The organism is Gorillibacterium timonense (assembly GCF_001457415.1).
Lineage (GTDB): Bacteria > Bacillota > Bacilli > Paenibacillales > NBRC-103111 > Gorillibacterium > Gorillibacterium timonense.
Genome location: NZ_LN881722.1, coordinates 519,045 through 576,715 on the forward strand (window position 1 = coordinate 519,045; position 57,671 = coordinate 576,715).

Below are 57,671 nucleotides of genomic sequence, written 5' to 3' on the forward strand. Positions count from 1 at the left end.
GAACGCAAAGACGCTCCGACCCTGCTTGGTTAACCTTGTTTCGCCTTTGATCGCCCCTTTCGAAAGGTTCAGCCCGTCTCGGCTGGACCTTTTTTTGAATTCCAAACGGCTGTTCTACGACTCATCCCCGACTTTGGTCGGTGTTAAATCTGGACCGGCATCGGTTTTCACGGGATTCCAACCTGGATATGATAAGGATATAGAAGAAGTATGAGAAGCAGACAAACCGCAGGCGGCCTTGTTGGTTATTGGGCTTTTGGGCATGGACGGAAAGGGAGGGTTCGGCTCTCCGGCGGGTATCCCACGAAAGAGGTGCTTTTTTGTGAAACGACCATTTTGGATTGTTGGACTCCTTCTGCTATGCGCCGGGCTTATCTGGTTCGGCACGCTGACGTACCGCGCGGTTTTTGCGAGCGATGTGGTCAGTTCGACCCAGGTGGAGGAGAATAAGCGTGTGAATTCGGCGGAGATCGATACGATCCGCGTTCAAGCCACCAGTACGGATGTTCAAGTAACCGCTTATGATGGAGAGCAAATTGACGTCGAACTGAAGGGAAACGCTGCGAAGAACGGAAATGTGGAGCTTTGGACCGAACAGAAGGGCTCCGTACTGAAGGTGGAAGTCCGAATGAAGCGCAAGCTGTTCTTCTCCTTCTCGTCTTCCCTTGATTTGGTGATTAAAGTTCCGGAAAAGGAATTTGATGAAATCCGCGTTCAAACCGTCTCAGGTGATCAGGAATTGTCCGGTCTTCAGACGAAGGAGCTCGGCACGGAATCGGTATCCGGCGATGTGACGGTGCAGAACAGCACGGGTAAAACATCCGTTAAGACCGTATCCGGTGAGCAAACGCTCGAGAAAATCCAAGGAGATAGCTTGACGGCTGCCTCCACTTCAGGAACGATTCAAGTAAGGGAGTCGGATTACACAACCTTGTCGCTCAAATCGGTTTCCGGGGATCTCGTCTTGGAGGATGTTAGCGGCGAGACGACGGCCAAGACCACATCTGGGAATCTGGACGTTGAGCTGATCAAGATGGTTCCCGTCAGCGCCCATAGCGTGTCCGGCGATATTCAAGTGATAACCCCGCAGGAGGCCGTTTATGAAGTGAAAGGCAAAACCGTCTCCGGGTCCATCCGCACGAATTCGAAAGACTTTCAAGTCGTGGATTCCTCCAAAGGCCACTACTCGGGTAATACGGGAAAAGAAGGTCCCGTGATTGATGTGGAGACCGTGTCAGGCAATATCGAGATTGGCGACTGAGCCGAGATCGAATGCGAGATCATTTGGAAGAAGGCTTAACGTCCAGGAATTGCTTGGAAAAGAGAAGCGGCCCGATGCCCCTGCAGGGAATGCAGGGACATTGGGCCGCTTTCCTGATTTTTCATATAGGCAGCACAAGGGGAAACGGACTAGCCTCCGTATCCGGAAAGCTCTATTATAGAAGAAGCGGATTAGAGAATGTGGATGTGTCGGATGAAAAACGTTCGGGAAGGTGGTTATGCCGGTGACGCAGGACAAGCCGTTGCTGTCCGAGGAGGAATTGACCGTTCTTTTGGGTGAAGAACGGGACGCTTGGAAAGAGCTCGAAGAGAGGCAGCTTCTACAGGCGGCCGGTCATCTGCCGGGTGTTGTGGACGACAGAACCGCCTATGAAGAAATCAAGGAGCTTAAAGAGACGGTTCGCCAGCTTCATATCCGGATCGAATTTCTGGAAAACCTGTTTCGCGAGCATGTTCAAGCTTGCGGTACGGCTGAACGGGAGCGCGGGGAAATGAGGCGCTTCGGCATGAGCAAGAGGTCGGCTTATGAGCATGAAGCGACCGGGCCGGCGGAGCTTGCTCCCGAAACCTTCCCGCCGCGCAAGGATCGTCGCAAGCGCCGCAGGTCTGCTAAATAACGAAGCGTCACGGCTGAGGGGATAGGCGATATCCCCCTTAGGACGTATCATACATGCCATAGAGATGCGCATGATAATTTGAAGAAAAAAATACGAGCCAGACCGGCATAAGTGAGGAATTATGAACGAGACGAGACAGTTGATCGACCGTCTGATCGAGACGAAAGCTTTAACGCAGGCCGTTCTCAGCAATCCACGGCGCAAGGAAGAGGGCTCGGCGACCAAGGTCCGGATGAAGCCAGTGGAGCTAAAAGGGGGCCTTCATTACCAATTGACTTGTACCGTCGGGACGAAGGAGCTGCATGAGAATCTCCTTCCAGATGCTGCAGCGGACAAGCTGGGTACTCTTATCGAGGCAGACTACAGGCAGGGACTCTTGCAAGCGGAGGATGGGGATTATCAAATCCTGGTCAGCAAGAAGGGAAAAGCTTCGATTCTTAAGAAGAAGCCAACGAAGCCGCAGGCGAATTTGGCGCACAACCGGAGCAAATCCTACCTGCTCAAGGAAGGAGAGCCGGTTCCTTATCTGGTGGAGCTTGGCGTGATGAACGCGGAGGGCAAAGTGCTCGCCGCAAAATATGATAAGTTTCGGCAAATCAATCGATTTTTGGAGATGGTGGAGGATGTCTTTCCTCTTCTGCCAGCAGGAAAAAAATTGCGCATTATCGATTTCGGCTGCGGCAAGTCGTATTTGACCTTCGCCCTCTATCATTACCTCGTGTTCCTTGAGAACAGGGAAGTGGAAATCACCGGACTCGACCTCAAGGAGGATGTCATCGCGAGCTGCCGCGCCTTGGCGGAACGACTGAAGTATGAAGGACTGGAATTCCTGAAGGGTGATATTGCGGAATATGAGGGGGCTCATGAGGCGGATATGGTGGTCACCCTTCATGCTTGCGATACCGCGACCGATGCAGCGCTTGAAAAAGCAGTTCGCTGGAACGCCCGCGTCATCCTCTCGGTTCCGTGCTGCCAGCATGAGCTGTACAGCCAGTTGGAGCAGCCTGTCCTCGAGCCGATGCTTGAGCATGGGATCATTCGAGAGCGCTTCGCCGCTCTCGCCACAGATTCGGCCCGCGCACGCCTTCTTGAGCTTGTGGGCTACAAGACTCAGATTCTTGAGTTTATCGACATGGAGCATACGCCCAAAAACCTGCTGATCCGCGCGGTCAAGCAGGCGTCTCCCGACTCCGGTAACCTCGGCAAGCTGGCCGCCAATTATTTGGAGTTTAAACGATTTCTTCATATCGATCCCTATTTGGAGCGGGCGCTTGCTGATCAGCTTGCGCCGTTGTTCCGCTCTGCTCCAGGCGAGTAAGCGGAGCGGAGGGTGTTCCACTTGACTCACTCAAACGCGTGCCGTTTCCAAGCCGTTTTTCGATTTCATTGGTGTTACTAGTTGTTGGACCGCTTCGTTTCCGGACATCAGATGTCCGGAAACGAAGCGGTTTTTTTATGGGGATACTAGAGCTTCTGGACTCTCGGGCAGGGAGGGTGTTCCCACTTTTTTACAAGGGATATTTATCAATAGGGAATGAAATGGTATTCTATAACAAATAACGGATAGCGGCTGCGGCTGCCTTTCGTACAGAGGAGGAACTTTTGTTGGACAGGCCAACCGTTCTGATTAAGGGGCTTAGCAAGAAAATCGGCTCCCGCCTGATCATCGACAATGTAAGCTTTGAGGTGCCGAAGGGGGAAGTATTTGGCTTTCTCGGTCCTAACGGCGCAGGGAAAACGACAACCATCCGAATGATGGTGGGGCTCATGAAGCCGACTGATGGAGATGTTTGGATCGAGGGGAAAAGCATTCGCCACGAATTCGAACAGGCGATCCGCCATGTGGGAGCGATCGTCGAGAACCCCGAGATGTACAAATACTTGAGCGGCTATAAGAATCTGGTGCACTATGCCCGCATGGTTCCCGGCGTTAGCATTGAGAGAATCGACGAGGTGGTGCGGCTTGTCGGCCTCGAGCAGCGGATTCACGATAAGGTCAAATCGTATTCGCTCGGCATGCGTCAACGACTTGGCGTTGCCCAAGCTCTCCTGCAGAAGCCGACTCTGCTCATTCTCGACGAGCCTACCAATGGACTCGATCCCGCCGGAATCCGCGAGCTCCGCGATTACCTGCGCACCCTTGCGCGAGAGGAAGGCATCTCGATCGTCGTCTCCAGTCACTTGCTCGCGGAGATGGAGCTCATGTGCGACCGGGTCGGCGTCATTCAGAAAGGCCGTCTCATCGATGTTCGACTCATTGGCGAGTTTGTAGCGGAAGGGGAAAAGGAGCGCTATCTGTTTAGGGTTGGAACGCCGGAGCGAGCAGCAGAAGTTTTGACCAGGCTCGGAGTTTCCCTGAAACAGACGGAGGCAGGGCTTGAAGTAGATGCCGGACAGGAACAGGCTGCCGACATCAACGAGCAGTTGGTCAAAGCTGGTATCCGCGTACACGGAATCAGCCCCGTGAAGAAGAGCCTGGAAGACAAATTCCTCGAAATGACGGGAGGGGAAACCCTTGCTTAACCTCATCCGCAACGAAAATATGAAGATTTACAACCGCGTTCGCACCTGGATTCTCATCGGACTGCTGGTGATTGCCGCGGTGCTGACCGCCATTCTCTCCTACTCGATTACCGATCATTCGAACCGGGATTGGCAGAGCGAGGCGCGCAGTCAGATCGAGAGCTTCCAGTCCGGGCTGAACAGCGAGAACCAAATGGTCAAGAAATCCAGCGAACGCATCGTGAAGGTAGCGGAATATCGGCTGGAGCACAACATTCCGCCGGCTGACGATCAGATTTGGGGCGGCGTGCTAAATGCGGCCAGTCTCATTATTCTGGTCAGCATCTTTACGGTGATCATCGCAGCGGACATTGTGGCGGGGGAATTCTCCACAGGGACGATCAAGCTTTTGTTGATTCGTCCGGCTGTCAGAGCCAAGGTGCTGCTGTCCAAGTATTTGGCTACTTTGCTGTTCAGCCTGCTTTTGCTCGCTCTGCTATTCGGCTCTGCGTTCCTGACCAACGGCTTTTTGCTCGGATTCGGAGCGGTGGATACCCCTTATCTGTATTTGGGTGGGGACGGTCTTGTCCACGAGCGATCGATGATCTTGCATGTCTTCTCCGCATATGGGCTTGAATGCGTAAGCCTGCTCATGATCGTCACCATGGCATTCATGATTTCGACCGTATTCCGCAGCAGCTCGCTGGCCATCGCGCTTTCTCTCCTTGTTCTGCTGCTCAGCAGCGTGCTCGTGCTCGCTCTGAACAAGTATGACTGGATGCGGTATTATCTGTTCGCGAATACGGATCTGACCCAATATCTAAATGGCACTCCCCCCTTCGAGGGAATGACGCTCGGGTTCTCCATTGCGGTGCTCAGCGTGTACTTTGTCCTCTTCAATGCCCTTTCGTGGCTGCTCTTCACGAAGAGAGATGTCCGCTCCTAACCGGGACCTGCCTGGCGCCGATTCATGAAGGAACCTCTCTCGGGCAAAGCTAAGCTTATCTGCGGAGAGGCTCCATTTCTCTGCAAGAATCGCCGCCTGGGGGGACACCATGACACCATGACCGGAGCCCTTATTATCCTCGTGATCTTGGCCTGCATCCTGCTGCAGGTGCTCATCGTCCTGCTGTCGGACTATCGCAATCCTGCAAGCTGCGCTGCCTGGATTCTGATTCAACTGCCGCTGCCCCTGATCGGCTTGGTGCTATATCGGGGGTTCGGCCGGCCCTCCACCCGAGCGAGTGAGAACAAGCGCGACGCCGAGCCGTCTCTGGGTGTGGAAAGGAACGACAATTGGCAAACCGAAGCGCGGCCGGACCGCCTCGAGACGCTGCTTCGGAAAATCCCTGCGTACCCGTTAGGCGGGGCGAATGACTTTCAACTGTTCAGCCAGGTGAAAGAAAACTTCGAGCGCATCCTTGCCGATATGGAGCAGGCCCAGAGCTCCATCGAGCTTCTTCTCTACATTGTGCGGGACGACCGGACCAGCGCTGTTTTTCGGGATATGCTGGAACGCAAAGCCCGTGAGGGGGTGAGCGTTCGTTTGCTGCTCGACGGGGCTGGGAGCCATTCTCTCAGCAAATCGTATGTGAATCGATTGAAGCAAGCCGGTGTCGAGGTGGCTTGGCATTATCCGCTCGCGGCGTCATTCTTCAAGAGAAAGGTGAATGAACGCAACCACCGCAGGTTGTTTCTCATGGATCATCGAGTCGCTTACGTCGGAGGAATCAACCTAGGTGACGAATACTTAGGCGGGAACAGTCGGCTCGGGTACTGGCGAGACTCGACCATCCGGCTTGCAGGTACAGTCGCCGTGCCTTTGACGGAGCTGTTCGAGAGGGATTGGATCATGGCGAAGAGAGGAATGGATCGCGGTACTCGGAGAAACCTGCAGCCGGAAGAGGAAAAGCTCGATCCTACATCCGAAACCGAAATAAGCGGGGATTCCACTCAGGGGGTGGAGTCGCGCTGCGACTCAGAAACCGGTAAGACCGATAAGGCGGGACGGATATTTCTTGCGGCGGATGGACCGGATCATGCGGGATCGGAGATCTATAAGCTGTACTTTGCCGCGCTCACGGGAGCTCGTCGCCGGATCTATGTGGCGTCTCCCTACTTCATTCCGGATGAGGCGATAAGTGTCGCGCTTGCAACCGCTGCGGCAAGCGGGGTGGATGTGCGGATTCTGCTGCCCGAGGTGGCGGATCACAAGATCACCCATTACGCTGGCCTAACCTACGCGGCGGAGATGGCGAAGCAGGGCGTTCGTTTCTATCTATACCGCAAAGGATTTTTCCACGGCAAAGCCCTGCTCGTGGACGACCGGATTGCGGCGATCGGCACCTTCAACCTCGACTATCGCAGCTTTTTCAGCAGCTACGAGCTGAACATCTTCTTGACGGGCGAGCAGGCGGTAAGCCGAATGGAGGAGCAATTTCAGCTGGATTTCCAAGAATGCCGTCCATTTGATCTCGCCCAATATACGGCAAGCTCGCGGAATGGTCGGCTGGTGGAACGGGTTTGCCGACTGCTCGCCCCGCTTCTGTAGCCGCATAGAGGAGCAGTCACAAGAAGGACAAGACATGATCAAGGGATTGAGGCTGGACCTGCAGGAGGAGATCTCCGTGCAGGTCCAGCCTTTGCTTCAGATTGCGAAGATGGAAGTCTCGGGGATCGACGCCCGCTTCCACTTCCGACCACAAGAGTGGGGTGGAGACGGATGCCGCCGTTCGGGCACGCGGAGTATAGGGCGCAGATAAAGTCTTGCCATGCCAATGCTGCAGATAATCGACGTAGATGCGATCCCCTCGGTTTTTTTTCAGCCGTTCGATGGTAAACAGCTGCGGATAGCGCTCGGTCAGGTACCGACCAATAAATTCGCCGGCCCGTCTAAGATCTTCGAACGTGTACCCTCGGCGGATCGGAATGACCAGTTGAACGCCCGTGGCACCGGAGGTTTTGGGTACAGCGAGGATGCGCATCTTGTCCAGTGCTTCCCCGATGAGACTGATCGCCTGCATGATGCGCGGCTCTTCGTCAAGGGAAGGGTCGATGTCCAGCACCCATTCCGCCGGGAGATCATCGTCCACTCGGTGGAAGGAGGCGTGAAACTCCAGACATGCCAAATTGCCCAGCCAGAGAAGTGTGGGCAGCGAATCCAGCACGACATAACGGATATCCTGAAAAACAGCGGTTCGGACGAACGGGGGCACCGGCTCTGGAGCATTTTTCTGGTAAAAGGATTTGCCGTGAATTCCATGCGGATAGCGGATGGTCGTCAGGTAGCGGTCCTGGCAATGAGCGAGCAGATAAGGAGACAGCTCCATCAGATGCTGCAAATACTCCAGCTTGGTGATCCCGAGCTCGGGCCATAGGATCTTCTCGGGATTTGTGATGATGAGCTCCTGGCCATCGATAAGAACCGTACCCTTCGCCGCTTGCTTCATAGCGTCCTCCTTCAGTTCGAGCCGTTCCAAGTGCAGGTATGGGGCGGAACGGCAACGAAGGCTTGAATGCTCGGATGCCGAAGCGTTCCATGCCGCGTCCAATCCAGAAAGCGAATCTTCACCGTGAACACGGGCTTCAACCAAATGGCGTCCTTCGCTCTGTCTGGTGTGTTGGCAAAAGGCTTACCAGCCTGTCGAAGCGGCAAGGCTGCCGCCGTAAATTCGGCCCAGTCGGCCCCTGTCAGCTTTCCGGTTCCGGCGTGGCCGATGTAGAGAAAGCGTCCTTCGGAATCATACAAGCCAAGCAGCAGGGCATTGGCCGTGGCGCCTCTCAAGGTCATTCCTCCCACGACGGCGACGAGATCGCGGTCATTCTTGATTTTCACCCAGCGGCCGTCCTTGCTCCCGACTCCGTAGCGGCTTGCCAACTGCTTGCAGACGATCCCCTCCATCCCGCGCTCGCAGACGGCATGGAATAAGTCGGCCCCCTGTCTGACGCTCGGAACAAGCTGCACGCGCTCGTTTGGAATAACCGTCTGCGCGAGGAGCTGCTGTCTATCCGACAGCGGCCGCTCCGTCACCCATTCGCCCTCCAGGAAGAGGAGATCGAAGATCATATAAACGACGGGAACCGAGCGCATAGCCGCCTGCATCCGCTCTTTCGAGCGTACGCCGTCTCTTCTCATCACCTGATGAAAGGAGGGAAGCCCATTCTCAAGAGCGATGATTTCGCCGTCGAGAATAACACTTTTTGCTCGGCAATAGCCAGCTAGCTCTGCAAATTCCGGGTACTGCTCCGTGCGTTCATGCTGTCTACGATTAAACAGCCGGACTTCCTTCTCATCGGCATAGGTCAGCATGCGGACGCCATCCCATTTGATTTGAGCGATCCAGTCCGCACCTTCGGGAATGGCGGAGGCAAGCAAAGGCTCGAACGGGGCGACAGGAGCAGGCAGCAAATGGGTCCCTCCTTCTTGTACGCTGTCAACTGCATCGTGCGGATAAGCGTCGGCGTCAATGGGTATGGAAAAGGGTGCGGAAACTATGGGTTGGAGTTGACAGCATACTACGTACGCTGTCAACTGCATCGTGCGGATAAGCGTCGGCGTCAATGGGTATGGAAAAGGGTGCGGAAACTGTGGGTTGGAGTTGACAGCATACTATGTGTGGGCGGCTTCGCTTCGCGACCGCTTCGCTTCGCGATAGGTGGTATAAATGCAAATCAGCAAGCAGAGGTGATAGCCGATGGCACAGCCGGTCGCCACTTTCTGATAATCAAGTCCGACCAAAAAGCCTATCGCCGCGAATAGGATCGCCAGTCCGATGAACAGGTTCGTGACGGACGTCCATTTTTTTTGCGGCCATGCGGGTCTGCCCGCAGTCCCGTCCTTCTCCTTGGAATCCCCCCCGGTACCTTCAGGTGAAGAGCGCGCCTTTGAGTCGTCCTTTGTTCGATCTTTTACGCCCTCATGCATGGACAGCCCAGAGTTATCGCTGACCTCGGATTTCCGCGAGCGTTTCTTCTCGCGGGTTTCCTTGATCCAGTACCCGATCAGAACCGTGCAGATCGCCAGCGGTTCGATAATCAACACATAGAAGGGAAAGCCATAGTTCGAAAATACATTCACATCGATAGCTCCGCGGAATCCAAGAATACAGGAAAGCAGCAGCAGAAGCCCGAGCGAACGGTTGAAGAGGGTATAGTCCCGGCTCTTCGTCACCGTTCCGATTCCGATCATCATGGCGATGAAGGTGATCGTCGTGTTCACGAAGAAGATGGGAAAATAGATCGCCAAAAAGGGAAGTTCCAGCCGGTCAAAAAAATCGGTCAGAAAAATTTGCATTGCAAGCGAAAAGGAAGGGTATACCTGCTGGGCGGTAATGTTCGTTCCGAAGACGAGGATGCTCAGAGTCAAGAACAAGCAAATGAGAAAGCTGGCGGTGACGACTGAGAATCGGAACGCCGCCTTCATCTGCATTTTGGACGAGAGCATCTGAAGAAAGGCGCCCATCACGACCATATCGCCAAACCATGTGCAGCCTACGATTCCTGCCAAACCTACATGGGAGGGGGGCTGAACAAAATAAGGGTCGACCGAATAGAACGAAAACTGATTGATCAGCAAAATCGGCAGGAACAGCTGCGACAGCAAGAGAATCGGAAACAACAGCTCGTTCACCCTTGCCGAGACCTCGATCGTAGTCGAGCCGTAGTAGATCAGCACGATGAAAAACAGGAGCAGAAGAATTTCGGTCGGTGTGCGCGGAAGCAGCGTCACCTTTGAAAAGAAATTGAACAAGCGGATGTCTCGCATGAAGACGAACCAGATGTGAAGGAGCAAGAAGAGGTTGATCACGGTGCCGCCAATCCGCCCGAAAATAATTTCATGGATTTCAAACAGATTTTTCTGCGGGTAGCGCTTGGACAGCATGACCAAATAAGCGGCAATCGCCAAACCGTAGACCGCCATAATGATAACCGAGAAGGCGGCATCCGATCCGCTCAACTCGATCAGGAAATGGGGCAGGTTGATCAAGGCGGTTGTGATCAAAAGCGAGATGGTCAGGAAAGCAAATTGGCGCTGACTGATAGCGGTTTTTTGCATTAGGCGAGCAGCTCCTTAATCCATTGATAGACCGCCATTCCGACGGGATCGATGAGCGGCCGGGTCGGCATACCAACCTTGATGCCTGCCAGCCAGAGAATAAGCAGGACGGCCGTCACACTGTTGAAGACAAGGGCAACCGCACTTTCGGATTTATGTCCTTTACGGCGCAGGGCAAGGATGTCTGATCCGGTGGTGAATGCGAGGAGAAGCAGGAACAAGATCACGAACAGCAGGTTACTCATTTGAGATCTCGCTCCTCTTTCGCCAGATTGTTGGAGATGAGCCCGGTATGGGACAGATGGACTTCCGTGTGGATGCGGATTTCAGCCTTTTTCAATCCATCGTCCCGCCAGTTCTGCGCGAGGCGGTCCCTCCAGATTCTCGGGTATTTCCGATAGACACGGCTTCCGAGGGCAACGGAGTCCGTCCCTTCGCTCTGCATTTGCTCGAAGCTCTCTTCCATCGTTTTCTTTATCGCCTTGCCGATCACTCCCGATACCATGCGGACATTGTTCAAGTCGTTCAAATCGAGCATGTCGATATCCTCGAGCACGTAGCAGGTTGCTTGCGAAGAGATGACGAATGTGACCTTTCCGCTTTGGCTGATCGAGGGAACAACGTTTGTCTTTCCTTCCAGGACATAAGCGGTAAGGAACTGGCCGGAAGGTAAGGTTACGGTCATTTCATGAGGGGTGATCTGCCCTCCGAGCCAGTGAATGCCTTCCATTTTAGACTCTTCGAAGACGCCAACCATCTTGTCGCTTTTGAATTGGGCGTAACCGAGCAATTTGATTTGGTTTGGGCCGTTTTCTTTTGTCTCAACGGTTCCCATGTAGACAATGATCGGATCGCGCTCTCTGAGGCTAAGCGCTTGCGCCACATTTTTCATATTGTTTACCGTGCGCCCGCGTCCCCGAATAATCTCCCGAATCGCTTCCCAACTGAATTCGTCAACGGGAGTCTTGCCCTTGAGCAGGTCGCTTCCCTTTCCTTTTGCGACGACAATAATGCCGTTCAGGCGGTTCTCCGGCACCCGGGAAAAGTTATCGAAGAGCGGCCGGATTCCCTTCTTGGCCATCTCCTCTCCGATGATCAAGACGCGGCGGTGGGAACTGGACACGCGGCGGGACATGCGCAGGGATTGCATAAGGGTAGCGTTACGCATGGTGGCCGCTTCGCTGGAAACGATGGTGAAGGGGTCGCCGCCTCCGCTCTTGTTGCCCATCTTGGCCGGAATCGGAACCTCGATCGAGATGAGGACCCGATTATTCGGAGCGGCATCCACGGAAGTCGCAAGGGTAAATGCCATATCGTTCAGCTCCGTCCGGTCCCAGCAGCCCGTTAGACAGCCAGCAAGCAGAAGGAGACAGGCCAGAAGCGGCCCCTTCTTACTCGTTTTCACCACGGTCGGAATCCCCCTTTCCTTTGGAAGCTCGAGAAGAGCCAGTGGAGTCGCCGTTTGGATTAGCGCTGCCGTTGGATCCCTTGTTCTTGCTGATGCTTCGCTTGACCTTGATGCTCCGCCGAATCTCATCCTGAGGATGCAGGTAGCTCGGACGCCGGACGGAGGCCCAATGCGGCAGGCGGATCAAGGTCATCTGCGCGTCCCCGCTCGAGGCGGGAGCTAATGGGGACAGGTAGGGAACGCCGAAGGAACGGAGATTGGCCATATGGCCGATAAGCAGCATGCCTCCGAGCATGATCCCATAGAAGCCGAGAATGGAGCCGAGAATGATCAGGGGAAACCGCAGCAGCCGAAGGGCAACCGCTCCGTTATACTGCGGCAGAGTAAAGGATGCAATCCCCGTAATGGAGACGACGATGACGACGGGAGCAGAGACAATGCCTGCTTCGACGGCCGCTTGCCCGATGATCAGCGCACCCAGGATGCTGAGCGCGGAACCGATCTGCTTGGGCAAACGGATTCCCGCTTCCCGGAGCGCCTCGAAGATGATCTCCATGATCAGGACCTCGACCACCGCAGGAAAGGGAATCAACTCGCGGGCGGCGCAGATGCTGAGCAGGAGACTCGTCGGAATCATCTCGGGATGATACGTGGTGGCGGCGACGAACCAAGCGGGCACGAACAGCGACAGTATGAGGAAGGCGTACCTCAACCACCGGAGGAAGGTCGAGAACTGAAAGCGTTCATAGTGATCCTCGACGGTCAGCAGGAAATTGATAAAGACCGTAGGGATGATCATGACCATAGGAGTTCCGTCGACAAAGATGGCGATTCTTCCGTTCATCAGAGCAGCGCATACGGCATCCGGCCGTTCCGAGATCTGCACTTGAGGAAACGGAGAATAAGCGCTGTCTTGGATATATTCCTCCAACTGACCGGTCTCGAATATCGCATCCACGTCGATACGTCCAAGCCGATCGAGTACCTCAGACAGAAGGTGGGGATCGACGATTCCTTCCACGTAGGAGACGACGATGTCTGTGCGGGTGTGGCGTCCGAGCAGGAGGGGCTTCATCTTCAAGTGAGGCGTTTTGATCCTTCGGCGAACGAGGGAGGTATTGATACGGATGCCCTCAATGAACCCTTCCTGCGGCCCGCGCACGATCTCTTCGGTGGAAGGCTTGCTGATGGAACGCAGATTCGGAGCGCGCAACTGGATGAGAAGCGCCTGTTCATTTCCATCCATCAGGAGGGCTGAATCACCGCTCAGCACTCCTTCCAGCATGTCTTCATAATTGGAGACCATCTTGACCTGGGAAGCGGGAATGACCCGCTCCATGATGCTATCCAGGTCATCTGGCTCATCCTGCCAATAAGTCATGAGCATCTCCAGGCTGCGCTGGACGAGAACAGAGTTGACGAGTCCATCCACCAGCACGGCGAGCGCTCCCAGGCCGGGATCAGATTGAAACGGCCGGATGATGACGTCGGAGCAGTCTGCGAACAGCTCGTTCAGATACGACTCGTTTTCATCCAGGTTCTTTGAAATCGGAACATCCTTCAAGTCATGGAGATTCGAATAGGTTTTCGGTCCGATGGAAGAAGAGGACTTCTCTTTCTTATGGGTATCCATGTCATTCACCTGCCTGTGTCCGGGGACAATAATAGTTCCCTCTCAATTGTCATCAGTTTCTGCGTTCGAAGGGAAAAATATGTACAGGTGGAAAAGAGGACCGGGAAACGAGGACGCTTCCCGGTTGAAGAGCGGTATGTTTCTTTCTTAGAGTGCGTGTCGTGTATTCAAACCGCCACCTAAAAATCGCGAACGGAGCTTATAGAAGGTGAAATCCGCAAGTCCATCGTCGGGAATCCGCTTGAATACACGTTTTAGCTTCAGTGAGACAGGGGGTTGACCATCGTCATGTGACGTCAAGCACCGCGCTGGAGCTTTGTTCGGTGCGGAAAGGTTGTTCTTGAAAAGCTTCGTGTGTACGATTATCGACTCCCTTCTTCCCGACTTTAACTGCCTGTTCGCTTGCGCCCCTTGCCGCGCGGCGCGGATGGTTCAGGCGAGCCGCCGCTTGCCTTTTTGCTTCCTTTGCCTGACTTCGCAGCCGCTGCAGGTGTGTCGGCGCTGGCAGGCTTGGCCGCATCCAGACTCGCTTGCAGAGCCGCCATCAGGTCGATGACATTGGCCCTCTCCGGCGTCGGCGCGGCGCGAACCTCCTCCCCGGCAATCTTCTGCTCGATGGCCGTCATCATAGCGGCGCGGTATGAATCCTTGTACTTTTCCGGCTCGAACGGGGAAGACAGCTGTTCGATCAAGAGCTTCGCCATGGTGAGCTCCTTCTCGTTCACATTCGCTGAATCCGGCAGATTCGGGACCTGATCGACGGCTCGAATCTCGTCGGGGTAAAAGATGGTCTCCATGGAGATACAGCGATCAATGACCCGGATTGCAGCGAGGCTGCTTTTCGAGCGGAGGGTCACAGAGGCGATGCCGATCTTGCCGGTCTGCTTGATCGATTCGAGCAGCAGGCTGTAAGCTCCCGCGCCGGTGTCTCCAGGCCCGAGGTAATAGGTTTTCTGAAAATAGACCGGGTCGATTTCGGTGAGATCGACGAAGTCGAGAATCTTGATCTCCCGGTTCGCTTCTCCCGCGAGTGCGTCCAGCTCGTCTTTTTCAAAGAGGACGAACCGGCCCGGCTCATATTCATACCCTCGGGAGATTTCCTCCCATCCGACTTCCTTGTTGCAGGTTGGGCAGGTGCGGACGTAATTCAGTGGAGTCGAGCAGGCTTTGTGGATGTAGCGCATCGAAATATCCTTGTCTTCGGTGGCCGCATACATGCGTACCGGCACATGAACGAGTCCGAAGCTGATGGCGCCTTTCCAGATGGTATGCATGCGAATATCCTCCCTTAGGTCGATCTGGCGAATCATTTCTTTGCTCATTTTGCCCAAGGAAGACCGGAAGCAATCCATACGGGAATGGTGGGCGGACAGCCGACTTGTTCTTGATAGCGACACAGAGCAGGGATATAATAAAGTGCATTGACTGTGCTAAGCGTGTTTGCAAACACGCTCTAAAGGAGCGGAAGAATGGACGGGAATGGACCCTATTCTTTTATGTCCCGCGGGCTGTATGATACGGCCTTTCTAGCGGGCGAGCTGGCGAAGCGGCTCGAACCGGGATCGGTTCTGGCGCTGGACGGCGATCTCGGCGCGGGCAAGACGGCGTTCTCGCAGGCGCTGGCGGTGGCCCTCGGAGTTGAAGAGCTTGTGAACAGCCCGACTTTTACGATCATCAAGGAATATGAGGGCAGAGAGCTGCCTTTCTATCATATGGATGTTTACCGGCTTTCTCTGCCGGAAGCTGCTGAGCTCGGTCTGGACGATTATTTTGAAGGCGACGGGGTGACCCTCGTGGAATGGGCGGAGCTGATCGAGGAGTTGCTTCCGGAGGAGCGGCTTTCTGTACATCTGGCCTATACAGGTCCTGAGGAGAGGCTCTTTCGGTTAACCCCTCATGGTGAAAAATATATCGCTTGGTGCGAGGAATTGAACAGAAACGGAGTTTTGTCCCTATGAATGAGGAATCTATACAGGTGCCGAAGGCGGGCGCGGCGAACGGCGGGAAGCTGCTTGTCATCGACACCTCAAGCGCGTCCATGACGGCTGCCCTTCTGGAGGGGAATCGTCTGATCGCCGAACGGAAGCTGCACGCGGAACGGAATCATTCCATCCGCTTACTGCCTCTCGTGGAAGAGATGCTTGAATCGGCCGGTGTGAAGCCCGCGGAACTGTCGGCCATCGCGACAGGCGTTGGACCGGGCTCCTACACGGGAGTCCGCATCGGTGTGACGGTCGCCAAGACGATGGCTTGGGCGCAGCAGATTCCGGTCGCCGGTGTTTCGAGCCTGGCTTCGCTTGCCTTGGGCACACTATTGCCGGACGGGGAGAAGGCTCCCGCTGTAACCGCAGACGTGGCGGAGGCAGGTCCGGTATGGATTGTGCCGTTGCTCGGGGCGAGAAGGGGGCAGGCTTATACGGCTTTGTTCCGGGCAGCATCCGGTATCGATGAGGCAGGAGGAAGCTATCCCGGTACGAACGGCAGGACGGAATTCGCCGATGCATGGACATCGGATGAAGGCTGGACCATGAGTCGCTTGGTCGACGACGCTATTCATCCGGTGGAGCAATGGCTGGAGAAGCTGCTCATGCTCGAGCAAGAGGAGGCGGATTCCGCCCATCCGGCGCGCGTCGTGTTCACGGGAGAGACGGAGGAGTTCCTCCCGCTTCTGTCGGCTTACGCTGAACGGCGCTCAGGAGAAACGACCATCCTCGAGGATCATCTGCGAGCGTACGCCTGCGGATTGCTGGCGGTCCCGATGCTCGCGGCTCACGCGACGGAGGACCCACACCGACTGCTTCCGAATTACACCCAACTGGCAGAGGCGGAAGTGAAGCTCGCGGCCCGCCTGAGAGGGGAGAACCACACGTGAACGAACGGCTGAGCGCCGAAGGATTGCCCCTGCAGTTTCGGAGAATGAAGCTGGATGACATCGATTATATTTGCGCCATCGAAAAAGAAGCCTTCACCACCCCCTGGTCGGCAGGCGCTTTTTACAACGAGCTGACGAACAATCATTTTGCTCATTACATGGTCATGGAAGCGGGGCTCACCATTGCCGGCTACGCGGGCATGTGGCTGATCATGGACGAGGCGCATATTACGAACATCGCGGTGAAGAAGGAATTTCGGGGAATCAAGCTCGGGGAGCGCCTTGTCGGCGAGCTGATGAAGACGGCCAGCTTCATGGGAGCCACCCGCATCACGCTGGAAGTGCGCGTCACGAACGAGATCGCCCAGAACCTGTACCGCAAGATGGGCTTCGAGAATGCCGGAGTCCGCAAAGGCTATTATACCGATAACCAGGAAGACGCCCTGATCATGTGGGCCAACCTGGAACCGTATCTGCGCAAGTGAAGGAGAATGCAAGCATGAATAACCCAACAGGCGTCAGCGGCTCCCCGTGCTACATTCTTGCGGTGGAAACCAGCTGCGACGACACCTCGGCCGCCGTCATTCAAGACGGCAAGACCATTTTGTCCAATGTTGTGTCCAGTCAAATCGAAACCCATCAGCAGTTTGGCGGGGTCGTGCCGGAGGTCGCATCACGCAAGCACGTGGAATCCGTTACAGAGATGATGGAGGCCGCGATCCGGCAATCGGGGATCGCGCTCGGTGATCTGTCTGCCGTTGCGGTTACGCAGGGACCGGGCCTTGTCGGCTCACTGCTCGTCGGCATGGTAGCGGGCAAGGCGCTCAGCTACTCGCTGCAGGTGCCGCTGATCGCCGTTCATCATATTGCCGGGCATATTTATGCCAACGCGCTCGTCCATGAGCTGGAATACCCGGCGATGGCGCTCGTGGTCTCGGGCGGGCATACCGAGCTCGTGCTCGTGGAAGCTCCCGGCCGATTCCGCATCATCGGCCGGACGCGCGACGATGCCGTCGGCGAGGCCTACGACAAGGTGGCCCGCGCCCTCGGCATGCCGTATCCAGGCGGTCCTCATGTCGACCGAATGGCGCATGAGGCGGAGGCTGCGCTGCCGCTGCCCCGCGCTTGGCTGGAGCCGGACTCGTACGATTTCAGCTTCAGCGGCTTGAAATCGGCGGTGATGGCCGCGATCAACCAAGCGAAGATGAAGGGACTGCCGCTCGACGCATCTGAGGTAGCGCGGGGCTTTCAGGAATCCGTCAGCGAGGTGCTGACGGAGAAAGCCCTTCGCGCCGTCGAGGCGTATGGCGCGAAGCAGCTTCTGCTCGCGGGCGGCGTCGCCGCGAACCGCGGTTTGCGTGAACGCCTAGCGCCGCGTTGTGCGGCGGCGGGGATCCCGCTGCTCGCGCCGCCGATCGGCCTGTGCACCGACAATGCCGCTATGATCGGCGCGGCGGCCTTTCTCAAGTGGGAGCGGGGGCAATACGCCCCGCTCGACTTGAAGGCCGAGCCGCTGCTCTCCTTGGAGAGCTGGTCGGTGCAATAGCTTCCGCGCCTGGCGCGAAAGAATGGGGCTGTACCTCAGTAGGTGAAAACCTGCTGGGGTACAGCCCCTGATTATAGAAATGCCGAAAGATTAAGAGCGAATCAAGCCGGGTGAGAATAAATGGGCTTGATTCGCTCCTTTTTGTGATCGATCGCTGCCTTCTCGAACACGCAGTAGGCGAGCAAAAGCCACCCGACCTTCCAGACCTTTAGGCTGATCTAGTAAACCTCGAAGCAGGAAACGTCGAGTGATTCAAAAACTCCGAAAAGCCTCGAATCGTTCGAGATCTGCCAGACGAGTCTGGTTATTTTCTAATGGAAGCCATAGCCGCTATTTAATCGATTGACGGCGTTTTGAAATTTATACGAAAAACACCAACGTTGCATTAAAGCGCTAAAGTGACAAAAGGCGTACGATGCCCTATTGATGTATTTTTCATTTTTTAGGGCTATGCGGATGCGATGTCGCGCAGTTCCACTTCATAGCCCATTAGTTTGATTTTACGAATCCAATATTCCACACTCTTCTCCCGATTTCCGAGATAATTGGCCCCCAATTCTTGGTAGGGCACCTTATCCCGTAGAACCCTATAGATCATGCGGATCAACAGATGAGAAACCGCTGTGATGGCTTTTGGCTTGCCCATTCGTTTCACCAAGCGGTAGTAGACCGCCGCAATTCGCGAGTCTTTGACCCGGATTGCCGCCCAACTGCATTGGCATAGGACGGATTTCAGCCCCTTATTGCCTCGTTGATTCTTTTTTCGTTTTTTTTTACCGTTGCTTTCATGGTTAGCCGGACATACTCCGGACCATGATGCCAAATGCCCATCGGTTGGAAAATGTCCCATATCCAGACCTACTTCCGCCAAGATGCTCGCCGCAGCCTCTTGGTCAATTCCCGGTATGGTGTCCAGCAACTCCACTTCCGCCCGATACGGGGTCAACGAGGATTGGATTTCGCCTTCCAATTCACCGATTTCCTCTTCCAGATACTCGATATGGTCCAGATGTCTGCGCATCATCTGGCGGTGATGCAGACGTAGTCGGCCATTCAACGCTTCGATGAGCTCGGGCACCTTGCGTTTGACCGTGGTTTTGACTTTGTCGCGAATCTCATGCTCTTGAAGCTTCTCGCCATTGGCCACGGATTCCAGCAAGGCACGGCCCGAGACACCAAAGATGTCCGAGAGAAAGGTGGTGAGCTTCACGTTGGCATCTTGCAGGATTTTGTGCACCCGATTCTTTTCTTGGGTGACATTCTGTAGGAGCTTCCGCCGGTAGCGCGTTAAGTCACGCAAGTCGCGAATGGTCTCCCCCGGGACAAAACTGGGTTCGATCAACCCACAGCGATGCAGCGACGCGATCCACTGGGCGTCGTTGCAGTCTGTTTTCCGTCCAGGCACATTCTTGATGCGCTCGGGATTGGCGAGAGTTAACTGACAGCTACCCTCCAGAATGTTCCACACCGGCTTCCAGTACACGCCTGTACTCTCCATGGCCACCTGGCTGCACTCGCGCTCTTGCAACCAATCCAGCAACCGAAGCAGTTCCTTGGTCGTCGTCCCAAAGGTCTCGATTTCTTTGGAGGGTTTTCGATCCAATGAACCCGATAAAAAACAAGCCACTACATTGTCTTGATGAACATCCAATCCTGCACATCGTTCCAAAATCGCATCCATCGCCAGTCACTCCTTTTACACGATACTAAAATGGAGGACAGATCATGCAACCTTATACAAAGCTGACACTTTATACGCGTCCTTGTCGGACAATCGGCGATTCTCGTGGTTGCAGGGGTCCGATTCTAACTCGGAGTCGTCTCCAACATTCTTCCGACCTCTGATCTGTCCCTTATCTTTATTACCGCAAAGAATGGCGAGGATACGCATGGTTATTTTTCATCTCTGGCGATGGGTGCAAGGCCATGGGGGATTCTAACGGAGATCGACGACGCTAATTGAGGCTAATCGTCGATTTCCACTCCGAAGTTAGTCTAATAACTGCATCCATGCAACTAGAATAAAAAGTGGACACCGGCTAACAGACTGCGGATAATGAAGCCAACGGAGGTGTCCCCATGGGCGAACAACGACAACGGTACAACGAGGAATTCAAAAAGCAGACCGTGCGGTTCATTCAGGAACAAACAAAAACAGTAGCGGATCTAGCAGAGGAACTCAACATTCCAAGAGGCACCCTCCACCAATGGATGGGCCAGTACCGTGAACTGAAATATGAACCGGCAGCTAGCGGAGATCGGGTACGTGAACTGGAAGCGAAGTTGAGCGAACTAAACCGGCAACTCCATGAAAAAGAGCAAAAACTCTCCGATGTGGAAGAAGAGCTCGCCATCGTAAAAAAAGCAGTGCACATCTTCAGCAAACCAAAGAACTGAGATTCCGGTTTATTGAGGATCATCGCTCCGAGTTCCGCTTGGAGAAGATGTGCACAACCCTACGGGTTTCACGGAGCGGGTATTACAAGTGGAGAGTCGAGCGGTCGAGTAAACAGAAGCGACGCAAAGCGATTGTGCTCAAGCGCATTCAATATCACTTCGCCGACCATCAGAAGCGGTACGGAAGCCCGAAGATTACCCGACTGCTTCGTCAAGAGGGACATACGATCTCTGAGCGTACCGTGAGCGTATACATGCGAGAGATGAGCCTCCGCTCGGTTGTGTCCAGAAAATACCGGGTACAGACAACCTGCTCCAATCCCGACCATCCCGTTTCCCCCAACCACCTCAATCAACAATTCAGGGTGCCGAAGCCGAATATGGTATGGGTGACGGACATCACCTCGATTCCTTGTCGAGAAGGGCGCTTGTACTTGGCCAGCGTCATGGATCTATGTACGCGTGAGATTGTTGGATGGCGTCTGGATCACCACATGGAAACGAGCCTCGTACTCGGTGCTTTACAAGATGCATATGCAGCCAAGCGACCCGAAAAAGGCTTGATTCACCACTCCGACCGAGGTTCGCAATACACCTCTCAAGACTACCGAAATCAGTTGTGCCTCTATCACATGAAACCCAGCATGAGCCGAAAGGGCAATTGCTATGACAACGCCTGCATCGAGTCGTGGCACAGCATCTTAAAGAAAGAGCTCATTTACTGCAACCCCCGTTTCAAGAACAAGGACCAGGCTTACCATTCCCTTTTCCAATACATCGAGTTTTACTACAACCGCAAACGAATCCACAGCACCTTAGGCTATCTCTCTCCTGTTCGTTTTGCAGCTCTTTTTTCTACTCATTCCGCTTCCTGACCGTCCACTTTCTTGACAGAGGTCCACCAGTTCCGTTAGTTATATTTGGCTGCCTTTTTGAGCTATTTAGCAGCTGCCGTTTCCGTTAGGATCACACCTGTATACGTCTCATTTCGCTAAGGTAGAAATCATCGCCCTCGTCTGTCTCCAGTTCCCTCCTACGCGCTGTGCTCCCCTTCGTCAGAGGTCAATCACCATATGCGGCAACTCCTCATGCAAGGAGCTGCGCCAAAAGTGGTCGTTATGAGAACAACACGCTTGATTTACATAGCCGCCTGACACATGGCATGGAGCGCAAGAGATCGAGAGTATGCCATATGCGGCATGGACGTGTCGCATGCGGGAAATGGGATACGAATGCCTGGCAAAGAGCAAAGACCACTTCGCATGAAAGCTCACGGTGAGAAGATGTGGCTCCAGTACGTACCGTTACGAGCTCCCCGAACGAGGTGCGACGGTTTTTCGATCAACCTCAGGACTCGTACGTGCCGCGCACGAAGGAGTCACGGTGCGTGTTGGCGATCAACCTCACTCCCATGCGTGCCCCCCAGCGTAAATGTGGACAACTTTATCCACAGGCTCTGTGGATAAAGTGGATAACCCTGCTCAGCCTTGTCCCTGCGCTACCTGATGATGTTGATAAAAAAACAGGAGGCTTCTCTGCAAAGAATGTGGATAATGGGGATAAGTTTAGGGATAACTACCGAATACCTAGTGATTTAAGGGAATGCGACGGGTACCTGTTGTGGACAACTCTGTGAATAGTCGGCTTTGACGCTGGAAACCTCTATAAACATGTGAACAGCCGCTTTTCAGCGGCTGTTCCTGTCGTTCGCGTTATGATCCTCTTAGGTATGACTTAGCTTAAGTAAGCTCCCTGTCTTCAATCTTACCCACGGCCTGCAACACACCTGCGCGGTCCGACTCTTAAGATCATCCTAAGCAGCCTGTCTCACTCGTGGGCAGGATGCATCTCCCCGTCAGTCGGTCGACTACGTGAGCAGTTCCTCCCACTCGGCATAGACCTTTTCCAGCTCGGCCTTGCGGGTATCGATCGCTTCGTTCTTTTCCTGCACGAGCAGGTAATCGTTGTAGACCTCGGGCTGTGTGAGCTCTTCCTCGAGCACTGCCAATTCTTCCTCCAGCCGGGCGATTTCCTTCTCCAGCTGTTCGATCCGCCTCTGGCGGCTGCGCTCTTCACGCTTGGCCTGCTTGTCCGTCTCGTAATCGCCAGTCCGTATCGGTTGACTGCCCGCTTCGGAGCTGCCTCCTCTCGCTGCAGCCGTTCCTTCGCCGCTACTCTTCCCGCCAACGTTTGGAATGCCCGAGACTCCGCTGCTGTTTTTGGACGCGGACCCTGCATCGGCTTCGCTGCGGCTTCCGCCGCCGAAGCTTCCCGGCGTATGCTTGGTCGCTCCTTTTTTCCCGGAAGCGAGCTCTCCTTCGATGTCGGCGAGCTCCTTCTTCTTTTCCAGGTAATCGTCGTAATTGCCCAAGAAGTTCTCCACGCCATCCGGATGAAGCTCGAGAATCCGTTCCGCCATTTTGTTCAGGAAGTAGCGGTCATGGGAAATGAACAGCAGGGTTCCTTCGTAATCGATGAGAGAAGCCTCCAGTACTTCCTTGCTGTATAGATCGAGATGGTTCGTCGGTTCGTCAAGAATGAGCACGTTCGCATTTTGCAGCATCAGCTTGGCGAGGGAGACCCGCGCTTTTTCGCCGCCGCTCAGCGCGGCTACTTTCTTGAAGACATCTTCGCCGCTGAACAGGAAATTGCCCAGCACCGTGCGGATGCGCGCTTCCTCCAGATGTGGATAAGCGCTCCAGAGCTCCTCCAGAACGGTGTGGTTGGGGTTCAGGTTCTTTTGCTCCTGATCATAGTACCCGATGCGTACATTCGTCCCCCACTCATAGAGGCCCGCTTCCGCCTGACGGGCTCCGGTCAGCACCTTGAGCAGTGTCGATTTGCCAATCCCGTTCGGCCCGATGAGGGCGACCGTCTCGCCACGGGACAATTGGAAGCTGACATTACGGAACAACGGCGGGTCATTCTGAAAAGCTACGGCAATTCGGTCCGCCCGCAGGACATCCTTGCCCGTGATCACATCCACTTCAAAGGAGAAAGAAGCCCGCTTCAGGTCGCCAAGCGGTTTGTCCATCCGGTCCATCTTATCAAGCGCTTTGCGCCGGCTCTGCGCCCTTTTGGTGGTGGAGGCTCTCACGATGTTCTTTTGGATAAAGTCCTCCATGCGCGCGATTTCGTCCTGCTGCTTCTCGTATTGCTTCATTTGAGATTCGTATTCAGCTGCCTTGATCTCAATGTATTTGGAATAATTGCCGGTATACCGTTTGGACGTGTGCCGCTCGATCTCATAGATCGTGCCGACGAGGGCATCGAGAAAATAACGGTCATGGGAGACGACGACGATGGCGCCTGGGTATCCACGTAGATACTCCTCCAGCCAGGTCAACGTATCGATGTCCAAATGGTTGGTCGGTTCGTCGAGCAGAAGCAGATCAGGCTCGCGGAGAAGCATCTTGGCGAGCGCCAGTCGAGTCTTTTGGCCACCGCTCAAGGTTTCGATGGAGGTCGTAGGAGGAAACTCTCCGAAGCCCATCCCGCTCAAAATCCCCCGGATCTTTGCCTCGATGCCGTAGCCGCCTTTTTCCCGAAAGTAATCCGATCGGGCCGCATACTTGTTCAAAATATCCTCATAGCGTTTGCTGTCATGGGGAAGAGAGGGATCCGCCATCACTTCCTCCAGCTCCCTGAGCTCGCGTTCTACCGCCAGAAGGGGCTCGAACACCTCCAGCATCTCTTCGCGGATCGTGCTTTTGGAGTCCAGGCCGCTGTTTTGCGCCAGATAGCCGATCGTCGTTTCCTTGGCTTTGAACATATCGCCGCTGTCATACGACATTTCCCCGGCAATAATCTGCAAAAATGTCGATTTGCCCGCGCCGTTTACGCCGACGAGACCAATTTTTTCGCGTTCATTGACGAGCATCGTTATATTGGAGAGCACAGGGCGAACCCCGTAGCTCTTGTTGATGTTAACTGCTTGAAGCAACATGATAGACCGATTCCTCCACCTCTATAATCAAACCTTGTCCTTTTCTCTAGTTTACCTGAAACCTAATAAAAGCAGAAGCTACCCGTTCCGTTTAGCCTAAAAAATCCTCTGGGCGACGCTTAACGCCGTTGAGATATCCTCCGTTTGCTCATAATCGCGATAGCTGTGCAGCAGGAAGAAACCCGTGGATATCCAGGAAAAACACGCGTTTGTTCCTGCTTTTTCTTGCCCAGCCGCTATGATACAATAGGAGGGATTCAGGAACGAACATGCAGCTTTTCCTTCGAAAGGCAGGAGAGATATGGACGCGGCAGCTCCGAAAAACCGCATGCGGGAGGACATGCTCCGTCTTCGCGCTGCGCTGTCACCGGAGGAACGCGCCGAACGGACGAAGGCCTTGTGCCAGCGACTTTGCGCGGAGTTCTCCATCCAGCTTCTGGCGAATGGAGATAAGCCGCTAGCATATCCGGTGCTGGTGTACCTTCCTTTTGGCAGCGAACCGGATCTCATGCCGGCTATCGAATGGCTCTGGCAGCGCGACATCCCTGTGGCGGCCCCCCGCGCTTTGCGAAATCCGCGCAGACTGGAATGGAGAAGGGTGCAGAGCGCGAGAGATCTGGAACCGGGCGTCTGGGGAATACGCGAGCCGAAGCGGGAATGTCCCCTTGTTTCGGAGGAGGATGCCGGGAAAGCGGCGCTCATCCTGGTGCCGGGAGTCGCATTTGACTTGACAGGCGGCAGACTCGGCTACGGCGGCGGGTATTACGACCGTTTTTTGGGAGGCACCGTTTTGACGGAGCAGGCTCAAATGGAGGCAAGCACCGGTCGGAAGGAAACACCAACTCGTACGATAGCAGCCGCATTCGATCTTCAGCTTGTTTCCCATGTACCGACAGAGGAGCATGATATCCGCATTGGATGCCTCGTTACGGAGAGCCGTACGGTTCTGTGCCGGTAAGAGGCAAGAAAGATTTAGAAATCGATAAGTGAAACTTTCTACATAGAAAGCGAGGAGAGTTCCATGCGCTGGAAGGTTGGAATCATCACGGCCAGCGACAAAGGCGCGCGGGGAGAACGCGAAGACACCAGTGCCCAGGTTATCCGCGAGATGGTGGAAGAAGAACTCGGCGGAGAGATCGTCGAACATCGCGTGGTGCCGGATGAGAAGAACGAAATCATCGCATCCCTGATCGAATTGTCGGATTATTATCGGGCGGATCTGATCCTCACCACCGGGGGAATCGGAATGGCCGCGCGGGATGTGACACCGGAAGCGACCAGGGAGGTCACGGACCGTCTCGTTCCGGGAATCCCGGAGGCCATGCGCTACGCAGCCATTCAGCGCACTCCGTTTGCGATGTTGTCCCGCTCCGTCGCGGGCGTGCGCGGCCAGTCGCTGATCATCAATCTCCCTGGAGATCCGCGCGGTGTCCACGAAAGCTTAGCCGCCATTTTGAACGTTCTGCCTCACGCCCTCAGCATTCTCTCGGGAAATCCGGCTCCCTTCAATGAATATTTTTAACGGGAGCTTTTGTATGATCCGCGGCCGATAGGGCCGCTTTTTTATAGACATGGGGGTTTTTGCTGTGTTATCCGGCAGCCTTAAGAAGCGAACAGGAAAGCGGCTAGTGCGCCGTCAGCTTTAATCGTGTGGATAGGAAACGGCGCCAAACGGTATGGAAAGAGGTGCTAACAGCACGGCTTTTAAGTTGACAGCGTACTAGACTGGACGGTTATCGCTTCCTATGGCGGCTTCATCACAGTTGTTTAAGCTTGGCGCTTTGCCGCTCCTCCGACTTTTCACTGTCGCTTCCTTCTGGCCGCTTCGGTTATGATCGAAATCTGGCTAAAGCTTTACAATTGAAATTGTTTTTTTGCGGCCCAGCCACTTGCATTGAAGTCCCAAAACCCGTATTATAGATAGTGTTGTTAGCACTGACGATGATCGAGTGCTAAAACGTAAAAAAGGTACATAAAACAAAGGAGGCCGTTTTTCCATGATCAAACCCTTGGGCGATCGCGTAATTATCGAGGCTGTGGCGAAGGAGGAAACGACGAAGAGCGGAATCGTACTGCCGGACACGGCGAAAGAAAAGCCGCAAGAAGGCAAAGTCGTTGCCGTCGGCAGCGGAGCCCTCAAGGATGGCGAACGGATCGCGCTCGAAGTGAAGGAAGGCGATCGTGTCATCTTCTCGAAGTATGCGGGAACCGAAGTGAAATATGAAGGCCGCGAACTGCTGATCATGCGCGAAAGCGATATTCTTGCCATCCTGGAATAGTCGGGATGCGAGAAACCCGGACAGCCCCTATGCACCCGGGAACCTACTAGCTTACACTCACCCGGCGCCTTGCCGCCGCTGTATAAACCTAACTATAATCGGGAGGTATGACTCGTCATGGCAAAAGACATTCAATTTGGCGAAGACGCTCGCCGCGCGATGCTGCGCGGGGTCGACGCTCTGGCTAACGCCGTTAAAGTAACCCTCGGCCCGAAAGGCCGCAACGTTGTACTGGAAAAGAAATTCGGAAGCCCGCTCATCACCAATGACGGCGTAACCATCGCCAAGGAAATCGAACTGGAAGACGCCTTCGAAAACATGGGCGCTCAGTTGGTCAAAGAAGTGGCGACCAAAACCAACGACGTAGCCGGTGACGGCACGACGACCGCTACCGTTCTCGCCCAAGCGATGATCCGCGAAGGCTTGAAGAACGTTACGGCTGGCGCCAACCCGATGGTCATCCGCCGCGGGATCGAGAAAGCCGTTAAAGCGGCAATAGAAGAACTTGCCCGGATCGCTAAGCCGATCGAAGGCAAGAAATCCATCGCCCAAGTCGCTTCGATCTCCGCAGCCGACGAAGAGCTCGGCCAACTGATCGCCGAAGCGATGGAAAAGGTCGGCAACGACGGCGTTGTCACCGTTGAAGAATCCAAAGGCTTCACCACCGAGCTGGAAGTCGTTGAAGGGATGCAGTTCGACCGCGGATACATCTCCCCGTACATGATCACCGACACGGACAAGATGGAAGCCGTCCTCGACGATCCGTTCATCCTGATCACCGACAAGAAGATCTCCAACATCCAAGAGATCCTGCCGGTTCTGGAAAAAGTCGTTCAACAAAGCCGTCCGCTGATCATCATCGCGGAAGACGTGGAAGGCGAAGCGCAAGCTACGCTGATCGTCAACAAGCTGCGCGGAACGTTCACCTGCGTAGCCGTTAAGGCTCCGGGCTTCGGCGATCGCCGCAAAGCCATGCTGCAGGACATCGCCGCCCTCACCGGCGCTCAAGTCATCACGGAAGAGCTCGGCCTCGACCTGAAGAGCACGACGATCGACCAACTCGGCCGCGCTCGCCAAGTTCGCGTCACCAAAGAAAACACCATCATCGTGGATGGCAATGGCGACAAGAAGGACATCGGCGCTCGCATCTCCCAAATCAAAGCGCAACTCGAAGAAACCACATCCGAGTTCGATAAAGAAAAGCTGCAAGAACGCCTGGCCAAGCTCGCTGGCGGCGTAGCCGTCATCAAGGTCGGCGCTGCTACCGAAACCGAGCTGAAGGAACGTAAGCTTCGCATCGAAGACGCCCTGAACTCCACCCGCGCTGCGGTTGAAGAAGGCATCGTCTCCGGTGGCGGTACGGCTCTCGTCAACGTCTACAGCGCGGTTGCAGCCGTTGAAGCAACCGGCGACGAGAAGACCGGTGTCAACATCGTTCTTCGCGCTCTGGAAGAGCCGGTTCGCATCATCGCCACCAACGCCGGCCAAGAAGGCTCCGTCGTGGTTCAACGCTTGAAGAGCGAAGAAGTCGGCATTGGCTACAACGCCGCTACCGACGAATGGGTGAACATGTTCAACGCCGGTATCGTTGACCCGGCCAAGGTTACCCGCTCCGCGCTGCAAAACGCCGCTTCCGTCGCCGCTATGTTCCTGACGACCGAAGCCGTCATTGCCGACAAACCCGAGAAAGACAAACCCGCAATGCCGGATATGGGTGGCATGGGCGGAATGGGCGGCATGATGTAAGCTAGGCTTGAAGCCTGCAGCATCAAGAGTTTCTCTTCGGAGGAATCCGGATTGCCCACAGTATGATCACATAGAACAGAAAGAGACTTCTCAGTTGCTGAGAAGTCTCTTTCTGTTCTATGGCTCCAATTTTTGTTGGAGTTTTCTCTTTCAGGTTTGCAAACAGCAACGCGTTTCCCGTCCGAGTGATCTATTTCGTATGGGGTTTGGGGTCTGAACTCAAATCTTGTGCCAGTTGCTCTGTTGGGGTAAATTGGTAATAGATCCATGTGAGAGATACATTCACGGTAAAATTTAATTCGATTGAGGTGGATAAGGATGCAGAAGCATGATGTGTATCTGTATGGAATGACGCTGGTCACGACCATGTACTTGCTAAAAGGCGATTTTCCGGAAGCGGATGATTACTGCGAGATTAGGGAGAGTCACGTTTTGCCCGGAGGTGAAACGGGAAGTTGTTCGATCGTATTGGCATCACTGGGGTGTTCGGTCAAGGTGGACGGTAACTATCAGGGGAGGAAAACGATGGAGTTGCTGCAAAAGCATCTCGTTGGACGATTCGAGGTGGATATGACGCGGGTTTTTGAGGATCCGACGTTCGATGGCGTAGAGGATATGGTGATCATCGGCGGGCATACAAGAAACTGCTTTGGTACTTTTAATGCCTATTTTTCCGCCCCCGTGAGAAGGTGGAATACACCGGTTAGAGAAGATATCGCGAATGCGGAAGTCGTGGGGCTTGACCCCTTTTTTATGGAGCAATCTGAACTCACCGCTCGAATCTGTCATGAGCTTAACAAAAAATATGTTACCATCGATTGCCGCCCTGAAACCGTTATGCACCGGTACTGCGAGGTAAATGTCGTGTCTAGCGAGTTTCTGAGAAGTACATACCCCGATCAGAACGCGGATGATGTGTTCAAAATCTATACGGAAAGTACCGACGGGCTTGTTATCTTCACCTTCGGATCAAGAGAAATTATGTACGGTCGAAAAAACGAACCTATCCGCCGCATCACACCCTACAAGGTAGAGGTGGAAAGCACGCTGGGAGCAGGAGACAGCTTCAAGGCCGGTGCCATTTTCGGTGTTTTCAAGAAAATGTCGGATGAAGATATCGTAAAATTCGCGGCAGCGACGGCAGCGACGGTGTGCAGCCGCTTTCCGCTCGCCTTAACTCCTCCGACGTTTAATAGTATAGCCGAGCTCATAAACCGGGCGTAACTTACTCTATTAATGAATACCTTCGTTGAGGTAGTAGCAATGGCTTGCGCTTAAAATATGCCTCTAGGTCCCGTTGATGATAAACCGGAAACGGTGCGGAGGATGGATGACTTTAGGGTACAAGGAGGGCCCGATAGTCGCAGGATAATCACAGGTCTGCGCGACATTGAGGCGGAGGGCTTATAGAGTTTTTTACGCTATAGGGAAAGGATGAAGACATACTCGCTTAAGGTTTCCGAATGCCATTTCTATTGCCTAATGTCATATTGTGACATAGAATAGCAGAAGGCCCTTATCGTGAGGTGTACTAAGAAGTCGAAGGAGTTTGGACATGAGCAGCGCGAAAAAGAAAACCCCGCAGACTGTATTGCGGAGGACGGATGAGAAAGTCCAGCACTCGATCCTATATTGGGCGATCATGCTGTTTACGATTGGCTTTCTGTTCATTGCCCCGTTCTCCAAAGGATTGTTTCAATCCAACCATAACGAATTCAATTATTCGATCGGTATTAAATTCCAAGACCCCACGAATACGGCTCTGACTTTTTCGTTCATTGCTCTATTGTTACTGGCTTTCTTCTCTTATTATTTCTTTTCGATTCAGAAGAAGGCCGACTATCTGATTTTTGCGGTTTGGTTAATTCCCCTATGCTACTTTATTGGAATCTTCCGCGGGGTATCCTTCTTTACTTCGCTTCAAGGGTTTTACGTGCAGCTTATGTTCGCCGCTTTTTTTTCGATTGGAGCTGCACTTGTCCGGTTTAAGAAAGGGGCGGCCCTGCTCGTTCATGGTATCTTAGCTTCCGCATATGCGGTAATCATTTTTGGCTTTATGACATGGCTGGGCAATGTTCCGAATAAAGGATATGTCATCATAGATGGAACCGGAACCCGTCTTAGCTCTGTGTTTACTTATGCGAATACATACGCGGGATTTTTGATTGCCTTGCTGCTGGCAGGTCTTTATCTGAGTGCAACAGCTTCCAAGCGCTGGTTGACCTTCGCCCATGCTTTCTTCCTTGTTCCTGCACTGGTTTCGCTTTTGCTGACTTTGTCTCGCGGCGGCTGGGTGCTGCTGCCTGTTCTCTTTCTCGTTGTTTTGCCTTTTGTGAGATTTACGGTGCAATTGGTGATGACGGCGGAGCTCTTTATTGCGGGACTCGCGGCTGTCCTCATCTCCTCGTCGGTAACCAATAACGGAATCAAGCTGTTGGAAACATTTGATACGGGCTTGATGATCAAGACCTGGGCTATCCTCATCGGGGTCTCGATCCTGAGCGCTTTGATAGCTGTCCTCATTCGCTATGGGGCGGACAAATGGTTCACGGAGGGGAAAGTCGAATCCAAGCTTCGATACTCCAATCTGTGGTTTCCGGTTGCGGTGATCGTTGCCGGTGGACTTTTGTTCGTTCTTCTGCTTGCTACACCGCTAGGCAATGTTCTTCCGGATTCCTTGCAGCAGCGCTTGGAGAACATTAACTTCAATCAGCACAGCGTGCGCGAAAGAGGATACTTCTACCTGGATTCCTGGAAGATCGCCAAGGACTATCTTTTCTTCGGAACGGGCAGCGGGGGATGGACAAACCTTTACCATATGTATCAAAGCTATCCCTACACAAGCCGTCAAGCGCATAACTTCTTTTTCCAAGTGTTGATTGATATCGGGGTGGTGGGACTTCTTATCACCTTCGTTTTTGTTGGGATTGTCTTTTTCCTGCATATCCGCAGCCGCGGTAAGAAAATTCAGGATTCCCCAAGCTCCCTGGCTTTCTTCATCATCGCAATTGGTCTTCTCGCCCACAGCTTTATCGATTTTGATATGAGCTACGCTTTTATGGGCGCGCTGTTCTTTCTTTGCCTAGGCGGAATGCTCGGAACCTCTCGTTCGGGAAATGAAGAGAAGGAAACTTCTACCCAACATGTGCTCAACCGTTACCGGTGGGCTTATCCTGGGCTGCTAGGCGCTCTCTCCCTCGTTATGATCATAGTCTCATTCCAGGCTACCATAGGCAGCAACAAAGCGATGGCCACCGTAACGAGCATGGCAAGTGGTCAAATCAATTTGGAGGAGACCACAGGGTTGCTTACAGATGCAAGCACCTTTCAGAAGTCGAATATCGATTATCGACTCATGCAAGTCGACATCTATAATCAGGCTTTCTCTCAGACCAAGGATATGAAGTATGCCGAGCAGGGAGAGGCAATCTTGAAAAAGCTGGATCGGAAGGAACCCAACCTCATTGAACCTTACGAATATCGTTTTAGTTGGGCTATGGAAGCGGGTAAACCGGCGGATGCATTGCCGATTGCAGAAGAAATGCTAAGACGAAACCCTTGGAATACGGTTTACTATGAAAGGGTCATCGGTCTTCATTACCAATTGGGCGAGGCTAACTGGGATACGGCTCTTCAGAGATATAAGCAAGCGCAAGACCATATCGCTCAGATGAATGAGATTCCCAAGGCAATCGCGATTGGAAATCCGCTGCAGATCAGCAAAGGCATTGCGCTTCCGGTTGCCCAGATCCACTATTACCAGGGAGATTATGCAGCTGTGTCGGAGATCTTGCAGCCATACCTCGATGAAAACCTCGGAGACCCCCAGAACCTCGAGATTGCCCGCTACTATGCGGCTGCTCTGGATAAACAAGGGAATCCCGATCGGACTTGGTATGACAAGCTCATCGCTAAGGATGCCAACGAGAAGACCGTCATCGAGCAGCTCTTGCAAGGCAAGAAATAAAGAGGTTAAGAGGGAAGAAGCATACAACCAAAAGAACCGTTCGGAGAAGCAACTGGCTTCCTGACGGTTCTTTTCTTTTGCAGCAAGGGTTATTAAATCATTTCTTAAATAGACTTGACTTGAGAGGAAGCGATCAGCAATAGAAAAAGGGCCGATTCCCGAGGAATCGGCCCCTTTTCGGATCTCAGAGGATTAGTTCGTAAAGCCAGCGGTATCCAGGAGACGCTTGATCAGCGTAACAGCTTCGGCGCGGGTTGCGTTCAGCTGTCCTTTGATCGTGGTAGGCGTGTATCCTTTGATCAGACCCAGCTTAACAGCAGTTGCCACTTCGTCCTTGGCCCAAGCGGATACTTTAGCTGCATCCGTATAAGGCTTCAGAGCGGCCGCTTTGTCGGCAGTCGATACCGTCACGTCCTTGCCCGTGTAGGCAAGAGCGCGGAGTACCAAGGCAGCGACTTCTTCACGGCTGATCTTGGCATTCGGTTTGAAGGTGCCGTCGCCGTTGCCTTCAACAAGGCCAGCTTGAGCCGCCGTGTTGATCACATCTGCATACCACATCGTGCTGGCAACATCCTTAAAGCCAGCCGATTTGGCGCCGGTCGTCGTCAAGCCGAGGGCGCGAACGACAATCGCTGTGAATTCGGCACGGGTGATGTCGCTTTGCGGTAGGAAGCGGTTGTTATACCCTTCTACCACAAGCTTGTTCGCAAGGCTTTGAATGTCGACCTTCGCCCAATGAGTACTGATATCGGTGAAGGTTTTCTTCGTTTCTACTGGGGCGTAGATAGAGTTCCCTACCCGCCAGATGGCGACTTCGGATTTATCTCCAACCGCAGCGAAAGAAGAAGGAACGAAGATGATGGATTTGCCTGCTGCGTCGTACAGAACTCCGGTAGAAGCCAGCGTGTTAATTTTGCCGAGGGCAGAATCAAGCTTAATCGTACGCTTCACGTAGGTTTTGCCAAAATCAACGTCAGCGGCTGTTTTACCTGTAGCTTCAGTTTGAACCTTGAAGTCGATCACGTTGCCAAGCAGGGTAGCATCCTCAGCATAAGCTGCTTTCGTTACATCAGCCCGCGTTGCGTCAGATACTTTCGCAATCGTTACGCGGATGTACAGTTCGTTCAGCGCGACTCCGACTTTCTTGGCAAGCGCTTCTGCGTCCAGCTTGGTAAGCGGCAGCGTGTAGGTGCCGTAATCGTTTTCTACCGTCAGCACTTTACCCTTCGACAGCACCCAGGAAGGCAGAAGAACGAATTCACCAGGGAATTTCACCTTGGCATTCTCATCCTTCTGAAGCAGAGCAGCCAATTGATCGGCATTCGCTTTGCCGTTGGCATCGATGCTCACATCTCCCGAAGCCGGTGGGACGTAGATTCCGCCGCCCCCTGAGTACGAGGCACGGTTCATCGTGTCATAAGTGGCTTTGTTGACTCCATATACATACTTCACGACAGCTGGATCATAGGTACTTTCCAACGCGGTGAAGTTGAAGATATATCGGTAACCGCTCTTGTAAGTGGTATCATATGTAGCCTGTACCACTTTCCAATGTGTATAAGTGGAATCATAGACCGTTACATAGACCGTGCTTCCGACATACGTATCTTCGTACACGGAACCGTTCAGGTTACCATTGTAATCGTAGTTGTCGATCTTGATCGATGCAGCAAAAGCCAGTGCGGGGATCATGACCGATAAGATAAGCAGAGTTGCTAAAAGGCCGGAAACTTTCCTTTTAATAGACGTTTTCAAGAGGTGGGCACTCCTTTCCTTGCGGTTATTAGTGGTTAAGAAGTTATTTGTCATTCCGTATTTCACCTCCTTTCTTGACTAACTAGATCCCTTTTTCGGAATAACATGTAACATTATGTTGTTATATGGAAAAAAGGTAACTCTTACTATACTAATTCAAATGGGGGAAAACCACAATATAGAATGAATTCCTAATCTTTCAAAAAAATCATTGCTTGAGTATAACTAGCAATAATTATTGTGTACTCCAGTTTATAAACAGGAACGCTATCTATTAAACATTGAAAAGAGGAAGAAGGTTGCACGAATCTTTGGAAAAATTATTTCACCAATTTTGGAGATTACTCGATTTCTTGTGATAGGATAATTAAAGACAAAAAGCTCATGCTCGGATTCACGATTAAACGTGACCCCAGAACATGAGCAATGGATGTTAGGATGAAGCTTAAATTCAAGGGCCGAGGGCTCTTGCTTACACTTACTGATGCGATCTATGTGCTAATACGAAAAATTCATTTTCGCATCCTTCAACAGCGGCGCGATTTCATCCTTGGCTGACAGCACCGGGGTGACATGTAGAGGCCATTCGATGCCGATGTCGGGGTCGTTCCAACGAATGCCGCCATCGCATTCCGGAGCGTACAGCTCGTCGCATTTGTATTGAATCTCTACGTCATCGGTCAGGGTCATAAAACCATGAGCGAATCCTTTGGGGATGAGAAGTTGTTTCTTATTTTCGGCCGTCAGTTCAATACCGAACCACTTACCGTATGTCGGGCTCCCTTGGCGGATATCCACAGCAACATCGAAGAGAGAGCCGCGGGTACAGCGAACCAGCTTGCTTTGAGCTTTTGGGTTCAGTTGGAAATGCAGACCGCGCAGCGTACCTTTGACGGCTGAATACGATTGATTATCCTGAACGAACGAATTGTTCAGCCCTTGCTCTTTAAATTTGGATTCACTGTACGTCTCCATGAACCATCCGCGATGATCGCCAAAGACGGTTGGTTCCACGACGAGAACGCCCGATAGATTCGTCTCGGTAAATTTCATTTTGATCCACTCTTTCTGTATGTAGAATTAATAGACAATTTTTCCGGTCGCTACCTTGATCAGGTATTGCCCGTATCCGGTCTTGCTCAGCTTTTGTCCACATTCCAGCAAGTGTTCTCTCGTGATCCATCCGTTGATGTAGGCGATTTCCTCTGGGGCGGATATCTTGATGCCTTGATGGTCTTCGATTGTCCGGACGAAATTCGTCGCGTCCACTAAGCTTTCATGCGTACCGGTGTCCAACCAGGTAAAACCGCGGCCTAGCAATTCGACGTCCAACTCTTCAAGTTTCAAATAGGCTTCATTGATTGAGGTAATCTCAAGCTCGCCACGGGCCGAAGGCTTGACCTCTTTGGCGATGGAGACCACACGATTGTCGTAGAAATAGAGCCCGGTTACTGCATAATTGGATTTCGGATGTATGGGCTTTTCCTCAACACTGAGGACTTTACCCCTATCATCAAACTCTACCACGCCAAAACGTTCCGGATCAGGAACATGATAGCCAAAAACCGTGGCACCTCGCGTTTTGGTGGCAGCACGTTTGAGAATCTGGGTCATGCCGTTGCCATAGTAAATATTGTCGCCCAATACCATCGCCACCGAGTCGCCTCCGATGAAAGACTCTCCTAAAAGGAAGGCTTGGGCAAGACCATCCGGGCTGGGCTGAATCTTGTATTGGAGCGAGATGCCGAATTGAGAGCCATCTCCCAGAAGATTCTCGAACCGCGGTGTGTCGTCCGGTGTCGATATAATCAAAATCTCTCGAATACCGGCTAGCATAAGAGTGGACAAGGGATAGTAGATCATCGGTTTGTCATAGACGGGGAGCAATTGCTTGCTTGTGACCATCGTAAGTGGGTAGAGGCGCGTTCCGCTGCCCCCCGCGAGAATGATGCCCTTCATTTTGTATTCAGCTCTCCTTGCTTGTTATAGTACTTGAGTTTTTTTAATTCCTCGATTCACAACTATTTACATTTTACGCCGACAATTTGTGATTTGTCTATTCGAGTAATTACAAAAAGGTAACTATTTTCCCAAGTGCCCAATGTTGAAAAATATCTTATCCCGCCGATAGTGATGACTTTTCCTGTTGATTACAGTCTGACTTGCGGTATATTGTTAGTATCACTATATATGTCGAATGAGAGGGAATCAATTGTGCTCTGAAACGAAATATTTATAAGCAAGCGCATCTCAACCCAAAATACAATCAGGTATAATTAGCCGCCGTGCGATTGTAGACTACATTGCATTTTTACCGTATACTGGATTTTAATCTCCTTATCCAGTTGGTCTGAGGAGTTTTAGAGATGTTTAGATCCCTTGAAAAATGTGGGCATTGTTTATCGACCCTGAAAAGTTAGGAGTAGCAAGATAAGATGAAGGTTTTTAAACGCGTAGCCATCCCTTTTTTTTCACTTGTTCTTTTGTTTTTTTCGTTTCACTTTTTTGATGCCTATTACAACAATCCTAATGAGTTCTCGTTGAAAATGGAAGTTAGCTCCTTGCAAGAGACTCATTATCAGATGTTTTACTCAGATGATACCAACAATTGGACTGAGGATAAATCTGCACGTTTAAGTTATGATCATCCTGGCGAATGGATGAAGCTTAAATTCTCACTTCCTAAATCTCACTATGTAAGAATTGATTTTGGGGATACTGTCGATAATACAGTTACCATTCGGGGTTTGGAAATCAAGGGGAATTCAGGTGTTATTGTTGATCTAGGAACTGTAGAGCTTCGATTAAATCAAGCAGCAGTCCAAGCGGGGAAGCAAAAAAATACCTACCAGTTAAGATCCACTGGGAATGATCCCTTTATTTACTTTGATGCGAGCTCCTATTTTTCCGCCGCAGAAAAAGGTAGGGACTTAAAGAAAAATGTAATATCAATCATTTTTAGTTTACTTGTAGCTGGTGGTTTTTACCTCATTTCGAGATATGCAAAAGAAAGCATACAATTTATCAAAGACTTCATTAACAATAGGACACTTGTCTTAAACCTAGCTAAGAATGATTTTAAAACAAAGTATGCTTCATCTTATTTGGGAGTCTTGTGGGGATTTATTAATCCATTATTAACGATAACGACCTACTGGTTTGTTTTTCAAGTTGGTTTGCGAAGCGGGAACATGGGGCAGACTCCATTTATTATTTGGTTTATTGCCGGGATAATCCCCTGGTTCTTTTTTTCGGACGCACTGTCCAGTTCAACGAATGCTTTTATCGAGTATAACTACCTCGTAAAGAAAGTTGTATTTAAAGTTGAGTTGTTACCTCTTGTTAAAATCTTTTCCGCATTTTTTATTCAAATGTTTTTTGTCATTTTCATTTTTGCGATCTATTCCTTTTACGGAATTTATCCAACGTTATATAGTATACAATTAATTTACTATATCGTTGCTTTATTTGCCTTGGTTGTTTCTCTTTCGTTAATGACTTCTTCTGTACTTCTCTTTTTCAAAGACCTGAATCAAATAATTAGTGTTATTCTTCAAATGGGGTTCTGGTTTACTCCAATCGGCTGGTCAATAAGTATGCTATCAGACTTTTGGGGAAATATCTTTAAATTGAATCCAATGTTTTACATCGTCCAGGGCTATAGGGACACATTAATTGATCATATTTGGTTTACCCAGCATCCCTATCAAACAGTTTATTTTTGGTTATTTTGTCTCGTATCATTTACTGTAGGGCATAAAATTTTTAAAAGGCTAAAACCGCATTTTCCTGATGTTCTTTAGGGGTGAAAAAAGTGAAAGAAGTTATTAAGATTGAAAACCTCGTAAAAAAATATAAACTTTATGATAATCCGTCTGATCGCTTTAAAGAGGCGATTGATCCACGAAAGAAAAGTTATCACAAGGATTTTATAGCTTTGAACGGGATCGATTTAACGGTCGAAGAGGGGGATGCTATTGGAATTTTGGGGAAAAACGGATCCGGGAAGTCAACTTTATTAAAGTTGATTACGGGTGTGCTAACTCCAACTAGCGGAACTATTGATATTAAAGGAAAGGTATCCGCCATCCTAGAACTAGGGGCCGGGTTTAACCCGGAATATACAGGTCGAGAGAATATCTACCTAAATGGGATGATGATGGGGTTTAGTCGAGAAAAAATGAGTGAGAAAATCGACTCCGTGATTGAATTTGCCGATATAGGGGGGTTTATTGAACAACCTGTGAAAATCTATTCAAGTGGTATGTTCGCAAGACTCGCATTTGCAGTTTCGATCAATGTGGAACCTGATATTTTGATTGTCGACGAGGCATTAGCAGTAGGTGATACCCGATTTCAGACCAAGTGCATTGATAAAATGAAAGACCTTAAGAATAGTGGGACTACTATTTTATTCGTATCGCATGCATCAGAGCAGGTTAAGCGATTTTGCAACAAGGCTGTTTGGATTAAAAGTGGAGAAGTTGCAGCATTAGGTGAATCAAGTGAAATCGTAGATCTTTATGAAGACTATATGAGAAATGACATCGAACAGCCACTTCAGGAAATCGAAGTTAGAGAAGTCAAAGATCGTGTTTCTATTGAAAAAGATTTTGTTCTTCCAGCTAATCCCGACATTTTGGCCCTGATTACAGATGTCCAAATAAACAAGACATTCTTTCGAACATTTGAAGAATTGATCGTTGAAATTGAATATGAAGTCTACGAAGAATCCATCGAAGATTTGCTTTTAGGCGCTGCTATTTATACACCCAATCGAGATTATATCTTTGGTCCAAACACCCATTTGGAAAAGGTTGAGATCCCGAACAAAATGGGGAGGCACAAAGTTATCTACCGGATTCCGCAACTTCCGTTATTGGGAGGTACTTATTGCTTGGATGTTGGACTATTTAATAATGAAGGAATTGTTAATATCCACTATAAAGAAAGTGCTCTGACCTTCACTATAACCAATAAGTACTTTTCAGAGGGACTTGTTTATATTAAGCATAAATGGGAGGTACTGAAGTGATTGATGTTCTTTTTGACCAGTATCAACGTTATCAGAACGTTACGGATATTATTAACTCTCTCCGGAAAACTGGGCAGGTTTTTAATATATTAGAGGTTGGTGCTAACGAGCATCAGAATCTTGAAAAGTTTTTACCTAATGACCAAATTACTTACCTGGATATCCAACTACCTGAGCATTTGAAGGATAACCCCCAGTATATACTAGGGGATGCTACGGCTATGGATTTTGCTAATAATCACTACCACATTGTGGTCGCTCTTGACGTTTTCGAACACATTTTTGAAGAAGATCGTGATAAATTTATTGATGAATTATATCGGGTTAGTTCAGACTTCTTTGTTATTACAGCCCCCTTTCACTCCGATTTGGTAGTAGAAGCTGAACGTAGAGTTAATGCTGTTTATAGATCAATATTTAGCAATGATTTCATCTGGTTAGAAGAGCACCGATCAAATGGACTACCGAAGATAGAGAAGCTAATCGCTCATTTAAAATTTCATCAACTGCCTTACTCTATCACTAGTCATGGCGATATTCAGGTATGGGAAAGAATGATGAATATCCATTTTATTGCAGCACAAGATAGTCGGTTGTCGGAATACAGGAAAGAAATGGATATATTTTATAATAGCCACATCTATAAAAATGATTATGGAGATCTTTCCTATAGAAAAATATGCGTCGTTTCAAAGACAGTCGATTTGGCTTACCTTCCCAGCAGGCATGTTGATTTGCAAGAAAGAAATTCGGATATGGAGACATTCTACAGGATGGAACAAACTTTTTTGGCACTGAGTTCTATTCCACCTGTAGTCGCTCCTCCGACTGATTTTCTACAGTTATTTTTGGATGAAGGCATGGGGTTTTTCGAAGATGGTAGCTTGAAAGTAATTAATAATAAGCAGCATTTCAGGATCGAATTGAATAATCGTAAACTAAAGTCGATAAGGATTGATCCATCCAATTTTAAAGGTACCTTTAGGATTGATAATATACGTCTTCATATAGAGGATAGCGGAATATTAAAAGAAGAAGATTATATGATAACGGGAAATTATCTCCACAACTTCAGGAATAATTATCTTTTTATAGAAGATGACCCTTGTATTGTTATGTATTTCAAAACGGAGACGTCAATAAATCAGATTTCGTTTGATTGTATGCCTCTTCATCAGGAGGACTCCTCCGCTTCTCTAATCGATTACTTCACTGAAATCATGCTTCAAAAGGAAGAACAGGAAAGAAGAAAGGTTAATGCGTTTGATATTGAAAGAAGACAATTAAATGATGCCATTAACGCAGTAGAAGGCGATCTGAATAATCTGAAGATGGAATATAACACACTTAGTGATGATTATATAAATAATATGAGAGCTTATGACGAAATTTTGACCGCACATGACGAGTTAAAGAGTTCTCATAACGAACTAAGGACTGCACATAACGAACTTAAATTTAAGTACGATCAATCCGAACTTCAAATAGAAGGTTTAAAGACAATCAACCATGAGCTAGTTCATTCCATTCAAGAGGTTCAATTAATAAATGATGACAGAGAGAAAGAATTGAACTCAATTTATTCATCAAGAGGTTGGACTTACTTGACTAAAATAAAACGAGTTCTGCGTAAATAACATAATGAGAAGGTGATTTTTTGGCATCAATTATTAAGGGCTTTCTATTTACTTTGATGGGATCAGTGGGAGTTAAGTGCAAACTATCATTACTGCCTATTAATGATCTGAAGATTGAGGGGGATCGATGGGTTTCGACTGGTTCAGATCCAAGCTTTTTTGTAGAAGGAAGAATAATTCGCGGCTGGAATCAATTAATTTGGTATTCGGAAGCCGATGAATGGATTCAATTAAAGATGTATTGGGATAATGGTGAAGGGTTTAGTGAAAACCGAACTCAGATCATTGGAGGAATATCAAAAGCAAGCTCGATTCAAAAAATCTTCTGTTATATTCCTAAAGACGCTGTTTCGGTTCGATTAGATCCCGGCGAGAAGGAAACTACTTTTGCATTTAGAGATCTCAAAATTAGGAAAGTAAGTAGGCTATCGATTTTAGTTAGAGCTGTAAAAAGATTCATTAATCAAAGAGGTTTTGCTGGGATGTTACCTTTAATGAAAAAGACTTTCGTTCTAGTGAAGTCTGGTAACCTGAAGTCACTTTGGTTCAAAGCTAAACGCGTGTTAGAGGTTGATAATAGCAGCATTTCCATGAATTATCATAAGTGGCTAGAAATCAGAACGGGTATGGATAAAACTAAAACGCAAAAGTTGGATGATTTAAGCACTTTTGGATATCTACCGCTTATATCCATTATTCTTCCTGTGTATAATGTCGAAGAGGAATGGTTAAGAAAGTGTATAGATTCTGTCCGAAATCAGTTATATGCGAATTGGGAATTGTGCATTTCAGACGACGCTTCAACCAAAAAGCATATTAAAAGGGTTCTGGATGAATACAAAAATATGGATAGTCGCATTAAAGTCATCTACCGAAGCGAGAATGGACATATCTCAAGATCAAGTAACACTGCCCTAACCCTAGCAACAGGGGAGTTCATCGGACTACTAGACCATGATGATGAGTTAACCGAAGATGCATTATACGAAAACGTGCTGCTCATGAATAATATACATAACGCTGATGTAATCTATAGTGACGAAGATAAGATCACTATACAGGGAGAACGATTTGCTCCGTTTTTTAAACCGGACTGGTCTCCCGATTTGTTAACTTCTCAGATGTACACTTGCCACTTTACGATTTACAGGAAAAGTTTAGTGGACAAGGTTGGGGGATTTCGAACAGGTTATGAGGGAAGTCAAGACTATGATTTAATGCTTAGGGTTACAGAACTCACAAGGAGCATCCATCATATTCCAAAGATATTGTATCATTGGAGGGCGATACCAAGTTCTACCGCTTCAAGCGGATCTTCAAAGAGTTATACCCATTTGGCGGGTTTAAAAGCACTAGAGGATGCTGTAGTAAGACGAAAATGGTTAGCTACTGTAGAATCTATCGAAGATCACCCTAATGTGTATCATTTAAAGTTTGAGCCAAAAGGGAATCCAAAGGTATCAATAATTATTCCAACTAGAAATATGGCTACCATCCTCAGTAATTGCCTAGAGTCCATCTTCTTGAAGACTGAATATCAAAATTTTGAAGTTATTGTCATCGATAACGGCAGCACAGAACAGGCTATATTTGACTTGTATGATTACTGGGGTCAAAAAGAAGGGCATAGATTTAAAACATATCAATATGATATTCCTTTTAATTATTCAAAAATAAATAATTATGGCGCTGAAGTGGCTTCAGGAGAACTGCTGCTATTGTTAAACAATGACATAGAGGTGATCTCCAATAACTGGCTTGACGATATGGTTGGACAGGCTATTCGTCCGGAGATAGGTGCCGTTGGCGCATGTTTATATTATCCAGATTTTACGATACAGCATGCTGGAGTAATATTAGGGATTGGCGGCATAGCAGGGCACAGTCATAAATATTTTTCCTCAGATGATGGAGGTTATTATAGTCGACTAAAAGCAATTACCAATTATGCTGCAGTAACTGCGGCATGCTTAATGATCCGAAAAGATGTTTTTATGGAAGTTGGAGGTTTAGAAGAACAACTCGAGGTTGCTTTTAACGACGTTGATTTTTGCCTCAAGGTTTATTCCAAAGGCTATTACAATGTGTGGTTGCCACAGGTAAAGCTTATTCATTATGAATCTAAAAGCAGAGGGCAAGAAGATACTCCCGAAAAAAAGGAGCGCTTTAGAAAAGAAATTGAGTGGATGAAGAATCGGTGGGGGGATCTATTAGACAATGACCCCTTCTATAACCCTAATCTTAGTAAGACTACTGAGGACTTCTCGCTTGGGCTGCAAAGAATCAATTAATTGTGGCTCAAACTATAAATCAGTGTTTGACTTTTGGCGAGGGAGTCGCTGTGGAGCAGATAGTTCCTCCGATCGCTGTTACAGCATGGTTCCTTATTGGAATAAGACGTTAATGGTGGGAACCGCTCATAAAGGCGATCACTGTTCGTTTCTCCAGATTCCATCTCGCCCTCCGCTCATTTCCATATTTTAGTAGAGCACCGTTTCCGGTTTTGGGAGACGAAGATCTCGCTGTATTCTTAAAATGACCGAACTATGTTCTTAGGTCTTGACACTGAGCCTCTATGGGCTTGATGACTTGCGAAAGGGCGAAGCCGCAAGGCTTCTCAAAGCTGGATAGCCTATTATACCCGCTACTCCGTTTAAAGTCTAGCAAGGGAATCCCTTCTAAATAGCGAAGAAGCTGATTTTTATGATTAAGCCCGAAAGGAGTAATAAAAAATGATCGAGACAATTAGAAACGATTTAAGAACAAAAACTATCTTATTGTACCCTTCCCTTTTTTTTGCTTTACTGGTATCAATTCCAATTATGTCCCACTCATTTTCTTATATACCAAAGCTTACTGACTTTTCGGATAGATTAATGTCAGGTGCAACGGCTAGTGGACTTAGTATTGGTAGCCGGATTCATATTTATTATATAATTCTCGTTGGCTTTATATTTTGCTTCATTTTATTTTTCTTTTTGTTAAGTCGATTTTTTAGTTGTGGTAGTTCAATTTTATTAATGAAAAGCAATTCATGCAGCGTTATAAAAGACCTCTCTATCATTGGAATAGTAGGAGCGGGGGGGAGTCTCTTGGCCTCTTCCCAGGAGGTGGCCATTTATTTCCTCGGTAGTTTTGTGATGATGTATCTTATCAATCTCAAAAAGATAGAGGGAGGATTATTATCACAATTATGGTGTTTTTTAATATCGATCCCTTTATCATTGATGATATGGACAATTGTTAGAGGAAAAGTTTTATTGAATTTGAGTTTGGGTGTTGTTCTTAATAAAATTGGTTTTTCACAGGATAGTGGATATGCATTTTTTTTGTGGATAGCGATATATGTTCTAGTTGTGGCGTCTTGGGATAAATTGAAAAGTGTGCTTATGAATTATTTCGGATTCAGTACTGAACAATTCAAATCTTTTATCTTTGTGGCTAGTCTGCCAATAATGTGTTCTGCGGTTGCTCAATCATTTCTATTAGAGGGATTGAACATCGCAAACAAACGATTTAATTTAGTTTTGGATATAGGTAAGGAATTATATGTAGTAACTCTGCTTTGTTCTATACTCCTATTTTTTATAATTGGTAAACGAATAATATCTAAAATACGCAATAACCGAGAATTTGTGCTAAATAATGAAAGACTTATTTATCGGATTTATATCCCGGTAATGCTTATGACTATTGGTGTTTTAATTGCACAGCCTTCAAGATTAACCACTGCTGGTAATGAGTTTTTTGAGATGGCTAATCATGGTTTAGCAGTTGATCAATTATTTAGGTACGGAAGTATCCCTCTCTTAGAAAATTTCGATGCTCATATGCTCTCTAATCAACTATTTGGAATCATCTATTCCTTAATTAATGGGTATGAACCCTGGGCAGCCTTTTTATATGATAAATATATTTTCATCCTGTATATTATAGTACTGTATTTCATTTTAGTTCCACTAATCGGAAGTGTTAATTCGTTTTTTTTCGTTTTTTCCTTTCCATTAATCGATAGTCTTTTTGGTATAACCTATATATTTTCGGCTGTAATAATTTTATTCATTTATAAGTGTATAAAGGAAAAAAAGTGGGTGAAAAATAGTATACAATTTTGGACGGTAGCATTTTTACTGTGTTTGTATAGATTGGATTTAGGCGTCCCAGCTTTGCTAGCAGGTGTTTTCATCTATACCTTGGTTTTACTAAAGGATACTAAATTTAAATCACTGATAAGGTTTTATTGTGTTGGATTAGTTTTTGTAATTGCAATAGGGTTTTCATTTGTTTTGATTTGCTTAACGAAGAGTATCAATCCATTGAGAAGGATGACTGAGTTTATTAAAATCAGTCAATCTAATCAAAGCTGGGCCTATCCTACGATGGGAGACATACACAGCATACCATTTATTTTAGGGTACTATATTTTTCCTATTCTATTGGTTTTATCATTTTTTATTGTTTGCATCTTTTATTTTTTTCAAGAAAAAGAACTATTAAAGGATAACAAAGCGAGTCTTCTCTCATTTCTTTTTTTCTCATGCTTTACTTTAATTAATATTTCAAGAGGCATAGTTAGACATTCGCTTGCTGAAGGAACACTGATCTATGTTTTAGGTACCTTTACTTTTGCAATAGTTTCATTAAGTACACTACTTGGAAGTAGCAGAGATAAGGTCTTAAGATTTTCAATCGTTTCTCTTATATTAGTTGTTCTGGCAAGTACCAATTACTCTTCTCTTAGGTATAGTAATTCTTTTGTTTCAAAGGCGTTAAATTCCGCAAATTATTACGAGCAATACGATCATCCTAGTGCTTTTAATGGTACAAGGGTTAGTGGAGAAGAACCAACAAGTGTAAATGAATTAAAAGTAATACTTGATACTTTATTGAACAAAAACGAAACATATTTTGATTTTTCCTCTAACAATTATTTCCATGCCCTTGTAGGGCGGAAAAATCCTGTTTATGTTAATCAATCCCCTCTTCTTATAGCTGGCGACAAATCTCAAGAACTTATGCTTGATGAGATCAAGGAAAACAAACCCCCTATTGTATTGATGCCTATTCCAGGAAACCAATGGAGTTATATAGATGGTATTGCGGTTGACTTTAAGTATTATTTGATTTCGGAGTATATTAATGAAAATTACTCCCCACTCATTCGTATGAGAACGTTTGATGTTTATATTGCTAAGGAGAATAAAGAGATTTATCTAGATAAGTTGAAGGAGAAAGGGCTACTTAGTAAGACTATCTATATTGGTAATTTTGATAAGGAAGCAGCATATGCCTTGAAAACACAAAACGCCAAAGTCCGTGTTGACAAAGATAATTCTCTAATCATAGATGCAACTTCAGAAAAAGCGGAACTTACGGGAGAGATGTCTGATTGGCTAGGTTTTGATTTAGAAAATCCAATTACCTCAGTTGACAAGTCCATTGTCATTAAGATGAAGTTCAAATCAGAGTATTCAGGTCAATTAAGTATTCTGTCTAGTGGAGATGATGAGGCTTCGTTTTCGGAAACCGTTACACAAACTTATGAATCAAAAAATAGTGAGAAGACAATTGAAATAGCACTTTCTAAATTACCAAAACAATTTAAAATTTGTACAGATATGAGTTCGGTTTCTATCCTAAACATTTCGATAGAACAGAATTTGAACAGGATAGATGGGCAACCGGAAATATGGAAAAGAGATATCGGGCAGATAGCCAAATTATGGGCTGAGGGTGATGGGAATTCGACTTATGAAGATGCCCCAGCTCTAGTAAATCCCATTGTGGGGAGCAGCGTGGTAAGGCTTATACCGATGGATTCTATAAAAGGACAGCCTTTAATGTTCATTGCAAAGATTCAATCAAATACAAAAGAAAAAGCATTTTTGCAGATGGAGAATAAATATGGCAAAGAATTAGGGGAGTATGCTTTTGATTTGTCGCAAGGAACGCATTCCTATGCCATACGAATAAGTTCTGATTACAAGTGGTGGAATAAAGAAGTGGATGTACTTAAGGTGAGTCTGCCGGACGGAGTATCTGTGGATAAGCTTTTTATGGCTTCAATTGACGGAAAAAAAATCTATGAGTTGGAAGATGGCTTTAGTCTATCTGATTTATCTGACGTTAACTGGGAAAACGGGGTGGGGGTTAAATTAAATTATCTACTTTTTGATGATACGCAAATAAACCATAATAATTTGCATATTGGAAAAAGACTTAAATTTGTGGATGGAACTGAGGCTTCTATCACAACTATGAAAAAAGTCAATCAATATCTTTATGTTGGGATTGATAAAGACCTTAAAAGCTTGAGAACCGTTGCTGCTTATCCAAATTTAATAAAAGTAATAGCTGAAAATAATTAGCTTGCGTATGCCTAACTCTTTGATTCTCGGTTACCTTTACTTTCTACTTTTTTTCTCAAGTGTTATTAATTGTCCAGTGTAGTGAAGATAGGAGAAACCTAAATGTCAGTGATTTTTATGATAATCTCAGTTTTATTTAACATATGTGCTCAGGTAGTCTTAAAACATGGATTAAATATGGTAGAATTAAAAGGGATTGATATAAAGAGTTTTTCGGTTATTGTATCATCTCCCTTCATTTGGTTAGGCGCAACGATCTATGGTTTGAGTTTTTTCGTATATCTACTTGCCCTCTCTAAGGGAGAATTGGGTAGACTATCGATTGGTGCTCAAGGTTTAACAATCATTGGCTTATTGTTGGTTTCATTAGTTATTTTCCATGAGCCATTTACTACTGGTAAAGTTGCTGGAGTTTGTTTTGTATTGGTGGGTATATTTTTTATCTTTCGATAAATTGGGGGCTAATGTCTTGCAGTATGACTATGTAATATTTGGTGCAGGCATTTACGGGTTATATGCAGCACATTTGCTTGGAAAAAAAGGTCAAAAAGTAGCTGTCATCGAATATGACGATAAACCACTTCAAAGGGCCAGTTATATAAACCAGGCGCGGGTACATAATGGCTATCATTATCCTCGCAGTGTTTCAACAGCGGCTAAATCTGCAAGCTATTATGAGAGATTTTCAAAAGACTTTGCATTCTCAATTAATAATCGTTTCAAGAAAATCTATGCAATATCCGCGAATGATTCTCTGACAAATGCGGAACAGTTTTTAAACTTTTGTGACTATGTGAATATTCCTGCTTATGAGGTTAGCAGCAAGCCTTATTTTAACAGCGGCTTGGTGGAAGCAACATTTGAGACTGTTGAGTACAGTTATGACGCTAATATTATACGTGACTGGTATGTAGAGGAACTTAGGAAATATAAGAATGTAACAATTTACTATCAGAAATACCTGGAACGGAGCATCAAAGAAGAATTGTTTACCCTATATTTTAAAGATGGCGATATTATAAGTACCCCCAACATATTAAATGCTACGTATGCAAGCGTAAATCAAGTTTTGAAGAAATTCGAATATGATCTATTTACCACTAAGTATGAGATATGTGAAGTAATCATGACGAAGGTTTCATCAAATATAAAAGATGTTGGCATAACCGTAATGGACGGGCCATTTTTTTCTTTAATGCCATTTGGATTGGGAGGTTACCATTCCTTGACATCCGTTGGGCATACACCACACGAATCATCCTTCAATTCACTTCCACAATTTGAATGTCAAAGCTATCAAGAGAATTGTTCGAAGGACCAATTGCAAAATTGCAATCATTGTCCTGTTAAGCCTGAGACAGCTTGGTACAGAATGCACCAATTAGCGAAGAAGTACCTTACCCCTGAGATTTCTATATCCTATGAAGGCTCTCTGTTTGCTGTTAAAGCATTAATTAGTTCATCCGAACTAGATGACTCCAGACCAACCGTCATTAAGCAGTTTTCTAATTCCCCTTCCTTTATTTCTGTATTCTCGGGTAAATTTAATACAATTTATGATTTGGAGGAAGTTCTATGAAGGAACAAGTTTTTGTCTCTGTTGTTATTTATGCACACAACAACGAATCGACAGTTCGGGAAATCTTGATGACGATTGATGATCAATTTGATCAAAATTTCAAAAGCTATGAGATTATTCTTGTCAATGATTTCAGTCAGGATAGGACGTTAGAAAATGCTAGGGAGGCTATAAAGAAAGTTAATGGTGATGTTACCATTATTAATCTTTCTAGAAAACATGGTATAGAACATGCTATGATGGCGGGATTAAACAAATCCATGGGGGATTTTGTGTTTGAAGTCGAAAATGCATCACTTGATTACCCTGTTGAACTTTTATATGAGCTTTTTCAGACAGCCACAAAAAGGGGATACGATATAGTAGCTGCAACATCTGGTTCTACTAGTTGGAAATCTAAGTTATTCTATAAAATATTAAACAATCTCTCGTATATGAAATTATCTCTTCAAACAGAAAGTATTAGACTTGTAACCAGAAGAGCACTTAATTCAATGTTAAATCTAAAAGAAAAAGTTCGTTATCGTAAGGCCTTATACGAATTGACGGGCTATTCTAAATATCTTATTACTTACCATTCAACCTCCAAACCACAAAAGAAGAAGTTGAATGGCGAAAATATCTCTCTTGCCATTGATGCATTGGTTTCATTTTCAAGTGCCGGTCTAAGGGCAGCACATTATCTTACTTTTGCCTTCTTTGGAATTTCGATTCTTATGGGAATTTACGCACTCTACAATTACTTTTTTAACCAATCAGTTGTAGAAGGTTGGACGACGCTTATGATTCTTATTTCATTTGGATTTGCCGGGCTCTTTTTTATATTTGGTGTAATAGGCGAATATATATCTAGAATCCTTACTGAGATCCAGAATCGTCCGTTCTATAGTACTAGTTCAGTAGAAATGTTTAAGGAAAAGAGAAGCCATCTACAACTTGTTGAAAAAAGTAAGGATCAAGTAACTCATATTGCTGATAGAAAAAGTGATAATGTATCCGTTTAAATGGGGGGAGATGGAAGAGTGACGACATGTTTGATTGGATATACCGGTTTTGTTGGATCTACTTTGTTGAGAAATACTACATTTGATGATCTGTATAATACAAAAAATGCGGATGATATCAGAGAAAAGCACTATGATCTGGTAGTTTGCGCTGCTGCTCCCGCTGTTAAATGGAAAGCTAATCAAAATCCCGAAGAGGATTTGCTCAATATTCGTACGATTATGGAGAATTTAAAGACAATAACGGCAACAAAATTTGTACTCGTATCAACTGTGGATGTTTACAAAACACCCATTGATGTAAATGAAGATACACCGATCAATCCGGATGAAGTATCGCCATATGGAAGGCATAGATACTATTTGGAGCAGTTTGTGGAGGACAATTTCCCAAATTATCTCATAGTCAGATTGCCAGGGTTGTTTGGGGAAGGGCTTAAAAAGAATTTTATTTATGATCTCATTCATACTAATTGCTTGCATTTGACCCATCGAGATAGCAATTTTCAATTTTACAATATGGAATTTCTTTGGAATGATATTATGAAGGCCTTAGACCTTAATCTTTCTCTAGTAAACTTTGTTGTTGAGCCGGTAAGTGCTAAAGAAATAGCAGATAAGGCCATGAATGAATCTTTTGAGAACACAACTGAATCACTCCCTGTTTATTATGATATGAGAAGTAAATACAGCCATTTTTTCAATAACGGTTCCAGAGGTAATTATTTCAAGGACAAAGAGCAGATTCTATCGGAAATTCAAGCCTATATTGAGAAAGAGAGGGCTACACTTTGAAGCTTTCCATCTCGAATATAGCCTGGCAATCGGAAGATGAGGAGCAAATTCTGGAACTGTTACGAAATCGGGAAGTACAAAACATAGAATTGGCGCCAACAAAAAAATGGGCTTCACCTGTTAACTGTACAACGGCGGAAGTTGAAGAGTATAAAATGTTTTGGAAGAAGAGTGGTTTTGAACCAGTTGCAATGCAGTCGTTATTATTCGGTCAACCCGAATTAATAATGTTCGGAAATGAAAATAAGCGCGCTCAATTATTGCAGTACCTTAAAAAAATGATTAAGCTAGCAGGGGATTTGGGAACAAAAGCTATGGTTTTTGGGTCGCCAAAAAACAGACTAGCAGGCAGTTTAAGTGTCGCACAAAGATTGGAGATCGCAGAACCCTTTTTTTATGAGTTGGGTGAAACGGCATTAGAACATAATGTGTTGTTTTGTATTGAGCCTAACCCCGTACAATATGGATGCGATTTTATTACAAACACTGAGGAGGGTATTGAATTTGTTAGAAGGGTCAATCACCCTGGTTTCAGATTGCATTTGGATGCTGCAGCAATGAGGCTAAATGAGGAAGATTACTTTCACTCCATCGAGAAAAGCATGCCTTATTTAGCTCATTTTCATGTTAGTCAACCTTACCTGGGCTTGGTAGGCAGCGACTCAGCTGAACATCATAAAGTTATTGCTCATGCTTTAAGAATGATGAATTATATGAACTTTATCTCAATTGAAATGAAGAGCGGTGTATTGTCGTCCGACGAAGAAAGTGTCATGACAGCTGTTGATTTTGTAAAAGAAACTTATTTTATGTAGAAAGGATGACATAACTAATTGGACAAAGAGAGTTGGCAGGTTCCCAACTATACCGTTACTGAGATAAATAACAACGATAGAAAAAAATATTGCGTTTGTGTGCCAGTAATTAATGAAGGAGATAAAATTCAAAAGCAACTAAAAAAGATGTCCTCATATAGCAATGTTGTTGACATTATTATTCTTGATGGGGGAAGTACTGACGGCTCTCTATCTATCCCCTTCCTTAATGAAGTAGGTGTTAAAACACTTCTCGTTAAGATGGATACCGGAAAATTAAGCGCTCAGTTACGCATGGGCTTTGCTTATGCTATTGAACAGGGATATGAAGGAATTATTACGGTAGATGGTAACAATAAGGATGGCGTTGAAACCATACCCGACTTTATCGGAAAACTTAATGAGGGATATGACTTTGTACAAGGATCCCGATACGTCCCAGGTGGCATTGAAATTAATACTCCATTCTCAAGAAAGTTGGCAATAAAGTTAATTCATGCTCCGGTAATCTCATTTATCGCCGGTTTTCGTTATACGGACACAACCAACGGGTTCAGGGCTCATTCTCGGCAATTCCTTATAGACCCTAGGGTAAACCCTTTTCGAGATATCTTTAACACGTATGAACTTTTGGCTTATTTATCAGTTAGGAGTAAAAGATTGGGGTATAGAGTGATAGAGATCCCTGTTACAAGAGTCTATCCCAAAGGAAAAGTCCCAACAAAAATAAGTCCATGGAAAGGTAATATACTATTGTTAAAGATCTTATTTAAATTATCATTAAATAAGTTCAATCCTAATCCCAGTTCTAATAAACAAAAACATGTACAAACGATGTAATCATTTGCAAACTGGAATGGGTTATAGCGATTAACCATCATGGCTGAGTAAGCGATAATATATGGTAAGAATACCAGGGTAAAGGTGGCCTCTATGAAACTCCTTATTACCGGCGGAGCCGGATTTATTGGCAGCAACTTTGTGCTTTATATGCTCGAACAACATCCCGACTATCAGATCGTCAACGTAGATGCGCTGACGTATGCGGGAAATCTCGAAAACTTGAAATCAATTGAAGACTATCCGAACTACACCTTCGTACACGCAGATATCACTGATGCGCAAGCTATGGACAAGCTGATTGGGCAAGGTGTGGATGTAGTCGTCAATTTTGCCGCGGAATCACATGTTGATCGCAGCATTCTGGAGCCGGATGTGTTCGTGAAGACGAATGTTCTCGGAACCCAAGTACTGCTTGATGCAGCTAAGAAGCATAAGGTTACGAAATACGTTCAAGTTTCTACGGATGAGGTATACGGTAGTCTGGGTCCTTTGGGGCTCTTCACCGAAGAAACTCCGCTTGCCCCTAATAGTCCATATTCAGCCAGCAAGGCGGGAGGCGACTTGTTGGTTCGAGCTTATCATGAAACCTTCGGCCTTCCGGTCAACATTACTCGCTGCTCCAACAACTATGGACCCTATCAATTTCCTGAAAAGCTCATCCCGTTAATGATCTCCCGGGCCTTGTCCGACGGAGCCCTTCCCGTTTATGGGGATGGTTTGAATATTCGCGACTGGCTATATGTGGAGGACCATTGTAGCGCCATTGACTTGGTCATTCACAAAGGGGTCTTAGGCGAAGTGTACAACATCGGAGGAAACAACGAACGAACGAATATGCACATCGTCAAGACGATCTTGAAGGAACTCGGTAAGCCGGAATCCTTGATCACGTATGTGCAGGATCGTCCGGGCCATGACCGCCGTTATGGTATCGATCCCACCAAGATCATGACTGAGTTAGGTTGGAAGCCCAAGCATACCTTCGAAACCGGCATTCATGAAACAATCCGTTGGTACTTGGATAACAAGGACTGGTGGATGCGAATTCAATCCGGCGAATATCAGAAGTATGCCGAGAAGCAATATGGGAGCCGCTTGGGGGATGCTTTGTGATGGCTGAAAAAGTATTGGTGACGGGAGCAGCCGGACAGCTTGGACGAGACATGGTCCTTTTGCTGGAGAACAAGGGGCACGAAGTGCTGGCTTGCGATCGGCAGGAGATGGACATCACAGACTTGGATCAATGCGGGACGGTAATCGACGATTTCAAGCCTGCCATTGTCATCCATTGTGCGGCGCATACAGCAGTCGATGCCGCGGAGACCGATATCGATGCGGCTTATGCGATCAATGCAGTAGGTTCTCGGAATGTGGCGTTGGCAGCGGAAAAAGCCGGGGCGAAATTAATCTATATCAGCACTGACTATGTCTTTAATGGTCAAAGTGATCGCCCGTACCATGAATTTGATAATACGGATCCCCAAAGCATTTACGGTAAATCCAAAAGAGCCGGCGAGGTAATGGTTCAGAGCCTGTCGACAAAATATTTCATTGTTCGCACTTCCTGGGTATACGGCAAATACGGCAATAACTTCGTGAAAACGATGCTCAAGCTCGGTCAGGAAAAGCCGTTGCTTCAGGTCGTCCATGATCAGACAGGATCTCCGACTTATACAGCCGACTTGGCAGCTTTTCTTTTGGAATTGATGGTAACCGAGAAATATGGTATTTATCATGCGTCCAATACGGAAACCTGCACCTGGTACGAATTTACGGAAGCGATTTTTGCGGAGGCTAAGGATATTTTGGGCTTGGAATTCTCAGCAAAGCTGGAACCGTGTACGACCGAGCAGTTTCCTCGACCTGCTCCGCGCCCGCGCAACTCGGTAATGGAGCACTTGTCCATTCGAACCAACGGTTTAATAGATTTGCGGCCTTGGCGTGAGGGATTGCGAGCATTTTTGGTTGATTTGAAGGAATAGATGCTTGCGAGGAGACTTCTTTAGCAATTCTGGATGAATGGCGGTAACGGAGAATGAAAACCGTTAGTGTACATATTGTGACCTACAATAGTGAAAAAGATATTACAGCTTGCTTGAAGGCAGTAGTTCTTCAGAGTTATCCTGTCGAGAAAGTTATTGTCGTCGACAATGCATCCGATGATGATACCTTGGATATGGTCAAGCGTGCTCACCTACCTCAACTAACCGTTATCTCCAACGACCGAAATTTCGGTTTTGCCGCCGCGCATAATCAGGCTATTCGCTTATCAACCAGCGATTATCAGCTTGTCCTCAATCCGGATGTCACTCTGCATCCGGATTATTTGCAAGAGTTGATGACGGCTGCAGAAAGGCATCCCAATGCTGGAAGTCTCACAGGCTTGCTCCTGTCAAAATTGGAGCTCGGCATTGTGGATAGTGCGGGGCTTGTTATTACTCGCTCCCGCCGTGCCTTCGATCGAGGACAGGGAGAAGCGGTATCGGGTTATCTGACCGAGAAGGAAGTCTTTGGCGTTTCAGGGGCGGCAGCTCTCTATTCGCGGCAGATGATCGAAGCCATTTCACTTAACGGGGAGTTCTTCGATGAAGCTTTCTTTGCTTACAAAGAAGATGTGGATGTAGCCTGGAGAGCTCAATGGGCCGGATGGAAGGCATTTTTCATTCCAGGAGCTACCGCTTCGCATGAGCGGGGATGGAAAAAGGGAGGGCGCAGCGAGAGACCGCTGTTCATCCGTAGGTATTCTTTCGAGAATCGTTTCCGCATGATCTGGAAGAATGATCGCTTATCGAAGCTTATGCTTCACCTTCCGTTTATCTTACCGTTTGAGATTGGGCAGCTTGGGTATCTGCTCCTGAAGGAAAGAGACTTGTTATCTTCCTATTATCACGTTTGGAAGGTACGTTCGGTATTGGCACAGCAAAGGCGAACAATAAGGCATAAAGCTCGGAAGTCTATGGACGAGGTCTATTCTTTTTTTCAATAAATCTTTCATCATATGCTATACTAGCATTACAAGTTTTTTACAGGTGATGACAAGTGAATGCAGGTAGAGTCGATGTTAGTATAATCATAGTGAACTACAAGACGCGACAGCTCACGCTAGATGCGATCGAGTCCGTATATCGGTCTGATACCGCCTATCGATATGAGATCATTCTGGTCGATAATGCATCCGGAGATGGATTGCTGGACGAGGTTGCTGAACGTTATCCTGAAGTGGTGAGAGTCGCTAACGACGAGAATGTCGGGTATGCCCGGGCGAACAATCAGGGGATGGAAGCTGCGCAGGGACGATACATATTGCTACTGAACTCCGACACGATTGTAAACCTGGATACGATGGATGTCATGCTCCGCTTCATGGATGAGAATACGGAGGTCGGAGCAAGTGGCTGCAAGATTGTCCTACCGGACGGCCGACTCGATAAAGCGTGTAAGCGGGGCTTTCCGACTCCCTCGGCGTCCTTCTACTACGCGTTTGGATTCTCCAGGCTCTTCCCGAACAAGCCGAGGTTTAACGGCTATCAGCTTGGCCACCTGGACCCGGATGTCTCGCAACCAATCGATTGTCTGGTAGGCGCGTTCATGCTCGTCCGCCGGGAAGCGGTGGAGCAGGTGGGCGGCTTGGATGAGACTTTTTTTATGTACGGGGAAGACATCGATTGGTGCTATCGGATCAAAGAGGCTGGCTGGGAGATTTGGTATCATCCACTCGTTCAGATCACGCACTACAAAGGAGCCAGCAGCCGACGCAAGCCGTTCAAGATCGTCTATGAGTTTCACCGCGCGATGTACCTCTTTCATCGAAAGCATTATGCGGCGAAGTATTCGCCGTTTACGAATCTGGCGGTCTATGCTGGGATCGGCTTGAAGCTGGGATTGGCGCTTGCCCGTAATCAATTGAAGCGGATGGGAGGGAGTTAGGATGATCCGGAGAAATCAAAGTCTCATGTCACAGCTGTATGCTCTGTGCGATTTTCTGGTCATTCAAATGTTCTTCTTCGCCGCTTGGTGGATGAAATTTGTATCGCCCTGGGCTGAGGGGCATGGTCATCTTCCCCTTAGTCGATATTATCAGTGGGTGATTATCTATTCCGGGATCGTGATCATGCTTGGTTTCTTTCTTCACTTCTATACCCCCAAGAGGAAGAAGACGTTTGCCTATGAAACCTGGAAAATCGTTCAGATCCACGCGGTTGCCTTTCTGGTTCTGCTAAGCTTTCTATTCCTCGCTAAAGAGGTAGACATCTCCCGCGAATTTCTTGCTATCTTCATCACGCTCAATATCTTCGGTACTTGTCTGTACCGATTGTGGGTGAAGCATTTTTTGCGACGGATGCGGCGCAATGGGTTCAATAAACAGTTTGTCCTCATTCTCGGAGCCGGATCGCTTGGCAGGCGCTTTTATAAGAATTTGCAGCAGCAGCCGGAATTAGGATTTGAGGTTGTCGGCTTTTTGGATGATTTCGTGACGGAGCATGAGGCGCCTTATGCGGACTATAAGTCGATTCTTGGCAAGACAACTGAGCTTGAAGCTATGCTGGAACGTTATCCGATCGATGAGGTTGTCATTGCGTTACCTCTCAATGCCTACGCTAAGTACGGAACCCTCATCAATGTGTGCGAGAAGGCCGGCGTGCGGACGATGATCATTCCGGACTTTTTCAATTATCTTCCCGCACGTCCTAGCTTCGATAATTTTGCCGGGATTCCGTTGATTAATGTGCGCGATATTCCTCTCGATAACTTGAACAACCGGATTTTGAAGCGTGTTTTCGATCTGTTGTTCTCGGTGGTTGCGATCTTAATCACGTCACCGGTGATGCTGGCCATCGCCATCGGCATCAAGCTGACTTCATCGGGGCCGGTTATCTTCAAGCAGGAACGGGTCGGGTTCAACCGTCGAACATTCCCCATGTACAAATTCCGTTCGATGCGGGTGTCGGAGCAGAAGACGGCGGATCAACAGTGGACTGTGGAAAATGACCCCAGACGCACAGGCTTTGGCTCATTTTTGCGCCGAACCAGTCTGGATGAGCTGCCGCAGTTTTTCAACGTTCTGTTTGGTCATATGAGCGTAGTCGGGCCTCGGCCGGAGCGCCCACATTTTGTGGAGCAGTTTAAGGAAGAGGTTCCGAAATACATGGTTAAGCACCACGTTCGTCCGGGAATGACCGGCTGGGCGCAGAGCAACGGTCTCCGTGGTGACACTTCGATTCCTGATCGGATCTCTTATGACATCTATTATTTAGAGAATTGGTCCTTCCTGTTCGACCTGCGTATCATTGTGCAGACGCTTTGGAAGGGGCTCGTCAACAAAAATGCGTACTAACCGGAAAAAGCCTGTCTGACAGAGGTCTTTCCTTCGGCAATCCTGGATAAACTGATACGAGAACAGCATGAATCCGAAGGGCAAGGAGGGCTGCAGCATGGATGAGGACAACCGGGATCCCCAGGCAGCGGGCCGAGGGATTGTGTATGGGATTTTGTTGGGAGCAGCCTTTTGGCTGCTGCTGTTGGCTGGCGTATGGAAGTGGTTCAGGTAACAAGAGGCTTCTTCGAACCGTATGAGGTTCTCGGTGTGACGT

At 48.2% G+C, this 57,671-nt stretch carries 47 protein-coding genes (1 of these 47 only partly in view); 35 read left to right on the plus strand and 12 right to left on the minus strand.

What is annotated here, in order from left to right; genetic code table 11:
* From BN2684_RS06850 to BN2684_RS06880, 7 genes are all read left to right on the plus strand, one after another.
* Positions 1-33: the 3' end of a 2-hydroxyacyl-CoA dehydratase gene (locus tag BN2684_RS06850; protein WP_199825307.1), read on the plus strand. Its footprint begins 4,371 nt before the window's first position; the window shows 33 of its 4,404 coding nt (coding positions 4,372-4,404); its start codon lies beyond the left edge, outside the window; the stop codon is at positions 31-33.
* A 289-nt stretch (positions 34-322) separates the two neighbouring features.
* A complete protein-coding gene (locus BN2684_RS06855; RefSeq protein WP_058301408.1) occupies positions 323-1,261 on the plus strand; it encodes a DUF4097 family beta strand repeat-containing protein in 939 nt (312 codons plus the stop codon).
* Positions 1,262-1,505: 244 nt separating this feature from the next.
* Entirely contained in the window at positions 1,506-1,898 is a 393-nt protein-coding gene (locus tag BN2684_RS06860) for a hypothetical protein (protein ID WP_159065772.1), read from the plus strand.
* Positions 1,899-2,019: 121 nt separating this feature from the next.
* Complete coding sequence (locus tag BN2684_RS06865) at positions 2,020-3,216, plus strand: class I SAM-dependent methyltransferase (RefSeq protein ID WP_058301410.1); 1,197 nt, start codon at positions 2,020-2,022, stop codon at positions 3,214-3,216.
* Positions 3,217-3,500: 284 nt separating this feature from the next.
* Positions 3,501-4,421, plus strand: coding sequence for an ABC transporter ATP-binding protein (locus tag BN2684_RS06870; RefSeq protein WP_058301411.1), 921 nt, complete (start codon positions 3,501-3,503; stop codon positions 4,419-4,421).
* Positions 4,414-5,346, plus strand: a complete 933-nt coding sequence (locus BN2684_RS06875; RefSeq protein WP_058301412.1) for an ABC transporter permease — start codon at positions 4,414-4,416, stop codon at positions 5,344-5,346. The genes BN2684_RS06870 and BN2684_RS06875 overlap by 8 nt, the downstream gene beginning before the upstream one ends.
* A 117-nt stretch (positions 5,347-5,463) precedes the next feature.
* Positions 5,464-6,951 carry a phospholipase D-like domain-containing protein gene (locus BN2684_RS06880; RefSeq protein ID WP_058301413.1) on the plus strand — a complete coding sequence of 496 codons (1,488 nt, stop codon included), beginning with the start codon at positions 5,464-5,466 and terminating at the stop codon, positions 6,949-6,951.
* 16 nt (positions 6,952-6,967) lie between these two features.
* Here the strand turns inward: BN2684_RS06880 and ligD are convergent, their stop codons facing one another.
* The 7 genes from ligD to ku all read right to left on the minus strand — a co-directional run bounded on the left by ligD (position 6,968) and on the right by ku (position 14,770).
* Positions 6,968-7,849: a non-homologous end-joining DNA ligase gene (ligD, locus tag BN2684_RS06885; RefSeq protein WP_058301414.1), complete on the minus strand. Its 882-nt coding sequence runs from the start codon at positions 7,847-7,849 to the stop codon at positions 6,968-6,970.
* 11 nt (positions 7,850-7,860) lie between these two features.
* Positions 7,861-8,808: an ATP-dependent DNA ligase gene (locus BN2684_RS06890; RefSeq protein ID WP_187385755.1), complete on the minus strand. Its 948-nt coding sequence runs from the start codon at positions 8,806-8,808 to the stop codon at positions 7,861-7,863.
* 201 nt (positions 8,809-9,009) lie between these two features.
* The gene (locus tag BN2684_RS06895; RefSeq protein WP_058301415.1) at positions 9,010-10,455 is read right to left on the minus strand and encodes a GerAB/ArcD/ProY family transporter; all 1,446 of its coding nucleotides are present in this window, start codon (positions 10,453-10,455) and stop codon (positions 9,010-9,012) included.
* Positions 10,455-10,700 carry a hypothetical protein gene (locus BN2684_RS06900; protein WP_058301416.1) on the minus strand — a complete coding sequence of 82 codons (246 nt, stop codon included), beginning with the start codon at positions 10,698-10,700 and terminating at the stop codon, positions 10,455-10,457. The genes BN2684_RS06895 and BN2684_RS06900 overlap by 1 nt, the downstream gene beginning before the upstream one ends.
* On the minus strand, positions 10,697-11,863 hold the full coding sequence (locus tag BN2684_RS06905; RefSeq protein WP_058301417.1) for a Ger(x)C family spore germination protein: 1,167 nt from the start codon (positions 11,861-11,863) through the stop codon (positions 10,697-10,699). Before BN2684_RS06905 ends, BN2684_RS06900 begins: the two co-directional genes overlap by 4 nt.
* The gene (locus BN2684_RS06910; RefSeq protein ID WP_058301418.1) at positions 11,847-13,496 is read right to left on the minus strand and encodes a spore germination protein; all 1,650 of its coding nucleotides are present in this window, start codon (positions 13,494-13,496) and stop codon (positions 11,847-11,849) included. The genes BN2684_RS06905 and BN2684_RS06910 overlap by 17 nt, the downstream gene beginning before the upstream one ends.
* Positions 13,497-13,882: 386 nt before the next feature.
* On the minus strand, positions 13,883-14,770 hold the full coding sequence (ku, locus tag BN2684_RS06915) for a non-homologous end joining protein Ku (RefSeq protein ID WP_058301419.1): 888 nt from the start codon (positions 14,768-14,770) through the stop codon (positions 13,883-13,885).
* Between the two features lie 195 nt (positions 14,771-14,965).
* Between ku and tsaE the strand changes: the two genes are divergently transcribed.
* The 4 genes from tsaE to tsaD are packed head-to-tail and all read left to right on the plus strand — an operon-like array spanning position 14,966 to position 17,914.
* Positions 14,966-15,454 (plus strand): tRNA (adenosine(37)-N6)-threonylcarbamoyltransferase complex ATPase subunit type 1 TsaE, encoded by a 489-nt coding sequence (tsaE, locus tag BN2684_RS06920; protein WP_058301420.1) that lies wholly within the window; start codon positions 14,966-14,968, stop codon positions 15,452-15,454.
* Positions 15,451-16,368, plus strand: coding sequence for a tRNA (adenosine(37)-N6)-threonylcarbamoyltransferase complex dimerization subunit type 1 TsaB (gene tsaB, locus BN2684_RS06925; RefSeq protein ID WP_058301421.1), 918 nt, complete (start codon positions 15,451-15,453; stop codon positions 16,366-16,368). Before tsaE ends, tsaB begins: the two co-directional genes overlap by 4 nt.
* Positions 16,369-16,412: 44 nt before the next feature.
* The gene (gene rimI, locus BN2684_RS06930) at positions 16,413-16,853 is read left to right on the plus strand and encodes a ribosomal protein S18-alanine N-acetyltransferase (RefSeq protein WP_082651831.1); all 441 of its coding nucleotides are present in this window, start codon (positions 16,413-16,415) and stop codon (positions 16,851-16,853) included.
* 14 nt (positions 16,854-16,867) lie between these two features.
* Complete coding sequence (gene tsaD / locus BN2684_RS06935) at positions 16,868-17,914, plus strand: tRNA (adenosine(37)-N6)-threonylcarbamoyltransferase complex transferase subunit TsaD (RefSeq protein WP_058301423.1); 1,047 nt, start codon at positions 16,868-16,870, stop codon at positions 17,912-17,914.
* Positions 17,915-18,362: 448 nt separating this feature from the next.
* Here tsaD and BN2684_RS06940 read toward each other — a convergent pair whose 3' ends face one another.
* The gene (locus BN2684_RS06940; protein ID WP_058301424.1) at positions 18,363-19,595 is read right to left on the minus strand and encodes an IS110 family RNA-guided transposase; all 1,233 of its coding nucleotides are present in this window, start codon (positions 19,593-19,595) and stop codon (positions 18,363-18,365) included.
* A gap of 398 nt (positions 19,596-19,993) precedes the next feature.
* On the opposite strand from BN2684_RS06940, the gene BN2684_RS06945 reads away from it, so the two are divergent.
* Positions 19,994-20,311 carry an LA_3659 family protein gene (locus tag BN2684_RS06945; protein WP_058301425.1) on the plus strand — a complete coding sequence of 106 codons (318 nt, stop codon included), beginning with the start codon at positions 19,994-19,996 and terminating at the stop codon, positions 20,309-20,311.
* An 11-nt stretch (positions 20,312-20,322) separates the two neighbouring features.
* Positions 20,323-21,186: an IS3 family transposase gene (locus BN2684_RS06950; RefSeq protein WP_234340185.1), complete on the plus strand. Its 864-nt coding sequence runs from the start codon at positions 20,323-20,325 to the stop codon at positions 21,184-21,186.
* 992 nt (positions 21,187-22,178) lie between these two features.
* Here BN2684_RS06950 and BN2684_RS06960 read toward each other — a convergent pair.
* Entirely contained in the window at positions 22,179-24,257 is a 2,079-nt protein-coding gene (locus tag BN2684_RS06960) for an ABC-F family ATP-binding cassette domain-containing protein (protein WP_058301427.1), read from the minus strand.
* A gap of 301 nt (positions 24,258-24,558) precedes the next feature.
* Between BN2684_RS06960 and BN2684_RS06965 the strand changes: the two genes are divergently transcribed.
* The 6 genes from BN2684_RS06965 (at position 24,559) to BN2684_RS06990 (ending at position 32,249) form a co-directional block, all read left to right on the plus strand.
* Positions 24,559-25,215 carry a 5-formyltetrahydrofolate cyclo-ligase gene (locus BN2684_RS06965; RefSeq protein ID WP_058301428.1) on the plus strand — a complete coding sequence of 219 codons (657 nt, stop codon included), beginning with the start codon at positions 24,559-24,561 and terminating at the stop codon, positions 25,213-25,215.
* A gap of 63 nt (positions 25,216-25,278) precedes the next feature.
* Positions 25,279-25,779 carry a MogA/MoaB family molybdenum cofactor biosynthesis protein gene (locus BN2684_RS06970; protein WP_058301429.1) on the plus strand — a complete coding sequence of 167 codons (501 nt, stop codon included), beginning with the start codon at positions 25,279-25,281 and terminating at the stop codon, positions 25,777-25,779.
* 475 nt (positions 25,780-26,254) lie between these two features.
* Positions 26,255-26,536 carry a co-chaperone GroES gene (groES, locus tag BN2684_RS06975; protein WP_058301430.1) on the plus strand — a complete coding sequence of 94 codons (282 nt, stop codon included), beginning with the start codon at positions 26,255-26,257 and terminating at the stop codon, positions 26,534-26,536.
* Positions 26,537-26,653: 117 nt separating this feature from the next.
* A complete protein-coding gene (groL, locus tag BN2684_RS06980; protein WP_058301431.1) occupies positions 26,654-28,282 on the plus strand; it encodes a chaperonin GroEL in 1,629 nt (542 codons plus the stop codon).
* Positions 28,283-28,600: 318 nt separating this feature from the next.
* Positions 28,601-29,506 (plus strand): carbohydrate kinase family protein, encoded by a 906-nt coding sequence (locus BN2684_RS06985; protein ID WP_058301432.1) that lies wholly within the window; start codon positions 28,601-28,603, stop codon positions 29,504-29,506.
* A 331-nt stretch (positions 29,507-29,837) separates the two neighbouring features.
* Positions 29,838-32,249, plus strand: a complete 2,412-nt coding sequence (locus tag BN2684_RS06990) for an O-antigen ligase family protein (RefSeq protein ID WP_058301433.1) — start codon at positions 29,838-29,840, stop codon at positions 32,247-32,249.
* 192 nt (positions 32,250-32,441) lie between these two features.
* On the opposite strand, the gene BN2684_RS06995 is transcribed toward BN2684_RS06990, so the two are convergent.
* From BN2684_RS06995 to rfbA, 3 genes are all read right to left on the minus strand, one after another.
* Positions 32,442-34,004 (minus strand): S-layer homology domain-containing protein, encoded by a 1,563-nt coding sequence (locus BN2684_RS06995; protein WP_058301434.1) that lies wholly within the window; start codon positions 34,002-34,004, stop codon positions 32,442-32,444.
* A 498-nt stretch (positions 34,005-34,502) separates the two neighbouring features.
* Entirely contained in the window at positions 34,503-35,057 is a 555-nt protein-coding gene (gene rfbC, locus BN2684_RS07000) for a dTDP-4-dehydrorhamnose 3,5-epimerase (protein WP_058301435.1), read from the minus strand.
* A 27-nt stretch (positions 35,058-35,084) separates the two neighbouring features.
* Entirely contained in the window at positions 35,085-35,963 is an 879-nt protein-coding gene (gene rfbA / locus BN2684_RS07005) for a glucose-1-phosphate thymidylyltransferase RfbA (RefSeq protein WP_058301436.1), read from the minus strand.
* Between the two features lie 476 nt (positions 35,964-36,439).
* Between rfbA and BN2684_RS23855 the strand changes: the two genes are divergently transcribed.
* From BN2684_RS23855 to BN2684_RS07090, 16 genes are all read left to right on the plus strand, one after another.
* Positions 36,440-37,807, plus strand: coding sequence for an ABC transporter permease (locus BN2684_RS23855; protein ID WP_082651809.1), 1,368 nt, complete (start codon positions 36,440-36,442; stop codon positions 37,805-37,807).
* A gap of 11 nt (positions 37,808-37,818) precedes the next feature.
* On the plus strand, positions 37,819-39,039 hold the full coding sequence (locus tag BN2684_RS07015; protein WP_058301437.1) for an ABC transporter ATP-binding protein: 1,221 nt from the start codon (positions 37,819-37,821) through the stop codon (positions 39,037-39,039).
* Positions 39,036-40,676: a class I SAM-dependent methyltransferase gene (locus BN2684_RS07020; protein WP_058301438.1), complete on the plus strand. Its 1,641-nt coding sequence runs from the start codon at positions 39,036-39,038 to the stop codon at positions 40,674-40,676. Before BN2684_RS07015 ends, BN2684_RS07020 begins: the two co-directional genes overlap by 4 nt.
* 20 nt (positions 40,677-40,696) lie before the next feature.
* The gene (locus BN2684_RS07025; protein ID WP_234340180.1) at positions 40,697-42,967 is read left to right on the plus strand and encodes a glycosyltransferase family 2 protein; all 2,271 of its coding nucleotides are present in this window, start codon (positions 40,697-40,699) and stop codon (positions 42,965-42,967) included.
* 441 nt (positions 42,968-43,408) lie between these two features.
* Positions 43,409-47,044 carry a hypothetical protein gene (locus tag BN2684_RS07035; protein WP_148449911.1) on the plus strand — a complete coding sequence of 1,212 codons (3,636 nt, stop codon included), beginning with the start codon at positions 43,409-43,411 and terminating at the stop codon, positions 47,042-47,044.
* Between the two features lie 102 nt (positions 47,045-47,146).
* Positions 47,147-47,497 carry a DMT family transporter gene (locus BN2684_RS07040; protein ID WP_058301441.1) on the plus strand — a complete coding sequence of 117 codons (351 nt, stop codon included), beginning with the start codon at positions 47,147-47,149 and terminating at the stop codon, positions 47,495-47,497.
* 16 nt (positions 47,498-47,513) lie between these two features.
* Positions 47,514-48,623: an FAD-dependent oxidoreductase gene (locus BN2684_RS07045; protein ID WP_058301442.1), complete on the plus strand. Its 1,110-nt coding sequence runs from the start codon at positions 47,514-47,516 to the stop codon at positions 48,621-48,623.
* Entirely contained in the window at positions 48,620-49,627 is a 1,008-nt protein-coding gene (locus BN2684_RS07050) for a glycosyltransferase (RefSeq protein WP_058301443.1), read from the plus strand. Before BN2684_RS07045 ends, BN2684_RS07050 begins: the two co-directional genes overlap by 4 nt.
* 18 nt (positions 49,628-49,645) lie before the next feature.
* Positions 49,646-50,422, plus strand: a complete 777-nt coding sequence (locus BN2684_RS07055; RefSeq protein ID WP_108722169.1) for an NAD-dependent epimerase/dehydratase family protein — start codon at positions 49,646-49,648, stop codon at positions 50,420-50,422.
* Positions 50,419-51,237, plus strand: coding sequence for a sugar phosphate isomerase/epimerase family protein (locus tag BN2684_RS07060; protein ID WP_058301445.1), 819 nt, complete (start codon positions 50,419-50,421; stop codon positions 51,235-51,237). The genes BN2684_RS07055 and BN2684_RS07060 overlap by 4 nt, the downstream gene beginning before the upstream one ends.
* Positions 51,238-51,255: 18 nt before the next feature.
* Positions 51,256-52,077: a glycosyltransferase family 2 protein gene (locus tag BN2684_RS07065; RefSeq protein ID WP_058301446.1), complete on the plus strand. Its 822-nt coding sequence runs from the start codon at positions 51,256-51,258 to the stop codon at positions 52,075-52,077.
* Between the two features lie 93 nt (positions 52,078-52,170).
* Positions 52,171-53,193, plus strand: coding sequence for a dTDP-glucose 4,6-dehydratase (gene rfbB, locus BN2684_RS07070; protein WP_058301447.1), 1,023 nt, complete (start codon positions 52,171-52,173; stop codon positions 53,191-53,193).
* Positions 53,193-54,062 carry a dTDP-4-dehydrorhamnose reductase gene (rfbD, locus tag BN2684_RS07075; RefSeq protein ID WP_058301448.1) on the plus strand — a complete coding sequence of 290 codons (870 nt, stop codon included), beginning with the start codon at positions 53,193-53,195 and terminating at the stop codon, positions 54,060-54,062. Before rfbB ends, rfbD begins: the two co-directional genes overlap by 1 nt.
* A gap of 53 nt (positions 54,063-54,115) precedes the next feature.
* Complete coding sequence (locus BN2684_RS07080; RefSeq protein WP_058301449.1) at positions 54,116-55,066, plus strand: glycosyltransferase family 2 protein; 951 nt, start codon at positions 54,116-54,118, stop codon at positions 55,064-55,066.
* Positions 55,067-55,119: 53 nt separating this feature from the next.
* Entirely contained in the window at positions 55,120-56,007 is an 888-nt protein-coding gene (locus BN2684_RS07085) for a glycosyltransferase family 2 protein (protein WP_058301450.1), read from the plus strand.
* Position 56,008: 1 nt separating this feature from the next.
* Positions 56,009-57,415: an undecaprenyl-phosphate glucose phosphotransferase gene (locus BN2684_RS07090; RefSeq protein ID WP_058301451.1), complete on the plus strand. Its 1,407-nt coding sequence runs from the start codon at positions 56,009-56,011 to the stop codon at positions 57,413-57,415.
* The last annotated feature ends 256 nt before the right edge of the window (positions 57,416-57,671 follow it).

Coding starts and splice junctions, on each gene's coding strand:
- BN2684_RS06865 (WP_058301410.1), top strand. CDS start 2,020: ATGAACGAGACGAGACAGTTGATCGACCGTCTGATCGAGACGAAAGCT.
- BN2684_RS06880 (WP_058301413.1), top strand. CDS start 5,464: ATGACCGGAGCCCTTATTATCCTCGTGATCTTGGCCTGCATCCTGCTG.
- ligD (WP_058301414.1), bottom strand. CDS start 7,849: ATGAAGCAAGCGGCGAAGGGTACGGTTCTTATCGATGGCCAGGAGCTC.
- BN2684_RS06895 (WP_058301415.1), bottom strand. CDS start 10,455: ATGCAAAAAACCGCTATCAGTCAGCGCCAATTTGCTTTCCTGACCATC.
- BN2684_RS06900 (WP_058301416.1), bottom strand. CDS start 10,700: ATGAGTAACCTGCTGTTCGTGATCTTGTTCCTGCTTCTCCTCGCATTC.
- BN2684_RS06910 (WP_058301418.1), bottom strand. CDS start 13,496: ATGGATACCCATAAGAAAGAGAAGTCCTCTTCTTCCATCGGACCGAAA.
- ku (WP_058301419.1), bottom strand. CDS start 14,770: ATGCATACCATCTGGAAAGGCGCCATCAGCTTCGGACTCGTTCATGTG.
- tsaE (WP_058301420.1), top strand. CDS start 14,966: ATGGACGGGAATGGACCCTATTCTTTTATGTCCCGCGGGCTGTATGAT.
- tsaB (WP_058301421.1), top strand. CDS start 15,451: ATGAATGAGGAATCTATACAGGTGCCGAAGGCGGGCGCGGCGAACGGC.
- rimI (WP_082651831.1), top strand. CDS start 16,413: ATGAAGCTGGATGACATCGATTATATTTGCGCCATCGAAAAAGAAGCC.
- tsaD (WP_058301423.1), top strand. CDS start 16,868: ATGAATAACCCAACAGGCGTCAGCGGCTCCCCGTGCTACATTCTTGCG.
- BN2684_RS06940 (WP_058301424.1), bottom strand. CDS start 19,595: ATGGATGCGATTTTGGAACGATGTGCAGGATTGGATGTTCATCAAGAC.
- BN2684_RS06945 (WP_058301425.1), top strand. CDS start 19,994: ATGGGCGAACAACGACAACGGTACAACGAGGAATTCAAAAAGCAGACC.
- BN2684_RS06960 (WP_058301427.1), bottom strand. CDS start 24,257: ATGTTGCTTCAAGCAGTTAACATCAACAAGAGCTACGGGGTTCGCCCT.
- BN2684_RS06965 (WP_058301428.1), top strand. CDS start 24,559: ATGGACGCGGCAGCTCCGAAAAACCGCATGCGGGAGGACATGCTCCGT.
- BN2684_RS06970 (WP_058301429.1), top strand. CDS start 25,279: ATGCGCTGGAAGGTTGGAATCATCACGGCCAGCGACAAAGGCGCGCGG.
- groES (WP_058301430.1), top strand. CDS start 26,255: ATGATCAAACCCTTGGGCGATCGCGTAATTATCGAGGCTGTGGCGAAG.
- groL (WP_058301431.1), top strand. CDS start 26,654: ATGGCAAAAGACATTCAATTTGGCGAAGACGCTCGCCGCGCGATGCTG.
- BN2684_RS06985 (WP_058301432.1), top strand. CDS start 28,601: ATGCAGAAGCATGATGTGTATCTGTATGGAATGACGCTGGTCACGACC.
- BN2684_RS06990 (WP_058301433.1), top strand. CDS start 29,838: ATGAGCAGCGCGAAAAAGAAAACCCCGCAGACTGTATTGCGGAGGACG.
- rfbC (WP_058301435.1), bottom strand. CDS start 35,057: ATGAAATTTACCGAGACGAATCTATCGGGCGTTCTCGTCGTGGAACCA.
- rfbA (WP_058301436.1), bottom strand. CDS start 35,963: ATGAAGGGCATCATTCTCGCGGGGGGCAGCGGAACGCGCCTCTACCCA.
- BN2684_RS23855 (WP_082651809.1), top strand. CDS start 36,440: ATGAAGGTTTTTAAACGCGTAGCCATCCCTTTTTTTTCACTTGTTCTT.
- BN2684_RS07035 (WP_148449911.1), top strand. CDS start 43,409: ATGATCGAGACAATTAGAAACGATTTAAGAACAAAAACTATCTTATTG.
- BN2684_RS07040 (WP_058301441.1), top strand. CDS start 47,147: ATGTCAGTGATTTTTATGATAATCTCAGTTTTATTTAACATATGTGCT.
- BN2684_RS07050 (WP_058301443.1), top strand. CDS start 48,620: ATGAAGGAACAAGTTTTTGTCTCTGTTGTTATTTATGCACACAACAAC.
- rfbB (WP_058301447.1), top strand. CDS start 52,171: ATGAAACTCCTTATTACCGGCGGAGCCGGATTTATTGGCAGCAACTTT.
- rfbD (WP_058301448.1), top strand. CDS start 53,193: ATGGCTGAAAAAGTATTGGTGACGGGAGCAGCCGGACAGCTTGGACGA.
- BN2684_RS07080 (WP_058301449.1), top strand. CDS start 54,116: ATGAAAACCGTTAGTGTACATATTGTGACCTACAATAGTGAAAAAGAT.
- BN2684_RS07090 (WP_058301451.1), top strand. CDS start 56,009: ATGATCCGGAGAAATCAAAGTCTCATGTCACAGCTGTATGCTCTGTGC.